The organism is Flavobacterium sp. 38 (assembly GCF_057799715.1).
Genome location: NZ_JBYNWZ010000011.1, coordinates 57,672 through 115,342, shown reverse-complemented (window position 1 = coordinate 115,342; position 57,671 = coordinate 57,672). Strand labels below are relative to the sequence as shown.

Annotated in this window: 53 protein-coding genes (2 of these 53 cut by a window edge); 36 read left to right on the top strand and 17 right to left on the bottom strand. The window is 34.1% G+C overall.

The features are described 5' to 3' along the window. The 6 genes from nadC to priA form a co-directional block, all read left to right on the top strand. Positions 1 to 763: the 3' portion of a carboxylating nicotinate-nucleotide diphosphorylase gene (gene nadC / locus AC3E9W_RS20335; protein WP_488769792.1), read on the top strand. Its footprint begins 95 nt before the window's first position; 763 of the gene's 858 nt are visible here — the last part of the coding sequence; its start codon lies off the left edge, out of view; it ends in the stop codon at positions 761 to 763. Between the two features lie 95 nt (positions 764 to 858). Next, a complete protein-coding gene (locus AC3E9W_RS20330; RefSeq protein WP_306157648.1) occupies positions 859 to 1,782 on the top strand; it encodes a YihY/virulence factor BrkB family protein in 924 nt (307 codons plus the stop codon). 1 nt (position 1,783) lies between these two features. Beyond that, positions 1,784 to 2,212, top strand: coding sequence for a DUF2147 domain-containing protein (locus AC3E9W_RS20325; protein WP_488769791.1), 429 nt, complete (start codon positions 1,784 to 1,786; stop codon positions 2,210 to 2,212). A gap of 10 nt (positions 2,213 to 2,222) precedes the next feature. Beyond that, positions 2,223 to 2,966: a subclass B1 metallo-beta-lactamase gene (bla-B1-FLAV, locus tag AC3E9W_RS20320; RefSeq protein ID WP_456892294.1), complete on the top strand. Its 744-nt coding sequence runs from the start codon at positions 2,223 to 2,225 to the stop codon at positions 2,964 to 2,966. 42 nt (positions 2,967 to 3,008) lie between these two features. Further along, positions 3,009 to 3,245, top strand: coding sequence for a hypothetical protein (locus AC3E9W_RS20315; protein WP_306157654.1), 237 nt, complete (start codon positions 3,009 to 3,011; stop codon positions 3,243 to 3,245). A 70-nt stretch (positions 3,246 to 3,315) separates the two neighbouring features. Next, positions 3,316 to 5,766, top strand: a complete 2,451-nt coding sequence (gene priA / locus AC3E9W_RS20310; RefSeq protein ID WP_488769790.1) for a replication restart helicase PriA — start codon at positions 3,316 to 3,318, stop codon at positions 5,764 to 5,766. Positions 5,767 to 5,775: 9 nt separating this feature from the next. On the opposite strand, the gene AC3E9W_RS20305 is transcribed toward priA, so the two are convergent. Then, on the bottom strand, positions 5,776 to 6,474 hold the full coding sequence (locus AC3E9W_RS20305; protein ID WP_008463025.1) for a LytR/AlgR family response regulator transcription factor: 699 nt from the start codon (positions 6,472 to 6,474) through the stop codon (positions 5,776 to 5,778). Between the two features lie 179 nt (positions 6,475 to 6,653). On the opposite strand from AC3E9W_RS20305, the gene rpsF reads away from it, so the two are divergent. The 9 genes from rpsF (at position 6,654) to AC3E9W_RS20260 (ending at position 25,828) form a co-directional block, all read left to right on the top strand. Continuing rightward, positions 6,654 to 6,995 (top strand): 30S ribosomal protein S6, encoded by a 342-nt coding sequence (rpsF, locus tag AC3E9W_RS20300; protein WP_026729424.1) that lies wholly within the window; start codon positions 6,654 to 6,656, stop codon positions 6,993 to 6,995. 5 nt (positions 6,996 to 7,000) lie between these two features. Then, positions 7,001 to 7,297: a 30S ribosomal protein S18 gene (rpsR, locus tag AC3E9W_RS20295; RefSeq protein ID WP_002987043.1), complete on the top strand. Its 297-nt coding sequence runs from the start codon at positions 7,001 to 7,003 to the stop codon at positions 7,295 to 7,297. A gap of 70 nt (positions 7,298 to 7,367) precedes the next feature. Next, entirely contained in the window at positions 7,368 to 7,808 is a 441-nt protein-coding gene (rplI, locus tag AC3E9W_RS20290) for a 50S ribosomal protein L9 (protein WP_306157689.1), read from the top strand. Positions 7,809 to 7,926: 118 nt separating this feature from the next. Continuing rightward, positions 7,927 to 8,400, top strand: coding sequence for a DUF6495 family protein (locus AC3E9W_RS20285; protein WP_488769789.1), 474 nt, complete (start codon positions 7,927 to 7,929; stop codon positions 8,398 to 8,400). Positions 8,401 to 9,574: 1,174 nt separating this feature from the next. After that, positions 9,575 to 19,972, top strand: coding sequence for an Ig-like domain-containing protein (locus AC3E9W_RS20280; protein WP_488769788.1), 10,398 nt, complete (start codon positions 9,575 to 9,577; stop codon positions 19,970 to 19,972). A 44-nt stretch (positions 19,973 to 20,016) separates the two neighbouring features. Then, complete coding sequence (locus AC3E9W_RS20275; protein WP_306157695.1) at positions 20,017 to 20,949, top strand: PorP/SprF family type IX secretion system membrane protein; 933 nt, start codon at positions 20,017 to 20,019, stop codon at positions 20,947 to 20,949. Positions 20,950 to 20,960: 11 nt separating this feature from the next. Further along, positions 20,961 to 22,898: an OmpA family protein gene (locus AC3E9W_RS20270; RefSeq protein WP_488769787.1), complete on the top strand. Its 1,938-nt coding sequence runs from the start codon at positions 20,961 to 20,963 to the stop codon at positions 22,896 to 22,898. 244 nt (positions 22,899 to 23,142) lie between these two features. Then, positions 23,143 to 25,146 (top strand): NAD-dependent DNA ligase LigA, encoded by a 2,004-nt coding sequence (gene ligA, locus AC3E9W_RS20265; RefSeq protein ID WP_488769786.1) that lies wholly within the window; start codon positions 23,143 to 23,145, stop codon positions 25,144 to 25,146. Then, the gene (locus AC3E9W_RS20260) at positions 25,136 to 25,828 is read left to right on the top strand and encodes a hypothetical protein (RefSeq protein ID WP_306157701.1); all 693 of its coding nucleotides are present in this window, start codon (positions 25,136 to 25,138) and stop codon (positions 25,826 to 25,828) included. The genes ligA and AC3E9W_RS20260 overlap by 11 nt, the downstream gene beginning before the upstream one ends. Here the strand turns inward: AC3E9W_RS20260 and AC3E9W_RS20255 are convergent. Together AC3E9W_RS20255 and AC3E9W_RS20250 are read right to left on the bottom strand one after the other, a co-directional pair. Continuing rightward, positions 25,815 to 26,726 carry a bifunctional metallophosphatase/5'-nucleotidase gene (locus AC3E9W_RS20255; RefSeq protein WP_306157703.1) on the bottom strand — a complete coding sequence of 304 codons (912 nt, stop codon included), beginning with the start codon at positions 26,724 to 26,726 and terminating at the stop codon, positions 25,815 to 25,817. The two genes, AC3E9W_RS20260 and AC3E9W_RS20255, sit on opposite strands and share 14 nt — an antisense overlap. A 36-nt stretch (positions 26,727 to 26,762) precedes the next feature. Beyond that, on the bottom strand, positions 26,763 to 27,542 hold the full coding sequence (locus AC3E9W_RS20250; RefSeq protein ID WP_488769785.1) for a 5'-nucleotidase C-terminal domain-containing protein: 780 nt from the start codon (positions 27,540 to 27,542) through the stop codon (positions 26,763 to 26,765). Between the two features lie 47 nt (positions 27,543 to 27,589). On the opposite strand from AC3E9W_RS20250, the gene AC3E9W_RS20245 reads away from it, so the two are divergent. The 18 genes from AC3E9W_RS20245 (at position 27,590) to AC3E9W_RS20160 (ending at position 44,448) form a co-directional block, all read left to right on the top strand. Next, positions 27,590 to 28,102 carry a DUF6913 domain-containing protein gene (locus tag AC3E9W_RS20245; protein WP_488769784.1) on the top strand — a complete coding sequence of 171 codons (513 nt, stop codon included), beginning with the start codon at positions 27,590 to 27,592 and terminating at the stop codon, positions 28,100 to 28,102. Positions 28,103 to 28,118: 16 nt separating this feature from the next. After that, positions 28,119 to 29,000: a 4-hydroxy-tetrahydrodipicolinate synthase gene (gene dapA / locus AC3E9W_RS20240; RefSeq protein WP_306157709.1), complete on the top strand. Its 882-nt coding sequence runs from the start codon at positions 28,119 to 28,121 to the stop codon at positions 28,998 to 29,000. A gap of 137 nt (positions 29,001 to 29,137) precedes the next feature. After that, positions 29,138 to 29,932: an outer membrane protein assembly factor BamD gene (locus AC3E9W_RS20235; RefSeq protein WP_306157711.1), complete on the top strand. Its 795-nt coding sequence runs from the start codon at positions 29,138 to 29,140 to the stop codon at positions 29,930 to 29,932. 8 nt (positions 29,933 to 29,940) lie between these two features. After that, positions 29,941 to 30,258, top strand: coding sequence for a DNA-directed RNA polymerase subunit omega (locus AC3E9W_RS20230; RefSeq protein ID WP_008463064.1), 318 nt, complete (start codon positions 29,941 to 29,943; stop codon positions 30,256 to 30,258). A 7-nt stretch (positions 30,259 to 30,265) separates the two neighbouring features. Continuing rightward, positions 30,266 to 31,480, top strand: coding sequence for a bifunctional phosphopantothenoylcysteine decarboxylase/phosphopantothenate--cysteine ligase CoaBC (gene coaBC / locus AC3E9W_RS20225; RefSeq protein ID WP_488769783.1), 1,215 nt, complete (start codon positions 30,266 to 30,268; stop codon positions 31,478 to 31,480). 69 nt (positions 31,481 to 31,549) lie between these two features. Further along, a complete protein-coding gene (gene porD, locus AC3E9W_RS20220; RefSeq protein WP_306157721.1) occupies positions 31,550 to 32,434 on the top strand; it encodes a type IX secretion system protein PorD in 885 nt (294 codons plus the stop codon). A 53-nt stretch (positions 32,435 to 32,487) separates the two neighbouring features. Beyond that, complete coding sequence (gene recN, locus AC3E9W_RS20215; RefSeq protein WP_488769782.1) at positions 32,488 to 34,140, top strand: DNA repair protein RecN; 1,653 nt, start codon at positions 32,488 to 32,490, stop codon at positions 34,138 to 34,140. 9 nt (positions 34,141 to 34,149) lie between these two features. Then, entirely contained in the window at positions 34,150 to 34,671 is a 522-nt protein-coding gene (locus AC3E9W_RS20210) for a tetratricopeptide repeat protein (protein ID WP_488769781.1), read from the top strand. A gap of 22 nt (positions 34,672 to 34,693) precedes the next feature. Then, on the top strand, positions 34,694 to 35,884 hold the full coding sequence (fabV, locus tag AC3E9W_RS20205; protein ID WP_488769780.1) for an enoyl-ACP reductase FabV: 1,191 nt from the start codon (positions 34,694 to 34,696) through the stop codon (positions 35,882 to 35,884). A 127-nt stretch (positions 35,885 to 36,011) separates the two neighbouring features. Next, positions 36,012 to 37,010, top strand: a complete 999-nt coding sequence (locus tag AC3E9W_RS20200) for a glycosyltransferase family 2 protein (RefSeq protein ID WP_306157728.1) — start codon at positions 36,012 to 36,014, stop codon at positions 37,008 to 37,010. 2 nt (positions 37,011 to 37,012) lie between these two features. After that, positions 37,013 to 37,609, top strand: a complete 597-nt coding sequence (gene coaE / locus AC3E9W_RS20195) for a dephospho-CoA kinase (RefSeq protein ID WP_488769779.1) — start codon at positions 37,013 to 37,015, stop codon at positions 37,607 to 37,609. Positions 37,610 to 37,668: 59 nt separating this feature from the next. Next, positions 37,669 to 39,255, top strand: coding sequence for a sensor histidine kinase (locus AC3E9W_RS20190; RefSeq protein ID WP_488769778.1), 1,587 nt, complete (start codon positions 37,669 to 37,671; stop codon positions 39,253 to 39,255). 3 nt (positions 39,256 to 39,258) lie between these two features. Further along, complete coding sequence (locus AC3E9W_RS20185; RefSeq protein ID WP_125722891.1) at positions 39,259 to 39,975, top strand: response regulator transcription factor; 717 nt, start codon at positions 39,259 to 39,261, stop codon at positions 39,973 to 39,975. Positions 39,976 to 40,483: 508 nt separating this feature from the next. Then, positions 40,484 to 41,245 (top strand): hypothetical protein, encoded by a 762-nt coding sequence (locus tag AC3E9W_RS20180; RefSeq protein WP_488769777.1) that lies wholly within the window; start codon positions 40,484 to 40,486, stop codon positions 41,243 to 41,245. Beyond that, a complete protein-coding gene (locus AC3E9W_RS20175; protein ID WP_488769776.1) occupies positions 41,235 to 42,626 on the top strand; it encodes an RtcB family protein in 1,392 nt (463 codons plus the stop codon). Before AC3E9W_RS20180 ends, AC3E9W_RS20175 begins: the two co-directional genes overlap by 11 nt. Before the next feature lie 13 nt (positions 42,627 to 42,639). Next, on the top strand, positions 42,640 to 43,251 hold the full coding sequence (locus AC3E9W_RS20170) for a hypothetical protein (RefSeq protein WP_488769775.1): 612 nt from the start codon (positions 42,640 to 42,642) through the stop codon (positions 43,249 to 43,251). Further along, a complete protein-coding gene (prfH, locus tag AC3E9W_RS20165) occupies positions 43,239 to 43,928 on the top strand; it encodes a peptide chain release factor H (RefSeq protein WP_488769774.1) in 690 nt (229 codons plus the stop codon). The genes AC3E9W_RS20170 and prfH overlap by 13 nt, the downstream gene beginning before the upstream one ends. Beyond that, complete coding sequence (locus AC3E9W_RS20160) at positions 43,915 to 44,448, top strand: hypothetical protein (protein ID WP_488769773.1); 534 nt, start codon at positions 43,915 to 43,917, stop codon at positions 44,446 to 44,448. Before prfH ends, AC3E9W_RS20160 begins: the two co-directional genes overlap by 14 nt. 158 nt (positions 44,449 to 44,606) lie before the next feature. On the opposite strand, the gene AC3E9W_RS20155 is transcribed toward AC3E9W_RS20160, so the two are convergent. The 8 genes from AC3E9W_RS20155 to AC3E9W_RS20120 form a co-directional block, all read right to left on the bottom strand. Then, on the bottom strand, positions 44,607 to 45,353 hold the full coding sequence (locus tag AC3E9W_RS20155) for an acyl-[acyl-carrier-protein] thioesterase (RefSeq protein WP_488769772.1): 747 nt from the start codon (positions 45,351 to 45,353) through the stop codon (positions 44,607 to 44,609). Positions 45,354 to 45,422: 69 nt separating this feature from the next. Further along, complete coding sequence (gene miaA / locus AC3E9W_RS20150; protein WP_488769771.1) at positions 45,423 to 46,343, bottom strand: tRNA (adenosine(37)-N6)-dimethylallyltransferase MiaA; 921 nt, start codon at positions 46,341 to 46,343, stop codon at positions 45,423 to 45,425. 153 nt (positions 46,344 to 46,496) lie between these two features. Next, a complete protein-coding gene (locus AC3E9W_RS20145; RefSeq protein WP_306157746.1) occupies positions 46,497 to 47,336 on the bottom strand; it encodes an ion transporter in 840 nt (279 codons plus the stop codon). 28 nt (positions 47,337 to 47,364) lie between these two features. Further along, complete coding sequence (locus AC3E9W_RS20140; RefSeq protein ID WP_488769770.1) at positions 47,365 to 48,726, bottom strand: exonuclease domain-containing protein; 1,362 nt, start codon at positions 48,724 to 48,726, stop codon at positions 47,365 to 47,367. 195 nt (positions 48,727 to 48,921) lie between these two features. Next, entirely contained in the window at positions 48,922 to 49,176 is a 255-nt protein-coding gene (locus AC3E9W_RS20135; RefSeq protein WP_488769769.1) for a four helix bundle protein, read from the bottom strand. Positions 49,177 to 49,217: 41 nt separating this feature from the next. Next, entirely contained in the window at positions 49,218 to 49,871 is a 654-nt protein-coding gene (locus AC3E9W_RS20130) for a YggS family pyridoxal phosphate-dependent enzyme (protein ID WP_488769768.1), read from the bottom strand. An 11-nt stretch (positions 49,872 to 49,882) separates the two neighbouring features. After that, positions 49,883 to 50,770 (bottom strand): 3-hydroxyacyl-CoA dehydrogenase family protein, encoded by an 888-nt coding sequence (locus tag AC3E9W_RS20125; protein ID WP_125722901.1) that lies wholly within the window; start codon positions 50,768 to 50,770, stop codon positions 49,883 to 49,885. An 88-nt stretch (positions 50,771 to 50,858) separates the two neighbouring features. Then, on the bottom strand, positions 50,859 to 51,824 hold the full coding sequence (locus AC3E9W_RS20120) for a Gfo/Idh/MocA family protein (RefSeq protein ID WP_306157754.1): 966 nt from the start codon (positions 51,822 to 51,824) through the stop codon (positions 50,859 to 50,861). A 306-nt stretch (positions 51,825 to 52,130) separates the two neighbouring features. On the opposite strand from AC3E9W_RS20120, the gene AC3E9W_RS20115 reads away from it, so the two are divergent. Continuing rightward, a complete protein-coding gene (locus AC3E9W_RS20115; RefSeq protein WP_306157756.1) occupies positions 52,131 to 52,772 on the top strand; it encodes a protein-L-isoaspartate(D-aspartate) O-methyltransferase in 642 nt (213 codons plus the stop codon). Between the two features lie 27 nt (positions 52,773 to 52,799). On the opposite strand, the gene AC3E9W_RS20110 is transcribed toward AC3E9W_RS20115, so the two are convergent. The 3 genes from AC3E9W_RS20110 to smpB form a co-directional block, all read right to left on the bottom strand. Further along, positions 52,800 to 53,849, bottom strand: a complete 1,050-nt coding sequence (locus AC3E9W_RS20110; protein ID WP_488769767.1) for a Fic family protein — start codon at positions 53,847 to 53,849, stop codon at positions 52,800 to 52,802. Positions 53,850 to 53,932: 83 nt separating this feature from the next. Continuing rightward, positions 53,933 to 54,571 (bottom strand): hypothetical protein, encoded by a 639-nt coding sequence (locus AC3E9W_RS20105; protein ID WP_456892359.1) that lies wholly within the window; start codon positions 54,569 to 54,571, stop codon positions 53,933 to 53,935. Between the two features lie 81 nt (positions 54,572 to 54,652). Then, positions 54,653 to 55,108 carry an SsrA-binding protein SmpB gene (gene smpB / locus AC3E9W_RS20100; RefSeq protein ID WP_111290250.1) on the bottom strand — a complete coding sequence of 152 codons (456 nt, stop codon included), beginning with the start codon at positions 55,106 to 55,108 and terminating at the stop codon, positions 54,653 to 54,655. A gap of 142 nt (positions 55,109 to 55,250) precedes the next feature. Between smpB and AC3E9W_RS20095 the strand changes: the two genes are divergently transcribed. After that, positions 55,251 to 55,889 carry a hypothetical protein gene (locus AC3E9W_RS20095; protein ID WP_488769766.1) on the top strand — a complete coding sequence of 213 codons (639 nt, stop codon included), beginning with the start codon at positions 55,251 to 55,253 and terminating at the stop codon, positions 55,887 to 55,889. Between the two features lie 105 nt (positions 55,890 to 55,994). Next, positions 55,995 to 56,219: a VF530 family protein gene (locus AC3E9W_RS20090; RefSeq protein WP_488769765.1), complete on the top strand. Its 225-nt coding sequence runs from the start codon at positions 55,995 to 55,997 to the stop codon at positions 56,217 to 56,219. 2 nt (positions 56,220 to 56,221) lie between these two features. Here the strand turns inward: AC3E9W_RS20090 and AC3E9W_RS20085 are convergent, their stop codons facing one another. The 3 genes from AC3E9W_RS20085 to AC3E9W_RS20075 all read right to left on the bottom strand — a co-directional run. Continuing rightward, a complete protein-coding gene (locus AC3E9W_RS20085; protein WP_488769764.1) occupies positions 56,222 to 56,776 on the bottom strand; it encodes a DUF3575 domain-containing protein in 555 nt (184 codons plus the stop codon). 107 nt (positions 56,777 to 56,883) lie between these two features. After that, positions 56,884 to 57,432, bottom strand: coding sequence for a GNAT family N-acetyltransferase (locus AC3E9W_RS20080; RefSeq protein WP_488769763.1), 549 nt, complete (start codon positions 57,430 to 57,432; stop codon positions 56,884 to 56,886). Between the two features lie 8 nt (positions 57,433 to 57,440). Then, on the bottom strand, positions 57,441 to 57,671 hold the final stretch of the coding sequence (locus tag AC3E9W_RS20075; RefSeq protein WP_488769762.1) for an aldose 1-epimerase family protein. 621 nt of this gene lie beyond the right edge of the window; only the last 231 of its 852 coding nucleotides appear in the window; its start codon lies off the right edge, out of view; its stop codon occupies positions 57,441 to 57,443.

The window sequence follows — 57,671 nt, the reverse complement described above, 5'->3', positions numbered from 1 at the left end:
CTGCATTCCTGATACGGCACACGGTCAGGCAAAATTATTGGTAAAAGACCAAGGAATAATTGCCGGCGTTGAGCTTGCTAAAATGATATTTGAACATGTAGATTCAAAACTAAAAGTGAAAACTTTTATCGAAGATGGAACGCACGTAGAATATGGCGAAGTTGTTTTTGAAGTTTCGGGAAGTTCGCAGTCTATTTTAAAAGCAGAAAGAGTAGTTTTGAATACGATGCAGAGAATGTCTGCTATTGCGACAAAAACAAACCATTTGATGCAACTTTTAGAAGGTACAAATGCTAAAATTTTAGATACACGTAAAACAACTCCAAATTTTAGAGTGGCAGAAAAATGGGCTGTAAAAATTGGAGGAGGAGAAAATCATCGTTATGCTTTGTACGACATGATTATGTTGAAAGACAATCATATTGATTTTGCTGGAGGTATTACGCGTGCGATTTCTAAAACTAAGGAATATTTAAAAGAAAATAATCTTGATCTTAAAATTATCGTTGAAGCCCGAAGTTTAGACGAAATCAGAGAGATTTTACAAAGCGATGGCGTTCATAGGATTTTAATTGATAATTTTAATTACGAAGACACCAAAACGGCTGTTGCGTTAATTGGTACAAAATGCCAAACCGAATCATCAGGAAATATCAACGAAAAAACAATCCGAGAATATGCTTTGTGTGGCGTAAATTATATTTCATCTGGCGCTTTGACTCATTCTGTTTATAATATGGATTTGAGTTTGAAAGCTTTTTAATGCGGTAAGAATTTTGAATTATAAGTTATGAGTTAAATTGAACTTAAGTATGGTTTAATCTAAAATCATAACTCTAAAATCTAAAATCAAAAAATATGTCGAAAGAGATAGAAGCTCGGATTGAAAAATTGCCCGTTGTGCGCTCTTTAGCCCGACTTTTAAAGAAAGTAAAACTTCCGTGGTTGGAAGGTTTTTCGCTGTATGATTTACTTGAAATGTATACTTTAGGAATTCTTGAAGGTGCTTTTTCGTATCATGCGAGTGCAGTTTCTTTTAGTTTTTTCATGGCATTGTTTCCTTTTGCGCTTTTTATCTTAAACTTAATTCCGTTTATTCCGATAGACAATTTTCAAGACGATTTTTTACTATTTGTACAGCAAAGCGTTCCGCCAAATACGTATGATGCCATTAGTAAAATTATAAGTGACATTTTAAACAATAGTCACTCGGGCTTATTATCTTCTGGATTTTTGCTTTCGATTTTTTTAATGGCAAATGGAATTAACGGAATCTTGAGTGGTTTCGAATCCTCTAAACACGTATTTGATAAACGTGGATTTTTCAGCCAATATCTTGTTGCGCTCGCTATTTCTCTTGTAATGACTGTTATTTTGTTTGTTACGGTGGCAACAATCGTAGTTTTTGAGGTCTTTATTCAGAAAACAATTATTCAGGATGTGCTGAGTGATCGAATTCCGCTGATCATTTTGGGTCGATATTTGTTTGTTATTTTAATGATTTTGATAACATCTTCAATATTATTGCGTTATGGTACAAAACAGTATAATAAAGTGCCTTTTATAAGCATTGGTTCTGTTTTTACAACGATCTTAATTGTTATATCTTCGTTCTTTTTTGGGATTTGGGTTATAAAATTTTCAAAATATAACGAACTTTATGGTTCGATTGGGACATTATTAATTCTAATGTTTTATATTTGGATAAACTGTATGATTCTGCTTTTAGGGTTCGAATTGAACGCTTCTATCAGAAAATTAAAACAAAAAAAAGAAAAATAATATGAAAAATTTGATGCTAACTATCGGAGTGTTCTTCTTTGCCTTAACCATGCAAAGCCAAAGTGTAATTGGAAAATGGAAAACAATTGACGATGCAACAGGTGAAGCAAAATCAATCGTTGAGATCTACGAGAAATCAGGAAAAGTTTACGGCAAGGTGGTGGATATTCTTCGTGACAGTCATAAAAAAGACGTTTGCGCAAAATGTGACGGAGCTGAAAAAAACAAACCAATTCTAGGAATGGTGATTATAAATGGACTTAAAAAAGACGGTTCTGAATATAATGGAGGAACAATTTTAGATCCTACAAGCGGTAAAAAATACAAATGTTACATCACTTTAGAGTCTGCTGATAAATTAAAACTTCGCGGTTATGTTGGAGTTTCTATAGTGGGAAGAACACAATATTGGACGAGAGTAAAAAACTAATTAAAACCTAATGCGAAAATTAGCTTCGATAATTTTATTCTTAGTTATAGTTTCAAATAGCTTTGGACAATCTAAGAATTCGCCATTACAAATAAGTCATCTTACGGGTGACTTTTATGTTTATAAGACTTTTAATGATTACAAAGGTGTAAAGATTTCTGCCAATGCCATGTATGTAGTAACAGATAAAGGTGCTGTCTTGTTTGATGCTCCGTGGGATAAAACACAGTTTCAGCCTTTATTGGATAGCATTAAGAAAAAGCACAATAAAAATGTTGTAATGGTTTTTGCAACGCATTCGCACGATGATCGCGCTGGCGGATTGGATTTTTATAGAAAAAAAGGAATTAAAACTTATTCTGGTAAATTAACAGACGAAATTCTTAAAAATAAGAAAGAGCCAAGAGCTGAGTTTGTAATTCCGAATGATACCGTTTTTACGGTTGGACAATATAAATTTGAGATGTATTATCCTGGTAAAGGCCATGCTCCAGATAATATTGTGGCTTGGTTCGGAAAAGAGAAAATTCTTTATGGCGGATGTTTTATAAAAAGTGCAGAAGCTAAAGATTTGGGTTATTTAGGTGACGCTGATGTTAAAGAATGGGAGAAATCTATTATAAAAGTTCAATCGAAATTTAAAAATCCGAAATATGTAATTCCTGGACATGATGGCGGAACTACCAACAAGTCGATAAGCCAAACATTGAGGCTGGTTCAGGATTATCTCAGTAAAATACAAAAAGAAAAATAGCTTATTTTTGCATATATTTGGAACAATATAAAGAGAGATAAAATGACTGTAACGGATAAACATATACTTGAATCGTATTCAAATTTGTTTGAAGGGCTTAGTTTTTCGAATAAAATTGAACTTATAGAACGACTTACAAAATCAATAAAAAGTAATAAAGGCAAAGAGAACAATTTTTATAAATCTTTTGGTGCATTTGCTTCAGAAAAAAATGCTGAAGATATTGTGTCTGAAATTAAAGCGAACAGGAGTTTTAAAGATAAGGAGATTGATTTTTAATGGCATATTTATTAGATACTAGTACCTGTATTTTCTTTCTTAGAGAAATATTTCTCTTATAATTATCTCCATGCATTTCATCGAAGTCATTTTACCGCTTTCTCTAGCGAAGACATTTACATACCGAGTTTCTGAGGCTGAATTTCATTTCATTAAAAAAGGAATGCGCGTTGCTGTGCCCTTTGGTAAAAGTAAAATTTATACAGGCCTTGTTTTGGATGTTCATGAAAATGCTCCAACTTTATATGAAGCCAAAGAAATTCATCAGATTTTAGATGAACAGCCAATTGCGACCGAAATCCAGATTCAACACTGGCTTTGGATAGCCAGTTATTATATGTGCGGTATTGGAGATGTTTATCGAGGTGCATTCCCAAGCGGATTATTGCTGGAAAGCGAAACCATTATTTCGCATAAGCCTGATGTTGTAGTAAATGACAGCGAACTTTCTGATGATGAATTTTTAATTTACGAGGCTTTGCATCATCAGAGTTCTTTAAAGGTTCAGGAAATTGCTTCCATTTTGAATAGAAAAAATATACTTCCGATTCTGCAAAAGCTGATTGCGAAGGATATCATTTTTTTGGATGAAGAAATAAAGGAAACGTACAAGCCAAAACTGGTTCGATATGTAAAATTACATTCCAAATACGAATCTGATACTGGTTTGGAAGAATTGCTGACGGTATTGAAAAATGCTACTAAACAAAAAGAAATTGTTTTGTCTTATTTTCAAATTAGTGCCACAGAAAAAAAGCCAATTACCGTAAAAAAACTTATAGAAGTCTCAAATGCAGGATCAGCAGCGGTAAAATCTTTAATAGAAAAAGAAATATTTGAGGAGTATTATCTGCAGCACGATCGTGTTACTTTTAATGGCGAAAAATCAGAAAAAGAACTTCAGTTAAGTGAAGCGCAACACAATGCTTTTTCTGCAATTAAAAATAGCTTTTTAGAAAAAGAAGTCTGTCTTCTTCACGGTGTAACTTCGAGTGGAAAAACAGAAATTTATATTAAACTTATTGAGGAATATCTAGAGACTGGAAAGCAGGTTTTGTATTTGCTTCCAGAAATTGCACTTACCACCCAATTGGTTTCGAGACTGCGTCTTCATTTTGGTGATAAAGTAGCTGTTTTTCATTCCAAATATAGCAATAATGAAAGAGTTGAGGTTTGGAGGCAAACACTCGAAAATTCGCCCAAAGCGCAAATTGTAATAGGAGCGAGATCGGCTTTGTTTTTGCCTTTTAACGATTTAGGATTATTGATTGTTGACGAAGAGCACGAACAGACTTTTAAACAGACAGATCCAGCACCTAGATACCATGCAAGAGACGCGGCAATTGTTTTGGCTAATTTTCATAAAGCTAAAGTGTTGTTGGGTTCGGCAACGCCAAGTATTGAAACTTATTTTAATACCCAAAATGATAAATACGGACTGGTTACGCTTACGGAACGTTATAAAAATGTCCGTTTGCCTGAAGTGATTTTAGTTGATATAAAAGACAAGCATTTCAGAAAAAGAATGACAGGACATTTTAGCGATCTTTTAATTGAAGAAATTGCAGAATCGCTGTTGTTGGGTGAGCAGGTTATTTTGTTTCAAAACAGAAGAGGATATTCGCCTGTAATTGAATGTATGACTTGTGGGCATGTTCCGCATTGTCAGCAGTGCGATGTGAGTTTGACTTATCACAAACATAAAAATCAGCTTAGATGCCATTATTGCGGGTATTCGATTGCGAAACCTACCAATTGCCATAACTGTTCTAGTATTGATTTAACGACCAAAGGATTTGGAACCGAGCAGATAGAGCAGGAGTTGTCAACACTTTTTCCGAAAGCAAAAACGGCTAGAATGGATCAGGATACTACCCGCGGAAAATTTGGTTTTGAAAAAATAATTGATACGTTTAAGAATCGTGAAATAGATATTCTGGTTGGTACACAAATGCTGGCCAAAGGGCTTGATTTTGACAATGTTGGTCTAGTCGGAATTATGAATGCTGATAATATGCTTCATCATCCAGATTTTAGAGCCTTTGAACGCAGTTTTCAAATGATGACGCAAGTTGCGGGAAGAGCGGGAAGATCAGAAAAACAAGGAAAAGTGGTTATTCAGACTTATAATCCTAATCATAATACTATTCAGCAGGTTACAGACCATAATTATATAGGTATGTATAAAGAACAGTTGTATGACAGGCAGATTTATAGATATCCGCCTTATTTCAGGATTATAAAGCTTACGCTAAAGCACAAAGATTTTGATAAATTGAAAGAAGGAGCTATGTGGCTGTATCAGGTTTTGAGTCAGAATTTAGGAATGCCAGTTTTGGGTCCCGAAGAGCCAGCTATAAGCAGAATACGAAATGAGTACATCAGAACGATTTTGATTAAGATTCCGCACAATATTCATTTGGGCAATACAAAAAAAACTATTCAGAAAATGCTGAATAGTTTTGAAGCTGTGGCTCAATACAGAGCTATAAAAGTTGTGATTAATGTAGATTTTTATTAAAACAGCAAATTAAGAAGAAGTGGAAAGTGCTTTTACAAGATCTTCTTTTTTGTTGCGGCTTAAAGGTATTTTGGTGATGCCAATTTCGGCAAATTTGCTGTTAAAGCGCTCAACCTTATCTATATTAATAATGTATGATTTATGAACGCGGATAAATTTGTCTTTCGATAAATCATTTTCAAAAGATTTCATTGTAGAAAGAACCAGATTGCTGTCGTCTTCTGTAACTACTCTAACGTAATCTCCAAAAGCTTCAATCCATTTTATTTTTGAAGTGAAGATTTTAAGTTTTTTAAGATTACTTTTAATGAATATATGTTCGCCTTCTTCTTCTTTGATATCTTTTTTAAGCAAATGCATGTCGATTGCTCTTTTTACAGAAGCATTAAAACGGTCAACTGCAATTGGTTTTTGTAGATAGTCGGTAGCGTCGTAGTCGAAAGCCTTTAAAGCATATTCGGCTTTAGAGGTGATAAATATAATTTGGGGTTTTGATTTTAATCCGTCCAGAAAATCAAAGCCATTAATAACAGGCATTTCTATATCAAGAAATATTAAGTCAATATTATTTAATGAGATACAACTTTTTGCTTCAATAGCATTAGAAAAATCCCCTATTAAATGCAAGCCTGGGTGATTATTTACCAATTTGGCAATAATTGTCCTTTGTATAGAACTATCATCTACAACAACACAGTTTAGTTTCATAACATTTAAATTTAGAATAAATTCAGGATAGCAGTAGTAAATGTATTATTTTTTTGCAAAAAAAACTAAGGTTGAGGTATATTTTTTTGTATTATGACGAATAAAAGGAAAAAAATGTTGTGGATGTAAATTAAATGCTTACTTTTGCACCCAATTTTAACAAATAAAATTTATTATTTATGAATCATTATGAAACTGTTTTCATTTTAAATCCCGTTTTATCTGAGGTTCAGGTGAAGGAAACAGTAACGAAATTTGAAGAATTTCTTACTAGTAGAGGAGCTGAAATGGTATCGAAAGAGGATTGGGGTCTTAAAAAAATGGCTTACGAAATCCAAAACAAAAAAAGTGGTTTTTACCATTTATTCGAATTCAAAGTAGCTGGAGAAGTTCTTGTAGCTTTTGAAACTGAATTCAGACGTGACGAAAGAGTTATGCGTTTCTTAACTGTAAGTTTAGACAAACATGCTATTTCATGGGCGGAAAGAAGAAGAGCTAAATTAAAATCTACTAAAGCGTAATTATTATGTCTACAATCGAGCAATCTGCAAAAGGAAAAAAAGACGGAGATATCAGATATTTAACGCCTTTAAACATTGAAACTAACAAAACTAAAAAGTATTGCCGTTTCAAAAAATCAGGAATCAAATACATCGATTATAAAGATGCTGATTTCTTATTGAAATTCGTTAACGAGCAAGGAAAAATTCTTCCTCGTCGTTTAACTGGAACTTCATTAAAATACCAAAGAAAAGTTTCTGTAGCTGTAAAAAGAGCTCGTCACTTAGCTTTAATGCCATACGTGGCCGATTTATTAAAATAGTATATTAAAAAAATAGTTGTTGGTTTCCGGTTAAATGGAACCTAACTTCTGAAATATAAAGGACAACAACATGGAAATTATTTTAAAACAAGACGTACAGAACTTAGGATTTAAAGATGATGTAGTATCTGTAAAACCTGGTTACGGTCGTAACTTTTTAATTCCTCAAGGTTTTGCTACTTTAGCAACTCCTTCTGCTAAAAAAGTTTTAGCTGAAAACCTAAAACAAAGAGCACACAAAGAAGCTAAAGTTGTTGCTGATGCTAAAGCATTAGCTGAAACTTTAAAAGCTCTTGAAATTAAACTTACTGCAAAAGCTGGTGGAGAGAAACTTTTTGGTTCTATCACTAACATCGATATCGCTGAAGCTTTAGAGAAATCTGGTAATGCTATCGATAGAAAATTCATCACTAGCGGTGTTGTAAAACGTACTGGTAAATACAATGCTACAATTCGTTTACACAGAGATGTAATCGTTGACTTGCCATACGAAATTGTTGCTGAAAAGTAATAGTTTTAAAAACGATATAAAAATCCCGATGCAAATCGGGATTTTTTTTTATAATGAAAACAATTAGTCTTTGGGTTAAAGCGTATGGCTTATAACTTAAAGCGTAAAGCATAAAAAGATGAAATACGCAAGATTAACAAAAGAACAGTTTGACGAATTGCATGCTGAATTTGCAAGTTTTTTGGCTACACAAGCAATAGATAGAAAAGAGTGGGAAGAACTAAAGGTTAATAAACCGGAAGTTGCAGAACAGGAATTGGATGTTTTTTCAGATTTAATTTGGGAAGGCGTATTAACTAGAGCAGAGTATCTGGAGCATTTTTCTAAAAATCATATATTTTTATTTCATTGTTTTGATACTTACATTCAGTCGATTGTTTTAAAATCGTTTTCTCCAGAAGTTGATTTTTTAACCAAAGAAGGGCTTCAGTGGCTTAGTGATAATATGTTCACAGAAAATATAGAAATGAAAGTAGGGAAGAAAGTATTTACTGATGAACGAAATTCTTCAATTTTTGAATTGATTAAACAGGGCGCTTTTTTAAGTGATGGACAATTATTTAGTCAAATTAATCAAATTTTAGAATCTTAGAATAAATTATAATGTTTTAATGAAAGCGGGCAATTAGTTAAATAATTGCCCGCTTTTTTTTTTTTTTTTTAACTTTCGTTTAATCTTTATTGAAATTTTGACCACGTATTTCTACTTGTTTTTTAAAAATTCGTCAAACTTTTAAGATTTTAAATTTTATAGGAAAAAAACAAGTGCTTTTGGTCTATATTACGGATAATTTTGCAGACTATTTTATTTAAAATGTAAGATTATACTTTATTTCAATCGATTTAACATATTTTGTTTAATATTTTGTTTAATTTAAAATTAGCAAGATAATTATGTTAAAAGTACCGTTTTTTCTGATGTTTTAGTGTACTGTTAATTTGCTAAATGAAGTTTTAAGAATAAATTATAAGAATTTTAGGCTTGTTTTATGTTTTTGTATTTCTTAATTTTAGATAACAAAAGTTAAACAAAGTTTTTCTTTTGGTTTTCAAAAACATATTGGTTAAGAAATATTCGCCATGTTGTTAAGATTGAAAATTGAAAAATTATACAATAACTTAATAAGTCTGCGTATGGAATTGACAATTACTTTCTTTATCAAAATTACTTTAATTGTACATTTTATTTTAGCTCTATTTTTTAACCTATTAGACTTCTTTTATCTGAACGATAATTTTAATCGTTTTAAGATATCTAATTTTATTTCAAAAGATCCGCATTTTAGTTTGCTGTCTTATAGTTACCCCATTTGGCGAGTCGATTATAAGGAGCAATAATTTTATTGAATATAAATAGATTCAGAATCAGCCTTATCAGCATGATTATTTTAGGAAGACTAATCAACTTTCTTTAAAAAATGAATCAACCTATATAAAAGAATCCCCAGTTCTACTTTCAACTAAAAATTTTCATTTATGAAAATTAGACCTGCAGCAAATCACTCCTCTAGGAAAACTGATCACAATCGTTTTTCCTCAAAAAAAGCGGAACTCATTTTGTCTCTAGGAGATAAGGTTTGTTCTCCGGTATGTTTCGGTATACCGAATTCAACATAATTTTTTTAAGAAAACAGAGTTTGCCAGCTTATTTATAAGTTGCTAGCTTATGTTTTAACTGTTTGATTTTTAATTGATTGTTTAATTGCGTAGGTGCTTGCACTTACTGCGAGAGGTGTTTTATTGTCCATTTTCTAATCTTCCAAATTATGAAAAAAAAATTTACTTTTTGTAATCTCAACCCTCAATTGAGATTATTAGGACTTTTAACTTTATTCCTGATATGCACTAATGCATTCTCTCAAACTATTTGTAGACCTGTGTCTCAGACAAATAGTACGGGAGGAGGGCTTGTGTGTTTAGGAGTAGGTGTTACTAGTCCTGCCAATGCTTACGATAGCGCTGGCTTATCCACTTATGCAACCTTGACAAATGGTATTGCAATTGCTGGATGTTTTGCAGAAGAAACAATGACTTTAAATCAAACGGCTCAAGCCGGTGACCAAGTTGCAATATACTTTGGTACGGGCAACGGTTTACTTGATTTAACGTTATTGTCAAATGCTACGGTTCAAGCTAAAAATTCTGGGGTCAATGTAGGTTCCAGCGTGGCTTTAAACAATCCGCTTTTGAATTTAAATTTGTTAAGCGGTAATACTGTAGCTGTTGCAAAATTTCCTATTACGGGTGATACCAACCAAATTCAAATTCAGGTTGGTGGTGGTCTGCTAAGTCTTTTGGCGACAGTTAGAATTTATGACATTAGGCTTGAGTTTGCTCAACCAACGGTATCTGGCGGTTTATCTCAAACAGTTTGTGCTGGACTTCCAACAACTCTTACAGCAACACCAGCTGCAGGGACTTCGCTTGCGTGGTATAGTTCTGAATTTTCTACCACAGCTTTGGCGACAGGAAATACATATACAACTCCTGCCTTAACAGCAAATACAACCTATTATATAGGAATAACTAGAGCAGCAGGGTGCGAAGGAAATGTTCGTGTGCCTGTTGTTTTAAATGTTTCAAACCCTGTTGCACCTGCTTATAGTAATGTAGGGACTGTAGTTTGTTCTACTGGGCCAACGCAACAGACTACATTATCATTGGTAAATCCTGTTCCTGGAACAACATATACTTGGTATAATGGTGCAAATACTGCGGTAGCATCAGGAACTTCCTATTCTCCGACAGTAGCTTTAGGAACAACTCCTTTTTCTGTGGAAGCTTCTATAGGAAGCTGTGTTAGCCCGACTCGTGCTAACATTAGTGTTGTTTCGACAGCAGTTCCTGCTAATCCAACAGTTCTTACTCAAAGTGTGACGATTCAATCGGGTCAGAATGCAACTTTAAATGCGACTTCTGAAGCTGGCACGCAATTAAACTGGTACGAAGCTGCAACTGGTGGAACAGCCGTTGCAACGAATACAGCAACTTTTACTACACCAATATTAACAGCTACGAAAACCTATTACGTTGAAGCGCAAAGCGCGAACGGAAATTGTGTTAGTGCAACAAGAGTGCCTGTTACGGTAACGGTTCAGCCATCAGCTTTAGGCGGATGTTTAGAAGCTAGCAGTCAGGTTACTTCTCAAGTTGGTATTTGTTTGCTGTGTAGTGTTACAAATCCAAACAATTCTGTAGATGGTAATCCTGCTACAGCAGCAAGACTTACTACTCCTGTTAATGTATTAGGTTCGGTACAACAAACTTTGCAATTTACTAATTCAGGAAAAGCTGGAGATATTGTTGAGGTTGATTTAGAATTGCCAGGAGGTTTGGCAGATGTACAATTATTAAGCGTAGTTAGTTTAGCTACATATAATGGTACAACTTATAATAATGATAGAGTTGCGATTAATAATCCTCTTATAACTTTACAGTTATTAAGCGGAACTAGATATAGAGCAACTGTTACAGCTGGAGCGAATTTTGACCGTGTTGAAGTTCGTTTAGGCGGTGTGGCAGGTCTTTTAACTAATTTAGATATTTATCAGGCAACTTATAGATATAAAATTCCAGATGTTACTGGCAATAAAACGATTTGCAGTGGAACAACAACAACATTAACCGCTGTTCTTGCTGTGGGTGAAACGGTTAATTGGTATAGTGCTGCTACAGGCGGTTCACCTTTAGCATCTACAGCTGCATTTACAACACCAGCTTTAACTGCACCAACTACTTATTATATAGAGGTGACAAGAAATGGATGTGTAAACAGTGTGCGATATCCGGTTGATATTTTAATTGATAACCCTGTTTTACCAACTATTACAGCAGTTCCTACCAATATTTGTAGCGGACAGTCAACAACCTTAACAGTTGATGCTCCAGTTGCTGGTACTGATTATAATTGGTATGATGCGGCTACAGGAGGAAATTTAGTATTTACAGGTAATTCTTTCACAACTCCTACATTAACTGTTAATACAAGTTATTTTGTAGAATCAGCTATAGGAAGCTGTGTAACGCCAACACGCCAAGAAGTAAATCTGATTGTAAATCCGATACCAGCTACTCCGACATTTACATCCTCTAATGTAATTATTCAGTCTGGTCAAAATGCTACTTTGACGGTTGCAAATCCAGTTGCTGGTGTACGATACAATTGGTATAGTGCAGCAACAGCAGGTACGCTTTTAGCAACGAATGTTACCTCATACACAACTCCAATATTATCAAGCAATCAAACTTATTATGTAGAAGCTTCTAATATAGGTACTGATTGCGCTAATACCACAAGAGGAGCGGTTTCGGTTACTGTAATAGCTAGTGCGAGTACATGTTTACAAGCTAATTCTCAGATACCATCGAATGATGGTGTGCTATGTGTTTTATGTACACCTACTAATCCAAATAATGCGGTTGATGGAGATATTACTACTTTCTCTCAACTTAGTGTACCGGTTGGTGTGGGGGCTTACCTACAACAGCAATTGATTTTCGCAAATCCAGGTTTGGCAGGAGATATTATCGATGTTGATTTAGAAGTTCCAGGAGGACTTTTAGATATAGGGGCATTATCCAATGTTACTCTTGCAACTTATAATGGAGCGACTTATAATAATGACAGAACAGCAATAAATGGTGGTTTGCTGAACATTCAGTTATTATCTGGAAATAAATTTAAAGCTAGTTTTACTGCGACAGCAGCGTTTGATCGTATAGAAGTACGATTAGGAGGCGTTGCTACTTTATTGAGCAATTTATATATTTATCAGGCAGCTTATAGATATCCAAATGCTACAATTACTGGAGCTGCAGCACCAATCTGTGCAGGGCAAACAGCAACTTTGTCAGCTTCTTCAACTGGAGGAGAAACTTTTGCATGGTACGATTCTCCAACTGGGGGAGCCATTGCTAGTGTAGCTCCTACAGCTGCTTTAACAGCTCCTACCACATATTATTTAGAAGCAACTCGTGCAGGCTGTATTAACAGTTTACGTCAGGCAGTGACAGTAAATGTTTTACCAATTCCAACTGCTGGAGACATTGCAATTACAAGTCCAGTAGAAGCTACTTGTGCGGGAACCGCTGTTTTAACTCCATCTTCTGCTATAGCGGGTGTAACATTTAAATATTATGAAAATTCAAATAGAACAGGAGAAATTGTAGATGGAAGTGTAATTGGTGGCGTAACATTTGCAAAAGATGCTAATGGTGTACTTACTATTTCTGGTTTAACTACTGGAACTTATAATTATTATATCTCTGCTTTGAATGGAGGTACTTGTGAAAATGTGGCCGGAGATTTAAAGCAAGTAACGGTTAATTTACCTTCAGTTACACCTTTAACAGTTATCACAACTCCATTACAAGCATGTGGAAGTGCTAATTTAATAAATGCAATCACCAATTTTGATTCTTCAGGAGATACTACTTACACTTTTTATAATCCGTCAAATGCGGTAATTACAGCAGATCAAGCGGCTAATATTACTGTTAGTGGCGTTTATTCTATAGAAGCACAAAATACAACAAGTACTTGTCCGTCAGCTAGACAGTCTGTAACAGTATCGATTAATGCATTGCCAACTTTAGATGTGATTAATCCACAGGAATCTGTAAATGTTGGAACTAATGTCGTATTAGATGCTACGTCTACAGGAACTGTAACATGGTTTAATTCTCAAGGTGTTGCAATTGCAGGACCTCCATTTACGACTGGTCCGTTGAATATTCCAGGAGTTTATACTTATACAGCAGTTGCAACTATTGGAACTTGTACTACTACAGCGACTAAGATAATCAACGTGATAGATCTTACAAGCTGCCAGAATTTAACACAACGAGTTTATGCAACAGCTCAAACGGAAGGTTCTATAATTACTGGAGGTGTTTCAGACGACGCAAATGCAGTTGATGGAAATCCTCAGACATTCTCAACAATTAATACAGGTATCGGACTTTTAGGTGTTGGTACAACATGGCAGAATTTAACTTGGCCTACTGTTATCGCTAAAGGTACTCCTGTAACCGTTAAATTAGGTTCTGAATATAGTTTATTGGCTGTTGGTCAGAATTTATCAGTAATTGGAACAAGAAATGGAGCTCTTATTGGCTCAGCGCAGCCTGTGTCTGGTTCATTGTTGAACTTAATTTCAGGTGATAATTCTTATGAGTTTACTTTTGTTCCTTCAGATGCTTCTGGACCACAAGATTATGATGGTATTCGCGTTGTATCGTCTTCATTGGTAAGTGTAGCACAAAATGTAAAAGTATTTGATGCTCATTATAATCAAGCAGTTACAACAGTAAATTGTACGCCAGGAGATATTCAGGATATTTTTTATGGCGCAACAGATTTAGGCTTGCCAATTGGTGCTGTAACTGCAGCTGTAGGGGTGAGTGACGCTTGGAATGTTGCAGATAATGATGTGACTACTTTTGCAACGATGTATAGCGGAGTAAGTGCTTTAGCATCTGCAGATTTAACAGTGCAATTTAAAACACCTTCTGTTCTTAGTGATACATTAAGAATCGTAGTTTCTAAACCAGCGACTCTTTTAACTGTTAATTTGCTTACAGGATTTTCAGTTCAGCGTTATTTAGGAAATGTAGCAGTTGGTGCTCCAATTGAAAATACAAGCCAATTATTAAGTATAAAATTATTGCCAGGAAATTCTTTGGCAATGGTATTGGTATCTTCTCCAACAGAAATTTACGATAGAGTTAGAATTCGTTTAGGAGGTGTTGTTGGAGTATTAGATTTCTTAAGAGTTCATACGGTAGAAAGAACGGCTAATACAACAGTAATTGGAGCTGATCCTCAGAACAAAATTACGGTCTGTCCGGGAACCGATATTACGCTCCAAATTCCTGAGATCGCTTGTTCAACTTATATTTGGTACGATGCAGAAACAGGAGGAAATGCAGTTGCCACTGGACCTACTTTTACAGTGCCAGATAATTTAGCAGCAGGTATTTATAAATATTATGTACAGCCAGTACGTTATGGCTGTCAAAATTATGCAAGAGGAGAAGTTACTGTTGAAGTACGAGCTTCTGCTCCAGTAAATGCTTTAGCAGATATTACTTTAAACGGAGGAACTGCAACTTCAGTTTGTTCAGCTTCTGGATCTGTAACTTTAGCAACAGGTTTAACTGGAACACCAGTTTTAACAAATCCTGTTTATCATTGGTATAGTTTTGATGGAACAACAGCTCAGTTAATTCCAGGCGAAACAACAAGTCAATTAATAGTAAACGGATTAGCTCCGGGAACTTATACATATTTTGTTGGAGTGAGTTCAGATGAGCTTTGCGAAACTGCAGCAGCAGATAGAAAGCAAATCACATTCACGATTTTACCTCCTTCAACAGTAAATGATATTTTAGTAGATGATGTTACGGTTTGCGATGGTGTACCAGCATCATTAACTCCAACGGCACCTACATTAACAAATCCAGTATTTACTTGGTATTTAGATGCTAATAAAACACAGCCAATTACAAATGGAGCTGTAATAGCAGGAGTTACTTATGCAATTGATGCAGCTGGTGTTTTAACCGCTACAGGTTTAACAAAAGCCGTAAGTCCGATAACGTATTATGTTGCTGTTTCAAGTACTAATACTTGCGAAAATTTAGCAGGAACATTACAAGATCCAGTAATTATTGTTAGCGATCCAAATACGCCAACTACCACAGATACGGCTCAAGATTTCTGTTTATCTGCTGCACCAACAGTTGCTAACATTCAAGTAAACGAAAGCAATGTAGTTTGGTATGATGCTCCTACAGGAGGAAATATAATTGCTTCAACGACGCCATTGGCTAACGGAATTTATTATGGATCTGCAACCGATGCAGTTACTAGCTGCGGAAGCTCAGTAAGATTGGCAGTTACAGTTACAGTAAACGATCCAGGAACTCCAACATTAGTTACAGCAGGAACACAAAACTTCTGTTTGGTTAACGCACCGACTTTTGCTAGTATTCAGTTTAATGAAGCTAACATTGTATGGTATACAGCTTTAACAGGAGGAACAGCAATTCCATCTACTACAGCTTTAACAACGGGACAATACTTTGCAGCAATCTCAGATCCAACAACAGGTTGCGAAAGTAATACAAGATTAACAGTTGATGTTATTGTAAACGATCCAGGAACTCCAACATTAGTGACGGCAGGAACGCAAAACTTCTGTTTGGAAGATGCGCCAACATTTGCAAGCATTCAAACAAATGAAGCAAACATTGTTTGGTATACAGCTTTAACAGGCGGAACAGCGATTCCATCAACAACAGCTTTAACATCAGGCCAATATTTTGCAGCAATTTCAGATACAACAACAGGCTGTGAAAGCGCTACAAGATTAACAGTTGACGTAATTGTGAATGACCCTGGAACACCAACTTTAGTAACAGCAGGAACACAAAACTTCTGTACGGTTAATGCTCCGACATTTGCAAGCATTCAGACAAATGAAACTAACATTGTATGGTATACAGCTTTAACTGGAGGAACAGTAATTGCGCCAACAACAGTTTTAACAACTGGTACATACTACGCTGCTATAGCTGATGCTGTGACAGGATGCGAAAGCGCTTCAAGATTAACAGTTGATGTAATTGTAAGTGATCCAGGAACTCCAACTTTAGTTACAGCAGGAACACAAAACTTCTGTTTGGTTAACGCACCGACTTTTGCTAGTATTCAGTTTAATGAAGCTAATATTGTATGGTATACAGCTTTAACAGGAGGAACAGCAATTCCATCTACTACAGCTTTAACAACAGGACAATACTTTGCAGCAATCTCAGATCCAACAACAGGTTGCGAAAGTAATACAAGATTAACAGTTGATGTTATTGTAAACGATCCAGGAACTCCAACATTAGTGACGGCAGGAACGCAAAACTTCTGTTTGGAAGATGCGCCAACATTTGCAAGCATTCAAACAAATGAAGCAAACATTGTTTGGTATACAGCTTTAACAGGCGGAACAGCGATTCCATCAACAACAGCTTTAACATCAGGACAATATTTTGCAGCAATTTCAGATACAGCAACAGGCTGTGAAAGCGCTACAAGATTAACAGTTGACGTAATTGTCAATGACCCTGGAACACCAACTTTAGTAACAGCAGGAACACAAAACTTCTGTACGGTTAATGCTCCGACATTTGCTAGCATTCAGACAAATGAAACTAACATTGTATGGTATACAGCTTTAACTGGAGGAACAGTAATTTCGCCAACAACAGTTTTAACAACTGGGACATATTATGCTGCTATAGCTGATGTTGTGACAGGATGCGAAAGTGCTTCAAGATTAACAGTTGATGTAATTGTAAGTGATCCGGGAACTCCAACTTTAGTTACAGCAGGAACACAAAACTTCTGTACAGTTAATGCACCAACATTTGCAAGCATTCAGACAAATGAAGCAAACATTGTTTGGTATACAGCTTTAACAGGCGGAACAGCAATTCCATCTACTACAGCACTTACAACAGGACAATATTTTGCAGCAATTTCAGATCCGACGACAGGATGTGAAAGCAATACAAGATTAACAGTTGATGTTATTGTAAGTGATCCAGGAACTCCAACATTAGTAACAGCAGGAACACAAAACTTCTGTTTGGAGGATGCACCAACATTTGCAAGCATTCAGACAAATGAAACTAATATTGTCTGGTATACAGCTTTAACAGGCGGAACAGCAATTCCATCTACTACAGCACTTACTACAGGCCAATATTTTGCGGCAATTTCAGATACAGCTACTGGATGTGAAAGCGCTACAAGATTAACAGTTGACGTAATTGTCAATGACCCTGGAACACCAACTTTAGTAACAGCGGGAACACAAACTTTCTGTACAGTTAATGCTCCTACATTTGCAAGCATTCAGACAAATGAAACTAACATTGTATGGTATACAGCTTCAACTGGTGGAACAGCAATTGCTCCGACAACAGTTTTAACAACTGGTACATACTACGCTGCTATAGCTGATGCTGTGACAGGATGCGAAAGTGCTTCAAGATTAACAGTCGATGTGATTGTAAATGATCCAGGAACACCAACTTTAGTAACAGCAGGAACACAAAACTTCTGTACAGTTAATGCGCCTACATTTGCAAGTGTTCAGTTTAATGAAACTAATATTGTTTGGTACACAGCTTTAACAGGCGGAACTGCAATTCCATCTACTACAGCTTTAACTAGCGGTACATATTATGCAGCTATCAGTGATCCAGCAACTGGATGTGAAAGCGCAAATAGAGCAGGGGTGGTAATAAGCGTTACAGATCCAACGACTCCAACAACAACTGCAACTGCACAGACCTTCTGTTCAGGAACAAACCCAACAGTTGCTAATATTCAAGTGAATGAAAGTAATGTGGTTTGGTATACAACTCAAACAGGAGGAACAGCTTTAGCTTCGACAGCTGCTTTAACAACGACAACTTATTATGGAGCAATTCAAGATCCAGCAACGGGCTGTGAAAGCAGTGTAAGATTACAAGTAGCGGTTACAGTAGGTAATACAGTTAACCCAACTACAAATAATGCAGCTCAAAGTTTCTGCTCTGCAAACGCACCAACATTTGCTAATATTCAAGTAAATGAAGGAAACGTAACCTGGTATACTGCTGCTACAGGCGGTACAGCAATTGCAGCAACAACAGCATTAACTTCTGGAGTATATTTCGGAAATATAATTGATGCTGCAACAGGCTGCGAAAGTTCAACTCGTTTGCAAGTAACAGTTACAGTAGTAGATCCAGCTGCGACGCCAACTACAAATAACGCAACTCAGAATTTCTGTACCTTAAATTCACCAACAGTTGCTAATATTCAAGTAAACGAAGCAAATGTGGTTTGGTACACTACAGCTACAGGAGGAACAGCTCTAGCTTCAACAACAGCTCTTGCAACAGGCACTTATTATGGTGCAGTTTCTAGCGCAGTTGGATGTGAGAATCCAGTAAGATTGGCAGTTGTCGTAAATGTAAATTCGCCAAGTGTTATTACAACGACAAGAACTAACCAGACATTCTGTTTATCAGCTTTACCAACATTGGCTAGCATTTTGGTAAACGAAGCAAATGTAGTTTGGTATGCGTCTGCAACTGGCGGAACACCATTGGCAAATAATACTCCGCTTACTGCAACTACTTATTATGCTGCTGCTTTAGCAAATACTACAAATGGATGTGATAACGGACCGAGATTAGGAATTACAATTTCTTTCGAAAATGATGCTGCAGTTCAATTAGCAACTACAGATGATACTCCTTGTGTATTCAAAGGTGTAACCTATTCAATTGCAAATGGTAAATCTAATTATGTTTGGACAATCAACGGAGGAACAATTGTTTCTGGCGGTGGAACAAGCGACGGTTCTGTAACCGTTTCTTGGTCAGATATTGGTCCGGGAACAGTAACTGTAGCGTATGTTAATAATTGTGACGAAAGAACAATTAAAACATTAAATGTTACAGTAGCAAGCTGCTCAGATTTAACGATCACTCATGAGGTTGATAATCCAACTCCGAATTTTGGAGATCAGGTAACATTTACCATTACAGTAAACAATGTTGGTGAAGGAGATTTCATAAACACTATTGTCAGCGAATTGCTTCCTAGCGGTTTACAGTACGTAAGTTCTTCTGCAAATTCAGGAACATACGATCCAGCAACACAGCTTTGGACAATACCATCACTTCCTGCTGGTCAGAGTGTAGTCTTAACAATTGTTGCAGAGGTGTTATCGGGTGGTACTTATACAAGTGTCGCAACTGTTGAAACTTCAACTCCTTTAGATGTTGATGCATCAAACAATTCAGCTTCAGTAACATTAGAGCCAATTTGTCTAACGGTTTACAATGAGTTTACTCCAAACAATGACGGTAAAAATGATTTGTTTAGAATTGACTGTATTGAGTCTTATCCAAACAATGAACTGAAAGTGTTTAACAGATATGGAGCATTAGTATATAGTAAAGCAAACTATGAAAATGATTGGAACGGTACTGCAAATGTATCCGGAGTTGTTAATAGAGGAGATATGCTGCCAACAGGTACTTATTTTTATGTGATAACCATTGGAGATGGAACGGTTAAAAAAGGCTGGTTGTCTATTATGAGATAATCCACTTCTATTAATCTAATTAATTAAACTAAATAAGTATCGTTATGAAACTATATATAAAATCATTAGAAACGTATTTTATTCTAATATGTTCTTTTATTACGGTTTGTGCTTCGGCACAACAAGACCCGGGATATACGCAGTATATGTATAACACTATGGCGGTAAATCCAGCGTATGCTGGATCTACCGGAACCATAGAGGCAGCACTTTTATATCGTTCTCAATGGGTAGGAATGCCCGGCGCACCAGAAACACAATCTTTCTCTGTTCATTCTCCTCTTCGAAATGAGACATTAGGAATAGGGTTAAGTGTCGTAAACGATAAAATTGGACCTTCCAACGAACTGTATCTTGATGGAAACTTCTCTTATTCAGTGCCTCTTGGCTATGAAAAAAGACTGGCATTTGGTATAAAAGCGGGTACGAGAATGTTAAACATCGATTGGTCTAAAGGAAGATATTATGATGATGACGATGTTTTGTTAAACCAAAACATCAACAATCAGATGAAACTAGCAGTAGGAGCAGGAATTTACTACTATACAGAAAAATGGTATGTAGGACTTTCAGTTCCGAGTTTTATTCAGAATGATTACTATGATGACGTTCAGGAATCTATTGATTATGATCGTATGCATTACTACTTAATGGGAGGTTATGTTTTTGATTTGAATCCAAATTTGAAATTTAAACCAGCATTTTTAGTAAAAGCAGTAAGCGGAGCACCAATTACGGCAGACATATCGGCAAATTTCATGATTCAGGAAAAGTTTGTTATAGGGGGAGCCTACCGAACAGATGATTCGGTAAGTATATTGGCAGGTTTTCAAATATCGCCAAGTTTCTATCTTGGATACGCTTTTGATTACACTGTAAGCCAATTGAACAAATACAACGATGGTACTCACGAATTCATCTTGCGTTATCAATTTGTGAAAAACCAAAGTAAAATTAAGTCTCCTCGATTCTTCTAAAAATAAAACTTATGAGAAAACTATATATCCTATGTTTAATTTTGAGCGTTACGTTTAGTTTCGCTCAAAAAACAAATTTAAAGAAAGCCGATGCTTTGTTTCGAAACTTTTCTTATTTGGATGCTTCCAAAGCTTACGAAGAAATTTTGCAAAACATAAAAGATCCATCGGCACAGACTTTGAAGAACGCGGCAGATTCCTACTATTTCATTTCCGATTCGCGAAATGCACTTAAATGGTACAGAAAACTGTATGAAGTTCAAGGAAACAATCTGACTGATATTTACTATTTGCGTTATATCCAATCTATGAAAGCAGTTATGGATTATGATGAAGCAGATAAAATCACAAAAGAATATCTAGATAAAAAAGGAGATAAAGCAGAGATTAACCGATACGTTGCCCAGAAAAAATATATGGACAGCGTTGCCAAGGCAAAGCCGCTTTATACTATTAAAAATCTTGATATTAACACTAGTAAATCAGATTTTGGGGCTACATTTTTTAAAGACAATGTAGTATTTACTTCGGCTCGTGATACCACAAAGTTCAGCGAAAAACTGTATACTTGGAACAATCAGCCTTTTCTTAATTTGTATATAGCAGAAAGAAATCCGGCAGACGGCAGTTTGTTTAACGAAACTGTTTTCCTTCCTAATGTAATGACTAAATATCATGAAGCAACAGCAAGTTTTGACAATCAGGGAAAAACAATTTATTATTCAACCAACATTGTCAAGAAAAATAAATTGGTTATTGATGAAGAAAGAGTCAATAACTTTCAGATTGTCAAAGGATCTATCGTCAACAATAAATTAGAAAATCCGCAGAAAGTATTTTTTGACAGCGACGATTATTCTGTTGGACATCCATCATTAAGCGAAGACGGACAACTGCTTTTCTTTGCGTCAGATATGCCGGGAGGTTATGGGGAAACCGATTTATACATGGTAAAAATTGCTGCAGATGGCACCATGAGTTCGCCTCAAAATTTAGGGCCAAGCATTAATACTATTGGTAATGAAGTATTTCCATTTTTCCAAAACGGAGTTTTATACTTCTCTTCTGATGGACATTACGGCTGGGGAGATTTAGACGTGTACGAAAGTAAGTTTTTGGCAAATGGAAGCTTTTCAACGCCAAAAAATCTTGGAGCACCAGTCAACAGCAACAAAGACGATTTTTCTTTTATAATTGACAGAACAGATGCATACGGTTATTTTTCTTCGAATAGAGCAGGAGGAAAAGGAGACGATGATATTTATTCTTTTGTAAAAGGAAAACCAGTGTGTAACCAAAGTATTTCGGGAATGGCTTTTGATCGAAAAACAAAAAAGCCACTGACAGATGTTACCATAATGGCGTATAACTCTTTTAGTGAAGTTCTGGGCGAAACCAAAACCAACTATGAAGGAAAATATGCTATTGAAGTTCCTTGTAACAAAGTGGTTAAAATGATTGCCGCAAAACCAAATTACAGCAGTGATGATAAAACAGTTGAAACAACTGGCCAAAACGGTGGCGAAATTACAGATGTAAACTTTGAATTGAGCAATTACGATGACTTGGTAGTTAAAAAACAAGGAGTAGAAAAAGTCGATGTAAACCCGATTTATTTCGATTATGATAAATATGATATTACGCCAAAAGCAATTGAAGAGTTGTCTAAAGTGGTTTTCATTATGCAGAAATTTCCAAACATCAGAATCAAAATTGAATCTCACACCGATTCTCGCGGAAAAGATGCTTACAACCTAAAACTTTCAGATAATAGAGCAAAATCTACACGAGATTATATACTTTCTCAAGGCATAGATGCTTCTAGAATTGAAAGCGCTATTGGTTACGGAGAAAGCCGACTAATTAACAAATGTAAAAATGGCGTAAAATGTTCTGAAGAAGAGCATTTGCTAAATAGACGTTCAGACTTCATCATTATTCAAAAATAGTTTTATATTTGCATTGTAATTGGTTGATTATCAGTGTAAAATATAAAACGTCAAAACCATTTGGAAGTTGGTTTTTTTTAATTCTTTTTTAAGAATAATGGACAAGGAGAAAATCAGACTGCATGAATTTGCAGTCTGATTTTTGATTTTCTAAAACTTTTATTTTTTCTCCATTTGAACAAAAATAAATTCTAATTTTGATATTCAGTTTTTCATTATTATAATCTGCAATATTTTACTATTTATGAGCATTCAAGAGACCATTCAAGCATTACGAAATGAACTTAATCAGCACAACTATAATTATTATGTGTTAGACAATGCCACAATTTCAGATTATGATTTTGATATTAAGCTCAAAGAACTTCAGGATTTAGAAAATAAGCATCCAGAATTTTTTGATGAAAACTCGCCAACTCAACGAGTGGGAGGGGCCGTTACTAAAAATTTCAAAACAATTGCACACCAGTACAGAATGTATTCTTTGGATAATTCTTATTCTAAAGAAGACCTTTTAGATTGGGAAAACCGTATTCAGCGAGTTTTAGGAAACGTAGACTTGCAATATACTTGCGAATTAAAATATGACGGAGCTTCAATAAGCATTACTTACGAAAACGGAAAAATAGCTCAGGCTTTAACACGCGGAGATGGTTTTCAAGGAGATGAGGTAACAAACAACATTAAAACCATAAAGTCAGTTCCGCTGCATTTAAAAGGGAATTACCCTGATAAATTTGATATTCGCGGAGAAATCATTCTTCCGTATGCCGGTTTTGAAAAAATGAATCAAGAATTGATCGAAATTGGAGAAACACCCTATTCAAATCCAAGAAATACAGCATCGGGAAGTTTAAAATTGCAAGACAGTGCTGAGGTTGCCAAACGTCCGCTAGAGTGTCTGCTTTATTTTGTTACAGGAAATAATCTGCCTTTCAAAACCCAATTTGAAGGTTTAGAAATGGCTAGAAGCTGGGGATTTAAAGTGCCTAAAGAAGCAAAATTGGCCAATAGCATGCAAGAAGTTTTTGACTTTATTGATTATTGGGATGTGCACCGTCATAATTTGCCTTACGAAACCGATGGTGTTGTTGTCAAAGTAAATAGCATTCAGCATCAAGAAGAATTGGGGTATACGGCAAAATCGCCTCGTTGGGCAATGGCGTACAAATTTAAAGCCGAGCAAGTTTCAACCAAATTAAAATCAATTTCATATCAAGTAGGCAGAACTGGAGCAATAACGCCAGTTGCCAATTTAGAGCCAGTTCAGCTTGCAGGAACTATTGTAAAAAGAGCTTCGCTTCATAACGCTGACCAGATTGAAAAATTAGATATCAGAATAAACGATACTGTTTTTGTAGAAAAAGGAGGAGAAATTATCCCAAAAATCATTGCAGTAGATTTAGATAAACGCCCAGAAAATTCAGAAAAAACACATTATATCGCGTATTGCCCAGAATGCCACACCGAATTGGTGCGAAATGTGGGAGAAGCCAATCATTACTGTCCTAATTTTTACGGATGTCCTCCGCAGATTATTGGAAGAGTGCAGCATTTTATTTCAAGAAAAGCAATGGACATTGAAGGACTTGGTGGAGAAACAGTTGCTTTATTGTTCAAAAATGATTTGGTCCATAATTACGCCGATTTGTACGAACTGAAGGTAGAAGATATTTTGCATTTAGAAAGAATGGCACAAAAATCGGCTGAAAATCTGGTGAATGGAGTACAGAAATCAAAAGAAATTCCATTCGAAAGCGTATTATTTGCGCTTGGAATTCGATTTGTAGGAGAAACAGTGGCTAAAAAACTAGCCAAACATTATAAAAATATCGATGCTTTAAGCCAAGCTTCATTAATGGATCTGGTTCTGGTTGATGAAATTGGAGAAAGAATCGCTAAAAGTGTTATTGAATTCTTCGAAAATGAAGAAAATAGAAAAATTATTGAACGTTTAAAAAGTTATGGAATTCAATTTGAAATTGAAGAAAAAATAAACCCAAATGCTACTGATAAATTTGCTGGAAAAACTTTTGTGGTTTCTGGCGTTTTTAGTCAATTTTCTAGAGACGAATTAAAGAAAGCCATTGAAGATAACGGAGGAAAAGTAGGAAGCTCAATTTCTGCAAAAACAGATTTTGTAGTAGCGGGAGATAATATGGGGCCAGCCAAACTGGAAAAAGCAACAAAGCTGAATATTACCATATTATCGGAAGATGATTTTATAAACAAATTGAATGAAGCCTAATAAACCATCATTAATTTTGTTTTTTCTAGCCTTGCTCTGTACAATCATTTTTGATTGGACAGAACAAGAGTTTTTTGCGACGTATGCAAAAGCCATTGTTCTTCCTGCGATTTTTATTTATTATTTAATAAGCAGTGAGTTAAAAATTGGAAAAACAGAAGGTTTTATTTTCTTTTTCTGTTTTGTTGGACAAGTTTATGATCTGATGGATGTTGAAAGTTCCGAAATAGGAGGAGTATTTAGTTTTTTGATCGTATATACTCTTATCGTTACCATATTTATTCGGGAACACGAAAGGATAAAACTAACCAGACGCGACATTCTGCCTATTTCTATTGTAGTCGTTTTTATAGTCTATTTGTTGATCTCTGTTTTGAGTCTTCAGCTAGACAGCATGAGGAAGTTTATTCTCGTTTACACCGTGTACGGAATCGTGCTGAGCTTATTGAGTTATTTCTGTTTTGTAAGCTACATTACAAAAGGTACACACATAGCGTTGCTGATGTCGCTTATGGCAATAAGCTACATCTTCTCTGATATCTTTTATATTTTTAATGAATATTTCTCGTATTCTGTTGTTTTAGTTTTAATACGAGATACAACTCAAATTCTAGCTTATTTCTTTATGGTAGAATACTTTTTAGAAAAAGCTAGAATTCAAAAGAAGGCTATACAACAATAGTTGCACTTTGGTTAGTATAAGCTTTGTCTTTATCAAAATAAAAATCGATACGGCCTAAATTAATTCCGTAACAACCCACTTGATTTACCAAAACCTCTTTACCAGCTTTATTTTTTACAATTGTTGGTTTGTCTAAGAAAGTATGCGTATGTCCTCCGATAATTAAATCGATATCTTGAGTTTGTTCAGCAAATTTCAAGTCGCTTATTTTTGTCGGATCATCTTTGTATTTATAACCTAAATGCGAAAGGCAAATAACCAAATCACATTTTTGCTCTTTTTTCAAAAGCTGTGCCATATCTTGAGCAACTTCAACCGGATTGTTGTAAACCGTTTCCAAGTACAATTTTTTATCTACTAAACCTTGCAATTCAATTCCAACACCAAAAACACCAACTTTAATTCCATTTTTATTAAAGATTTTGTACGGCTTAACATGTCCGTCCATAACCGTATTTTTAAAATCATAGTTTGAGTTGATAAAATCAAAACTTGCGTGCGGAAGCTGAGCGTATAATCCGTCAAGACCATTATCAAAATCATGATTTCCAATTGTAGAAGCATCATATTTCATCATGCTCATCAATTTAAACTCTAATTCTCCTCCGTAATAATTAAAATAAGGAGTTCCTTGAAAAATATCTCCAGCATCCAGCAAAAGCACATTCGGATTTTCTTTACGGATAGTTTCAATTAAAGTGGCACGTCGAGAAACGCCCCCTTTATTAGGATTACGCGGATCATCAGCAGGAAAAGGATCAATGTGGCTGTGCACATCGTTAGTATGTAGAATCGTTAAATGCTTATTATCGTTACTTTCAAAACTGCTCAAAGACAATCCTAAACTTAATAGGGCAGTACTTGCTGCTGTTTTTTCGATAAACTCTCTTCTTTTCATTTTATATATTTTTTGCAGAAATGCTATACTTGTTTTTTATTCTTCTGTGATTCTGATATTTTTTGGAGCAACAACCGTGTCTACTTCTTTAAAATAATCAATCAATACATCTCTAAGTTTATAATTTAAGTCAAACTTTTGAGTGGCTTTTGCAAAGAAAGTCATGCTGTCGCCTCCATTTGCTAGATAATCATTTGTGGCAACATAATACGTCTTGTTTAAATCAAGCGGTTTGCCTTGCACCATAATGTTTTTTGCTTTTTCGTCTTTTGTAATCGTAAACGTCATTCCAGACAATGGCTGAGGTTTTTTCTCCTTAATAATATAAGAAGCAATTTCTGAGATCTGCTCGCCTTTTAAAGCCAAAACAACTAAGCTGTTTTCAAAAGGCATAATTTCAAAAGCTGTCCTTGTTGTTACATTTCCTTTTGGAAGAATAGCACGAATACCGCCATGATTTAAAAGACAGACATCAATATCTTTATTTTCACGTTTGTTAAAAACAAGATTTCCTCTTTGCACACACACATCAGCCATTAAGCTTCCAATTCCAGTTTGCCATTTTCCAGTGCTTTTGTCAAGAGTTTCAGGGCAATATGCCAATACATTGTCCAAATCCTTATTAATGTGATCGCGATAAGGCTTAATAAAGTTTTCAATTTCAGGAGTTTCGCCAGTCTTTTCAGTAACAGGAAGTTGCTTTCCTTCAATTTTAGTTAAGTTGTAGTTTTTGGGGCTACAAGAAGAGATTAAAAAAAGTGTTAAGAATATAACAAAAAGTTTTAAAAATCCGTTATACTTTTTTAGTTTTACCATTTTAAATGCAATTGAAATAATTAATTTTGTAATCGAGTAAAAGTAGTATGTTTTTGAATTATATAAAGGAATTTTTTGTAAAAAAATCATTAAAATTTCATTTAAATAATGAAAAACGCGAAGTATTTACCAAAAACGTTCAAACAATTGGTTTATTGATAGATGAGAGCAACTTTGAGCATTCAGAAGCACTAATAAAGGAGTTAACGCTCCAAGGAATCGCTTTAGAAAACATAAAAGTTGTTGCATATAGAGAAAAATTCAAAGAAAAAGAGACCTATTCACGTCCAACTTTTGGTAAAAAACACATCAATTGGAGAGGTGAAATTTCAGAAGATTTTTTGAATGAATTTATAAATTCAGAATTCGATCTTTTGTTGAGTTATTACAATGTTGAAGATGTCTTTATAATGTTAGTGACAAGCAAGTCGAAAGCTAAATTTAAAATCGGATTCTCTAATGTAAACCAAGATCTGAACCGTTGGATGATTAGTACAGAATTAGGAAACTATAAACTCTTCGTTTCAGAATTGTTTAGGTATTTAAAAAATATAAAATAAAACTATAATTAATAATATGCAATCATTGATAGGAACTGGTGTTGCGCTTGTAACTCCATTTAAAAAAGATTTTTCAGTTGACATTGAAGCTTTACAACGTATTGTAAACTTTTCTATAGATGGCGGAGTGGAGTATCTTGTTGTGATGGGAACAACTGCAGAAAATGCAACCCTTACAGCAGAAGAGAAAGAATTGGTTATAAAGACTGTAATCGATGTGAACAAAGGAAGACTTCCGCTTGTTTTAGGAGTTGGAGGTAATAATACTATGCAGATTGTTGAGGAATTAAAGACAAGAGATTTTTCTGCTTTTGAAGCGATTTTGTCTGTTTCTCCATATTATAATAAACCTACACAAGAAGGAATTTATCAGCACTTTAAAGCAATTGCAGAGGCATCTCCAATTCCCGTAATCTTGTATAACGTTCCAGGAAGAACTTCAAGCAATATGCTTCCGTCAACAGTGGTGCGTTTGGCGAACGATTTTAAAAATGTAGTTGCTATTAAAGAAGCGGCTGGAGATATGGCTCAAGCTATGCAGATTATTAAAAATGCTCCAAAAGATTTCTTAGTGATTTCTGGAGACGATATGCTAGCATTGCCGATCGTTTTAGCAGGTGGAGCAGGAGTAATTTCTGTAATCGGGCAAGGTTTTCCTAAAGAATTTTCAGAAATGATTCGTTTAGGACTAAATAAAAAAGCTGCCGACGCGTTTAAAACACATTATTTTTTATCAGACAGTATTGATATGATTTTTGAGCAGGGAAATCCAGCAGGAATCAAACAAATCTTCCAAGCCCTTGGAATTGCTGAAAATACCGTTCGTCTTCCGCTAGTTTCAGTTGATGATTCGCTAGCAACAAGACTGAATGAGTTTGTAAAAAACAGCATTAAATAATTGTTAAAGTGTTAGTATTTTAAGATACTAAAAAATTATTTTGCAGTAGCTAAATTAATAACTAAATTTGCCACCGAAACTTCGGTGCGATTTCACTTTGGCATAATTGTCTGAGAGATTCTAATAACAGTAAGAAAATGAAAAAAATACTATCGCTATTAATTGTTGTAACTCTTTTTTATTCTTGTGGAGAATATCAAAAAGCGTTGAAAAATGAAGACGTTGCAGCAAAATTTGAGATGGCGACAAAAATGTATGATGCTGGTAAATACACAAAAGCGATTCGTCTTTTTGAGCAATTAGCAACTTCTTACAGAGGAAAACCTCAGGCAGAAAAACTGTTTTACATGTTTTCTCAGTCTTATTATAAAACAAAACAGTATTATCTAGCAGGTTATCAATTCGAAGCTTTTGTTTCGGGATACCCAAGAAGTGAGAAAGTGCAAGAAGCAGCTTTTTTAGGTGCTTACAGCTACTCTAAATTGTCGCCAGCTTATAGCTTAGATCAGGCAGATACGGTTAAAGCATTAGAAAAATTACAGGCTTTTATTGATAATTATCCAAACTCAGAATACATTCCTCAAGCAAATGAGGCTGTACAGAAGCTAAATGGTAAATTAGAGAAAAAAGCATACGAAAATGCTAAAGGATATAATACGATTTCAGATTACAAATCAGCTTTAATTGCGTTTGATAATTTTATTGCCGATTTTCCTGGAACGCCTTTTAAAGAAGATGCATTGTTTTATAAATACGATTCAGCATATCAATTGGCAATTAACAGTGTTCCTTCAAAAATGGAAGAGCGTTTGAAGGTTGCACAGACAGCTTATGCTAATTTGATCAAGTTTAAAAGCGATACAAAATATAAAGAAAAGGCAGAAGAAATGAATGCCAGAGTTGAAACAGATTTACAAAAATTTACTAAATAAATAAAGTGATGGATTTAAAAAAGACGAATGCTCCTGTAAACACAATAACTTACAATAAAACAGTTATTGAAGAGCCAACAGGAAATGTGTATGAGGCAATTACCATTATGGCTAAAAGAGCAAATCAAATTAATTCAGAGATTAAAAAAGAATTGACTGAAAAATTAGAAGAGTTTGCTACTTATAATGATAGTCTAGAGGAAGTTTTTGAAAATAAAGAACAAATTGAAGTTTCTAAATTTTACGAAAAATTACCAAAACCACACGCTTTAGCTGTTCAAGAATGGTTAGACGGTAAAACTTACCACAGAAGTTCAAACAAATAATAGTACAATGTCAGTTTTAAACGGGAAAAAGATTTTGCTGGGTGTTTCTGGCGGAATTGCAGCGTATAAAACAGCCACTTTAGTACGACTTTTTATAAAAGCAGGTGCACATGTCCAGGTGATCATGACACCTGCTTCTAAGGATTTTGTAACCCCACTTACATTATCTACTTTATCAAAAAATCCAGTACATTCAAGTTTCTTTAATCAGGATGATGAAGATGAAGTTTGGAACAATCACGTAGAATTAGCTCTTTGGGCAGATTTTATGCTGGTTGCGCCTGCTACTGCCAATACGTTATCTAAAATGGCAACAGGAAACTGCGATAATCTGCTAATTGCGACTTATTTATCGGCAAAATGTCCAGTTTATTTTGCTCCTGCAATGGACTTGGATATGTACAAACATCCTTCCACTTTATCGAGCTTTGCTGCATTAAAACAGTATGGAAATATTATGATTCCTGCTGAAAATGGAGAATTGGCAAGTGGTTTATCTGGCGAAGGCCGAATGGCTGAACCTGAGAATATTGTTGCATTTTTGGAAGCTGATTTAGAAAGTAAATTGCCTTTAAAAGGAAAAAAAATACTAGTTACAGCAGGCCCGACATACGAAGCGATAGACCCAGTACGTTTTATTGGAAATCATTCTTCTGGTAAAATGGGTTTTGATATTGCTAATGAAGCGGCAAGTTTAGGAGCTGAAGTTTTTTTAATTGCAGGGCCAACTCATTTTAAAGCAAAAAACAGTCTGATAAAAGTGGTAGATGTTGTTTCTGCGCAAGAAATGTATGAGGCTTGTCATTTGTATTTTAACGAAGTTGATGCGGCAATCGCTGCTGCAGCAGTTGCCGATTATAGGCCTAAATTTGTTTCAGATCAGAAGATTAAAAAGAATACAGAAGAATTTTCGATAGAACTGGAGAAAACAAAAGATATCTTGTCTTCTTTGGGAGCTATCAAAAAAAATCAGTTTTTAATTGGTTTTGCATTAGAAACAGAAAATGAAATTGAAAATGCTAAGTTGAAAATTCAGAAAAAAAACTTAGATTTGATTGTTTTAAATTCCTTACAAGATAAAGGGGCAGGTTTTAAAAAAGATACTAATAAAGTGACGTTTATTACTAAAGATTTTGAAATCGAACCGATGGAATTAAAATCGAAAGAATCTGTTGCGGCTGATATTTTGAATAAAGTTATTCTGCATTTTTCAAAATCATAAATTTAAAATATACGCCGAAAGCATAATTTGGAAGCAATTTATGTTTGTAAAATTTAATATTAGACGATTATGAATAAGATAGTTATACTATTTATGTTTTTAAGCTTTGGTTTTGTGCAAGGGCAACAGCTAAACTGTACCGTAACTATTAATACAGAACGTCTAACAAACCCCAATAATCAGGTTTTTAAAACACTTCAGACTTCTTTGGCTGAGTTTGTCAATAAAACAGACTGGACGGGATCGGTTTTAAAACAAAACGAAAGAATAAACTGTTCAATGTACATTACTTTGTCATCAAACAGCTCAGATCAATTTACAGGAACAATTCAGGTTCAGTCTTCAAGATTGATTTTTAATTCTACCTATTCTTCTCCAGTTTTAAATTACAACGATAAAGATTTCAACTTCAGATACACAGAATACGAACCATTGTTATTCAATCCAAATACTTATGACTCTAATTTGGTATCTGTTATCTCTTTTTATGCTTATGTGATATTGGGCATGGATGCCGATACCTTTCAAATGGGCGCTGGGAATCCGTACCTGCAAACGGCACAGAATATTGCCAATGTGGCGCAGCAAGGTGGTTTTAAAGGCTGGAATCAATCTGACGGACTTCAGAACCGCTACTATTTGATTAACGATATGATTGCGCCAACATATAGCGATTTGCGCCAAACTACTTATGCGTATCATACTGGTTTAGACGGAATGACTTTGGATATAAAAGCTTCAAAAGAAAAAATAAAAAATGCGTTAATGCTTATTGGTAAATTAAATTCGGTTAAGCCAAATGCTTTTATAACTCGAGTTTTCTTCGATGCAAAGTCAGATGAAATTGTTTCTATTTTTTCTGGAGGACCAAGTATTAACATTACCGATTTAACCGATGTTTTAAATAAGGTTTCGCCGTTAAACTCTACAAAATGGTCTCAGATTAAATATTAATCTCCGTTTTATTTTTATAATCTTCGTTAACTTACATTTTTACAAAACTCCCCATGATTACATCATTGTCTATTAAAAATTATGCTCTTATAGAAAAACTGGCCATAGATTTTTCTAAAGGTTTTTCTATAATTACAGGTGAGACAGGTGCAGGAAAATCGATTATTTTAGGAGCTATTGGTCTTGTTTTGGGTAAACGGGCAGATCTTACTTCGTTAAAAAATAAAGAAGAAAAATGTGTTATAGAAGCGCAATTTGAGATTGGAAAATACAATCTAAAAGATTTTTTTGAAGCGAATGATTTGGATTATGAAGATGAAACAATCATTAGAAGAGAAATTTTGCCTTCGGGTAAATCACGCGCTTTTATAAATGACAGTCCAGTAAATCTTCAGGAACTGCAAGATTTGAGTTTGTTTTTGATCGATATCCATTCGCAACAGCAAACACAGGAATTATCAGATGAAAATGTACAGTTTAAAATTATTGATGCTATTGCAAACAATACCGATATAATTGCTGAATATCAAAAACTGCTAAAATCGTATAAATCAGATAAATCTAAATTGAATGCACTGCTTAAAAAACAAAGCGATGCAGGAAAAGAACAAGAATACCATACTTTCTTGTTGAATGAATTGGTGGCGGCTCAATTAAAATCTGGTGAGCAAGAAGAATTAGAAGCAGATTATGAAAAGCTGAATAATGTCGAGATTATTAAAGAATCTTTAGATAAGTCTCTTGCAATTGCAAATGAAGAACAATTTGGTGTTTTTCATAATTTGAATGAAATTAAAAATGCATTGCAAAAAGTAGCTCCTTTTGCTGCTGAATATCAAAATTTGTTTGAAAGAATTACTAGTTTAACTATAGAATTTGATGATGTTTCGAAAGAATTAGAAAGTGCTTCAGAAAAATTATTGAATGATCCTACGCAGTTGGAGCTAATCAATCAGAAACTGCAGTCGATTTATAATTTACAGAAAAAACATCAGGTAAGTTCTGTAGATGAACTGCTTCAGATTCAGGCAGATTTAGGAAATTCTTTATTGGAGTTAGATAACATGGACGAAGAAATTGCTTCTTTGACTAAAATTATAGAAGAAAAAGCAGTAGAATTGGATGATTTTGCATCCAAAATACATCAAAATAGAGTAAATGCAATTCCAAAATTATCAGAACAGCTGGTTTCAATTCTAGAAACATTAGGCATGCCGAATGCTCGTTTTAATATGGAATTATTGCCTTCGGAAACGTATTTCCAAAACGGAAAAGACGAATTGCAATTTTTGTTTTCTGCAAATAAAGGAACCGATTTTGGCTTATTGAAAAAAGTGGCATCAGGCGGAGAAATGTCCCGTATTATGCTGGCTGTAAAAGCAATTTTAGCTAAATATTCAAAACTGCCAACATTAATTTTTGACGAGATTGATACTGGAGTTTCTGGAGAAATCGCCATTAGAATGGGGGAGATTATGAAAGAAATGAGTACAACGATGCAGATATTCGCGATTACACATTTACCGCAGATTGCTGCAAAAGGAGATTCACATTTCAAAGTTTCAAAAGCTACAGTTGGAAATGATACGCTTTCTGAGCTGAAACTTTTATCTCAGGAAGACCGAATTATAGAAATTGCCCAGATGTTGTCTGGAGCAAATATTTCTGACTCGGCTTTAAATCACGCAAAAGAATTATTGAATTAAAATATAGAAATGGAGAGTTTGAGTTTTTACGAAAATCAGTTTATAAAAGCAGATTCATTAATTTCTGAAGGAAATTCAGCAGATGCAAAAGAACTGCTGGAAGAAATCTTGTCGCAGTATCCAGATTTTGGAAAAGCACATAATCACTTAGGATGGATTTATTACAACAAACTGAATGATTATGATAAAGGAGTTTATCACTATAAATTGGCCATGAAATTTGATCCAAAATACTCTGCGCCGTATTTAAATTACACCTATTTATTGATAGATATTGGAAGATATGCGGAAGCAAAACAGCATATTGCTTTTACATTAGCCAATTTGGAAAATGCAGATAACTCTACATATAACAGTGAATTAGGAAGAATGGCTGAGTATGAAAACCAATATACTGCTGCTTACAACTATTATAAAGAGGCTACGAAAAATGCATTAAACCCAAATTTTATTGACAATATGAAGGCCAATATGAAAAGGGTTAAGGATAAAATGTCTATTTTTGAAAAATTAAAACTGAAATTGAAATAATACAAAAAAATAAATTGCAAAGATGATTATAGAACCTAGAATGAGAGGATTTATTTGCTTGACTGCCCATCCAACGGGAGCTGAGCAAAATGTAAAAAATCAAATCGAATACGTAAAATCTAAAGGAGAAATCGCTGGAGCTAAAAAAGTTTTAGTTATTGGTGCTTCTACAGGTTTCGGGTTAGCTTCAAGAATTACTAGTGCTTTTGGTTCTGGTGCATCAACAATTGGAGTGTTTTTTGAAAAACCGCCAGTTGAAGGAAAAACAGCTTCTCCAGGATGGTATAATTCTGCAGCATTCGAAAAGGAAGCTCATAAAGCAGGTTTGTATGCAAAAAGTATTAATGGCGATGCATTTTCAAATGAAATTAAAAGAGAAACTTTAGATTTGATTAAAGCAGATTTAGGGCAAGTAGATCTTATCATTTACAGTTTAGCATCTCCAGTACGTACAAATCCAAATACAGGTGTTACACATCGTTCAGTTTTAAAACCAATTGGGCAAACTTTTACAAATAAAACAGTTGATTTCCACACAGGAAAAGTTTCAGATGTTTCTATCGCTCCTGCAAATGAAGAAGATATTGAAAACACTGTAGCGGTTATGGGTGGTGAAGACTGGGCAATGTGGATCGAAGCTTTAAAAAATGAAAATTTATTAGCTGAAGGTGCTACAACAGTTGCTTATTCTTATATCGGGCCAGCATTAACTGAAGCGGTTTACCGTAAAGGAACTATCGGACGTGCAAAAGATCATTTAGAGGCTACAGCATTTACAATTTCAGATAGTTTAGAATCTTTAGGCGGAAAAGCATACGTTTCTGTAAATAAAGCTTTGGTAACTCAGGCAAGTTCTGCAATTCCTGTAATTCCATTATATATTTCTCTTCTTTATAAAATCATGAAAGAAGAAGGAATTCACGAAGGATGTATCGAGCAGATTCAACGTTTGTTTCAAGATAGATTATACAATGGTTCTGAAGTTCCTGTTGATGAAAAAGGAAGAATCAGAATTGATGACTGGGAAATGCGTGAGGATGTTCAGGCTAAAGTAGCTAAACTTTGGGAAGAAGCTACAACCGAATCATTACCAGAAATTGGTGATTTAGCAGGTTATAGAAGCGATTTCTTAAATTTATTCGGATTTGAAGTTCCTGGTGTTGATTACAATGCAAATACTAACGAAGTTGTTAATATAGAAAGCATCAAATAATACTATTTTTACTAAGTAAAACGAAAAACCATCAGCCAAAAGTTGATGGTTTTTTTGTTAATATACCATATCTTTGTTAAAATTTTGAAACAATAAAAATATACCCTTTAATAACGCATATTCTGCTATGATTTTTTCTTTAATTATACCCGTGTATAATCGTCCAGATGAAGTTGATGAGCTTTTAGAAAGTCTCTCAAAATCTGATTATAATGAAGCTTTTGAAATTGTTCTTGTCGAAGATGGATCTTCTATTCCATGTCGAGATGTGGTGATGAATTATCAAGGAAAATTAAACATATCATATTATTTCAAAGAAAATTCAGGTCCAGGAGATTCTAGAAATTACGGAATGCAGAGAGCTAGAGGTGATTATTTTATCATTTTTGACTCAGATTGTATTATTCCGTCGCAATATTTAACTGAAGTTCGTAAAGAACTAGATGCTAATTATGTAGATTGTTTTGGAGGGCCAGACAAAGCTTTAGACAGCTTTTCTGATATTCAAAAAGCAATCAACTTTGCTATGACGTCTTTCTTGACTACAGGCGGAATTAGAGGCGGTTCTGAGAAGATAAATAAGTTTCAGCCACGCAGTTTTAATATGGGCATTTCTAGAAAAGCTTTTGAAGCTTCGAAAGGTTTTGGAAACATTCACCCAGGCGAAGACCCAGATTTATCCATACGTTTGTGGAATTTAGGTTTCGAAACAAGACTGTTTAAAGAGGCTTATGTATATCATAAAAGAAGAATTGATTGGGAAAAATTCTCTATTCAGGTAAATAAATTCGGTATTGCCCGTCCTATTTTAAATAGCTGGTATCCAGAACACAATAAGCTGACTTTTTTCTTTCCGACTCTCTTTATATTGGGATTATTATTAGCTTTTTTATTGTTAATTTTCAATATCGATATTTTATTACAATTATATTTCGTATATTTCGTTATAATTTTTCTTACAGCCAGTATTCAAAACAAAAGTATTAAGATTGGATACCTATCTGTAATAGCGGTGTGGAAACAGTTTTATGGTTATGGAACAGGATTTTTAAAATCATATTTTAAAGTGATTTTATTAAAGAAAAAACCACAGGAAGCTTTTCCGCGTATGTTTTTTAAATTATAAGAATGACAAAAGTTATTGGTCTTACAGGAGGAATTGGCAGCGGTAAAACGACTGTTGCGAACTATTTTGAAGAAATGGGGGTTCCTGTTTACATAGCTGATGACGGCGCTAAAAGAGTAATGCAGGCAAAAAATATTCTAGCAGAAGTAAAATCTGCTTTTGGTGGCAATGTTTTTGATGATGAAGTTTTAAATCGTGTCAAGTTAGCGCAGGTTGTTTTTAATGATAAAGAACAGTTGGCAAAATTAAATGGAATTGTGCATCCAGCTGTAAAATTAGATTTTGAAAAGTGGGTAAAAAAGCATGAAAACTACGATTATGTAATTTATGAAGCTGCGATTTTATTTGAAAGTGGACGATATAAAGATTGTGATGTTATAATAACCGTTACAGCTCCAGAAGAAGTGAGAATTGACAGGGTTATAAAAAGAGATAATACCACCCGCGAACAGGTTTTAAGCAGAATGAAAATGCAGTGGAATGACGAAAAACGAATTTCTAAGAGCAATTTCGTGATTAATAACAATAATCTTAAAAAAGCCAAAGAAGAAGTTGTGGAAATTCTTAAAATTTTAAAGATAAAACAAAAACAGTCTTAAATGTTAATATTTGGTTAATGTATTATTTAGTATATTGTTAAAATATTAATTTTGTTTCGATGAATAAATTATTTTTTAGAATACTTGTTTTACTGATGAGTCTGTCCTTAATAGGGATAATTCTGGTTCAAGTATTTTGGTTCAATTCTTCGTTCAAAAATAATGAAGAGCAGTTTAAATACCACGTTACTCAAGTAATTGGAAATGTTGCAGATAAACTGGAACAGCAAGAAGAGTACAGTTTCTACGACAAATACAACCGTATTAAAGACAGCACGGGGAAAATTCCAAAAAAAGAAGATTTACTAGAAGTACTTTACGTACAGCGCAATACTAAAACGAATAAAACAATTGTTTATTCTAATACTTTGACATCGGAAGATTACGATATCAATGGATCTATTTTTAATAAAAAGTTCAGCAGTGAACGTTTTAAAAGTTTTAGTTCAAGAAGAGTAACAGAAGTTTACAATAACAACGGAGGAATCGATAATAATGCTTTAGGACAAAGTATTATTCCGGATCAGAGATTTGAAAAATCAGGAAGTCTGGATATTTTGAACAAAGTTCAGCAGCAGATTCAATATAAAGACATTGCCTCTTTGACTCCAATTGAAGGGAGAATTACAAAAGACAAACTTTATAAATTATTAAAGAAAGAGCTGGAAGAATACGGTGTTAAGACCAAATTTGAATTCGGAATATACAGCAGTGGCGTTCCAACAAAAATAAAATCAGACGGATTTCATTTTGATAAAGAAGCGACTTATAATATTCCAATTTATACAGATAATGAAGGGAATAGTAAATACGAATTGTCGGTAACGTTCCCACATAAAAAGAAATTCTTATTATCTGAATTATTAAGTATAACTATTTTGTCAATAGTTTTTACATTAATTATAATAGTTGCATACACGAGTGCGTTAAATCAATTATTGCGTCAGAAGCATATTTCTGAAATCAAGACCGATTTTATTAATAATATGACGCATGAGTTTAAAACTCCAATTGCAACCATAAATTTAGCACTTGATGCTATAAGGAGTCCTAAAGTTATTGAAGATAAGGAAAAGGTTTACCGCTATCTTCAAATGATAAGGGATGAAAATAAAAGAATGCACGCTCAGGTTGAAAACGTATTACGTATTTCAAAATTAGAAAAACGAGAGCTTGATATTACGAAAGAACCAACTGTAGTTACAGATATAATTGACGATGCTATTGAGCATGTGAATCTTATTTTAGAAGACAGAAAAGGTACTGTAGTAAGACATTACAATGCAGCAAGAACAACCTGTTTGATTAATGAAGTTCACTTTACGAACGTGCTGGTTAATATTTTGGAAAATGCCATTAAATATTCTCCAGATGCGCCAGAGATCGAAATCTTTACTGAAAACATTAAAGATATGATTTTGATTAAAGTGAGAGACCATGGATTGGGAATGAGTAAGATAGCTCAAAAACGAGTATTTGAGAAATTTTACAGAGAGCACACAGGTGATCTTCATAATGTAAAAGGACATGGTTTAGGGCTTGCATACGTAAAAAGAATAGTAGAGGATCACAATGGTCAAGTATATGTAGAAAGCGAAAAAGGGAAGGGTAGCACCTTTATAATAAAAATACCATTAATAAATTAAAATATGGAAAATAATAACAAAAGAATACTTTTAGTAGAAGATGACCTAAATTTTGGGGCAGTTCTTAAAGATTATCTAATGTTAAATGACTTTGAAGTTACTTTAGCTAAAAACGGTATGGAAGGTTTCGAAAAATTCAAGAAAGATGTATATGATTTATGTATTCTTGATGTCATGATGCCTTATAAAGATGGTTACACTTTAGCCAAAGAAATTAGAGAGAAGAACAGTGAAGTGCCAATTATCTTTTTAACAGCAAAATCTATGAAAGAAGATGTGTTAAAAGGTTATAAAGCTGGTGCAGATGACTATTTAAATAAACCTTTTGATTCTGAAGTTCTTTTAATGAAAATTAAAGCAATCATTCAAAGAAAATCAGCTGATACAAAAGCAGAACAAGTACAGTTTGAGTTTAACATTGGTAAATTCCATTTAAATTCAAAACTAAGATTCTTGACTTTCCAAGATGAAGAGCCAATTAAATTGTCTCCAAAAGAAAATGAATTGCTTAAAATGCTTATTCTTCATGAAAATGATTTAATGCCAAGAGAATTAGCGTTAACTAAAATCTGGAGAGACGACAACTACTTCACATCAAGAAGTATGGACGTTTATATCGCTAAATTGAGAAAATATCTAAAAGCGGATGAAGATGTTGAAATCTTAAATATCCACGGAGAAGGTTTCAGATTAGTGATTAAAAGCAAAGTTTCTGAATAATAATTCACCCAAAAAACATATAAGCTCTGAGAAATCAGGGCTTTTTTGTTTTTAGAAACAAAGATACAAAGGGACAAAGTGGCAAAGAGGTAAACTTTGTCCCTTTGCAACTTATAACCTTTTGTAGTTGTTATGTTTTTGATTTTTAGGTGTATGTGTTTTTTATAATGATTTTTCTTAAAATAAATTTGGAAAATCAAAAAAGTATTATGAATATTTGCAGACGAAAAAATTAATAACCCTTTAAAACGAAGAAATAGTGTTTGTACTTACATCGACATCTCAGAGCTTTACATCAAACAAATTTGGTGAAGCAATTCTTCGTGGCTTATTTCAATCTTAGAAATATACTTTTTAGATATATAAAAAAGCCCGAAGACAATAAGTTTCGGGCTTTTTTTATTCTAGACTCTTCAAAATTTTCCCGAAAATCGATTTTTAGAATTTATCCGTGAGGATAAAAGGTTAAGCCTTTTTGGCTGTTAATTTAATGCACGATAATTTTTTTATGGAAAATTATACGGTAGATGAGTATGCATTGTGTACTCGTCTTAAAAGTAAGAGAAGAAAACTGAGATTAGTAAAAGAAGATTTTGAAAAACAATTAATTCAGTTAAGAAAACTTGAAGTTGAATTTTGGAAAAAACGTAGAGATTTACCATTAATTCCTTTAGAAGTTCCCTATCAAAAAGGCTGGCAACGTAATTTTAAATTAAGAGACGATGTTGCGAGGTCAAGTGAAGCCTCATTTTACAGCGAATTATTGGAAAAAATAAATACATGGCAGTTCTCTCCAGAAAAATCTTTTAAGAGAAAAAAGAAAAGAAAGAGTAGGCATGTGTATGTTGAAAAAATCCAAACTGTAAAAGAGTTTTCAGAGTGGGAATGGAAAAGTCCAAAACTTGAATTGACCGAAAAAGAAAAAGCGCATTTTTATAAAAGAGAACGTTGGTGCAGCAACTTTAAACGCTACAAAGTTCATTATGTGTTTAACGAACCTTGGCGTTATGTGCTTCGTGTGAGTCCGTATATGATCACACATACAAAAATGGTCGATTCAGTTTTAGAAAGTCAGATTCAGCTACTTGATAATTATGTTGTTAATCATAATCTGAGAGATAAAATCAACAGATTAATACACGGCAGTTCTCATAAATGGAGTTACTATGAAAAGGAAAATCCAAAAGAGACAAGTCCAATTAAAAATAAAAGTCTGCAGGAATTGTATCAGCAATATGCAGGCGAAATGATAGAAAATCATGGGAAATAAATTATCTGGAAAAGACCTGATTAAGTTGGGCTTTCCAAAAAACAATTCAATAAACATAGCCTTAGGGCAAATAAATAGATATAGAAAAAGAGAGAAAAAAGAATCTATTCTAATAGAAGCAAAAGACGTTCTGCTAAATCCTGAAAAATATGAAGGAAACGGAACTTGGGGCAAAGTAGCTGAAGGTTTAATCAACCCAGTTCAGGTAAGAATGCATCAATTAAATAATACAAGAGCACCTTTTACGATTTTTGGTGAAAATGAAATTGATCAGCAGGCAAAATTTCAATTGTACGATTCGTTAAAACTGCCAATTTCAGTCGCAGGAGCTTTAATGCCAGATGCGCATTCGGGTTACGGACTGCCTATTGGGGGTGTGCTAGCAACGGACAATGCTGTGATTCCGTATGGGGTTGGTGTTGATATAGGATGCCGAATGAGTATTTCTATTTTCGATTTGCCAGCGTCACATTTTAAAGGAAGAGAACATCAATTGGAAGCAATTTTGAAAGACAACACCAAATTTGGAATGTATGAAACCCATACATCAAGAGTAGATCATGAGGTTTTTCATAAAAGCGAATTTCAAGATATTCCGCTATTAAAGAATCTTTTACCAAAAGCGTATAAGCAGTTGGGAACTTCTGGCGGAGGAAATCATTTTGTAGAATTCGGAATTGCAAGAATTGATAATCCAGAGAATGAGTGGAAGCTTGAAAAAGGGGAATATTTTGCTGTTCTCTCACACAGTGGTTCACGCGGATTGGGTGCAAACATTGCAAAGCATTATACTTATTTGGCGACTAAACAATGTCCGTTGCCAAAAAATGTACAGCATTTAGCTTGGCTAGATTTGAATACACACGATGGTCAGGAATATTGGCTGGCAATGAATTTAGCGGGTGAATATGCAAAAGCTTGTCACGACGATATTCACAGACGAATTGCCAAAGCGATTGGAAAAAGAGTGGTAGTGACAATTGAAAACCATCACAATTTTGCTTGGAAAGAAATGGTTAACGGACAAGAATGTATTGTGCATAGAAAAGGAGCAACACCAGCCAGCAAAGGGCAGTTGGGGATTATTCCGGGTTCGATGACTGCACCAGGTTTTATTGTAAAAGGAAAAGGAAATGCGGAGAGTTTGAACTCAGCTTCGCACGGTGCAGGACGTTTGTTTTCGAGAGCAAAATGTAAAAGTACTTTCACGCAGAGTTTGATTAATAAAGAACTGAAGAAACACGACGTGACTTTAATTGGCGGAAATATTGATGAAGCGCCAATGGCTTATAAAGACATTACAAAAGTGATGGAAAATCAGACGGAACTGGTTGAAGTGCTTGGAACTTTTACTCCGAAAATTGTTAGAATGGATCGTTAAAACTAAAAAGATTATGGAAAGATTTCAAGATGAAAATAAATTCTTAGGCAATTTTTACAGTGAGATTTTAGTAAAATGTCCAAAATGCGAATCAAAAGCAACTGTAAAAAAAGAATTAAAAGAAAATTGTGAATGCGGGAAATGTCATAATATGGTTTTTGAATGCAAAAATTGCTTTCATAAATTAAAAGAACCCGTGTATTTATACATTGCTTATGGAAAAGAATACTGTAATAATTGTTTTGAAAAATTCGAATATCAGTCGCAGCCGCTAAAAGAAAAGCCTTTAACGTATAAAACAAAATGTCCTCATTGTGATTTTCAGGAGGAATGGAAGACTAAATCGTATAGAGTTAAAGAAGAATCGAAACTAGATACCGGCGTGGTAAAAGATGTTTGGTACAATTTGCAGCTTTGGTTTCAGAAAGAGTTTGACGGTTCTATTTTCTGGGCTTATAATCAGGATCATATTGATTATCTAGAAAGATATATTGGCGCCGATTTGAGAGAACGAAATTCAAAAGCAAATTACACATCAAGTTTAGTGGCTCGTTTGCCACAATTTGTAAAAGCGGCGAAAAATAGAGAAAAGCTGCTTAAAATTTTAAAGAAATGGAAAGAATAATTCAGATAACAGCGGGTCGAGGACCTGCAGAATGCACTTGGGTGGTTGCCCAAGTGCTTAAAAAAGTTTTGGATGAAGCACGTGAGCAGGGACTTGAAACAGTTTTACTGCAAAGAGAAGCTGGCGAAGAAAATGGAACTATAGAAACGGCTACGGTTGCTGTAAAAGGAAAAGATGCAGATCAGTTTGTGAATTCTTGGATTGGAACCATTCAGTGGATTGGTCAGAGCCAATTTCGGAAAATGCATAAACGCAAAAACTGGTTTATCGGCATTTTTGAAATTGAACAGCAGAAAAATGCAACATTTTCAGAAAATGATATTCAGTATCAAGCCATGAGAAGTTCTGGAGCGGGTGGACAGCATGTAAACAAAGTAAGTTCGGCTATTCGGGCAACTCATATTCCGACTGGAATTGCGGTTGTTTCTATGGATAGTAGGTCGCAACATCAGAACAAAAAATTGGCAACAGAAAGATTAATTAAAAAACTGGAAGACGAGAAACTTATTCAGCTTAAAAATCATGTGGGCAAGCAATGGGAAAACCAATTGAATGTACAACGCGGAAATCCAGTGAGGGTTTTTGCAGGAAGTGATTTTAAAAAGAATAAAGTGGAGAAGAGCTACAAAGGAACTCGTCAGAAATTAAAAAACGATTTACGAAATGAAAACAATTGATAAATACCTCTTTCAGGCTTTGGATAACTATCCATATTGGTTGGAAGGAACAATCGAATCTTTGGATTATGCTTTTTCTTATGATTCAAAAAATACGATGATTTTATGTTTGTACGGACGCATTCAGGCCGAACAGCTTATGAATTATGAAGAAGCTAAATCTTATTTTCAGGAAGCTTTATCGATTAATATTCATGCGCTTGAAGTGTATCCGTATTATTTACAGACGCTGATTTTGAATGAAGATTATGAAGAAGCTGAGAAATTGATTGATTTTGCTTTGACTGTTAAAGGAATAAATAAAGCCGAAATTTTTATTAAGAAAGCGATGTTACTTGAAGTACAGCATAAATTTAAAGATGCTTTGAAAGAAATTAAGCAGGCAAAATTATTCTCTATGCAGCACGATTACGATTCTGGAATAAGCGAAGTGGAAAAACGAATTAAAAGTAAAATAGATTTATTGGAAAACAAGAAATCTAAAAAAGATAAAAAAGGCTCTAAAAAGAAATCGAAATGATTCTAATACAACAAAAAACGATGCAACTTGCATCGTTTTTTGTTGTATGGATTTTGCTATTTGATTTCCTGCAAGGTTTCCAAAACCTTGTAGGTTTGTGGCGTACAATTGCACACCTACAAGGTTTTGGAAACCTTGCAAGAGTTGAGCGGTTTTAGTTATTTCCAATGTAATTCTAAAGCAAAACAAGTCTTTTCGCCTTTTGTAATCGTGAAAGTAGTTTCGGTTTGCTCTTCATTATCACTTTCGTGAATAATAACTTTATCGTTTAAAGAAAGTTCTTTTATGAAATTCATTTCAAAACTTTTTACTTCTTGCTGTAGAATTCTTTTTGGGTTTACATGATCGAGACACCACTCCAAATATTTTACATTATTGGCGTGATTTACAATGTCTAAATCTGATAAATAAACGGTTTTTTCAAAAACGGATTCTTTCTCAGAATTAATATTTATTTTAGAAAAGCCTTCAATTGTAGCTCTATTTTCTGGAAATAATTCGAAATGTTCAAAAGGTAATGCCAGAGCTTCTGGACGGCGTGCTTTTGTGTTGAAAACGGCCCAAAATGTTTCGCTTCCTACTATTTTTTTTCCGTTTACATACATTTCCAGTGCACGGACTGAACGTGAATTTTCTAAACTATTAATCCATGTTTTTACGGTGACCACATCTTGCCATTTTGGCAAAGCAGTTATTTCTACACGCATACGGCTTAGAACCCAAGCTTGATCAAATTCCTGCATATCACTAAAACTGATACCTCCAACTTCTGAATGTGCAGCTGCGGTAAGCTGTAAAAGGTTGCACAAATCGGTGTATTTTAAGTAACCAGTTGGCGTGCATTGTGTGAAATTGATTTCCCAGTCTTTGGTTAAAACTGATGTGAAATTGGGAGATATTGGCATTTTTTAATTTTAGATTGTTGATTTTAGATTTCTTCTTGAAAATAGAGAAAAGAATATAGAACAAAGATTTTACTCTAGGAGATTTTCTATATAGCCTATAATGTTTTTTCTATCTGTTGAGTAATCAAACCATTTGGTGTTTTCGTTTCTTTTGAACCACGTTAATTGCCTTTTTGAAAACCTTCTTGTATTTTTTTTGATTTCCTCAATTGCAAATGGCAAAGTGAATTCTCCGTCAAAATAACTAAATAATTCTCTATAACCGACCGTTTGTAAAGCATTTAACTCTTTGTTAGGATAAAGTGCTTTTGCTTCTTCCAGCAATCCCATGTTCATCATGATGTCGACGCGCTGATTGATTCTGCTGTAAATTATTTCACGATCTGCGTCTAAACCAATTAAAATAGGTGTGAAGTTTCTGTTGTTTTTCTTTAGATTTAAAAAGGAAGAATACGGTTTTTGCGATCCGATGCAAACTTCTACAAAACGCATCATTCGCTGTGGGTTTTGTAAGGTCTGCGGGTTTTCGATTGTTATTTTTTGATAATAATCGGGATCTAGATTTTTCAATTGTTCCTGAAGATATTCGATTCCGAATTTCTCATACTTTGAATTGACTTCCTGACGAACTTCTGGAGCGATTTCTGGAAATTCATCGAAACCTTTTAAAATGGCATCGACATATAGTCCTGATCCGCCGATTAGAATGGCAAAATCGTTATTTTGATATAATTCTTCTAGTTTTGAAAGTGCTTCTTTTTCGTAATCACCTACGGTATAATTTTCAAAAATGGATTTGTTTTGAATGAAATGATGTTTAGCTGCATTTAATTCTTCTTCGCTTGGAACGGCTGTTCCGATGGTCATTTCTTTAAAAAACTGACGACTGTCACAAGAAACAATTTCGCAGTTAAAGTGTTGTGCCAAAGCAATGCTCAAGGCTGTTTTGCCTATTGCTGTTGGTCCGACGATTGTTATTAGGTATTTCATATTTTTTAGCCCAGATGGAAATGGAAACCCCGGACTTATATTTGTGTGTTTTTTTTGGAATAAAAAAGCGACCGGAGGAAGCTCTTTTTATGACTTAAAAAAACAGCAAAGATAAGGAGGAGTTGCAATGTACAGATGGATTAGCTTCTTAAATTAATTATTTGGCAATTCTGTTCCGCATTCATAACAATATTTTGCGTTGTCAAAATGAACTTGAGACTGGCATTTTGTGCATGTTTTTTTACTGTTTACCGTATTGTTTTTTAAGCTCTTTTTAGCAAATTCAGCGGTTACAATTCCTGTGGGAACGGCGATTATTCCGTAACCTAAAATCATAACAAAGGCTGCAATGAATTGTCCTAACGGGGTTTGTGGAGAAATGTCTCCATAACCAACGGTTGTCAAGGTAACAATTGTCCAATATATTCCCATTGGGATGCTTGTAAAACCAGATTCTTTTCCTTCGACCAAATACATTATGGAACCAATTATGATGGTGCTGATTAAGACGAAATAAATAAAAACAAGAATTTTTTCTTTACTCGCATCAATGGCTTCTTTTAGCTGTAAAGATTGATGGTTGATTTGCGGAATGTGCAAAATTTTGAACAATCGAAGAAAACGTAGCGCTCTCACGATGGACAAAATACTTGCGCCAGGAAAAAAGATGGACAAGTACATTGGCAAAACGGCGAGCAAATCGATGATTCCGTAAAAGCTAAAAATGTATTTTATTGGTTTTTGAATGGAAATAACTCTCAGAATATATTCGATGGTGAAGAATATTGTAATGACCCATTCGCAAATAATTAATTGCTCGTGATATTTAGAACTGATTCCTTCAACGGTATCGAGCATGATTAAAAGAACGCTCAGTAAGATTAAACCTAAAAGAACCAAATCGAACATTCTACCTGCTAAAGTGTTGGTTCCATAGAGAATGATTTTTATTCTTTCTCTAAAAAGTTCGTATTTAGATTTGTGTTTTACCATACTATGAAGATACAAAATGTTTATTGCACTAAAAATGAAGCACTTTTAACGATTTACTTTTGCGGATATAGTTTTGAATAATGTTTTTTACATCGCGGTTGTGCTGCATTGGAATCAGAATATTTTTGAGAATATCAATATTGGTAATCTGATAATTTAGATCGTAGTAAGCGTAACCTTGATACATGCCGTTTTCGATTAAAATCGCGCTTCTTTCGTTTATATTTCGGCCTCTGTCAATTAAAATCATACTTTTATTTTCGAAGCTATTTTCGGAAATGAATTGCTGTACTCTTAAATTGTAAACTTCGGGAGTAACTTCGCCAATGCAAGCGCCGTCGCATTCTTTGATTTTATATTGAAAACATTCGTTTTTGGTTTGGTATAAACCTGTCAGTTTCTGGCATAAATGGTATTTTGCCGTAAATCTAAACAGCGCATTTTTACCGTCTTGTAAAGAAGCAAAAGACGTGATTTCTTTTTTTCTTCCGTCTGCTTTTTCTAGTTTTAGATTCATATAACCGTTTGCATCTTTTTCGGCATATAATGCGAAAGGAAAAACAGTTTTCTTTTGTGAACGATTGTATCTCGGACGATTGGTTTTTACTTCTTGGCTTTCTTTTAAAAGCGCTACTAATTCGCTTCCAGTTTCTTCGTAAGTGATGGTAAAAACTTCTGCTTGAATCCTTTTGCTTTTAGTAGTCACTCCAGTAAAATGCTGATTGACTCTTTTTTTTATGTTTTGGCTTTTGCCGATATAAATTAGCGTACCACCTTCATTATAAATATAATAAACGCCAGTTTTGGTTGGCATTTGATTTAAAATATCTAAAAATTTTGGAGAAATTCCTTTTTCGACTTCGAGTTTTATAAAATCTTTCACGATTGTCTTCTCGGTGTCTTTTTCCAAAAGCATTTTAAACAGCTTTGTGGTCGCCATAGCGTCTCCGCTGGCGCGATGTCTGTCTGCCATCGGAATTCCGAGTGCACGAACTAGTTTTCCTAAACTATAAGACGGCTGTTCTGGGATTAATTTTTTTGCTAATTCAACCGTACAAAGTGTTTTGGCTTCAAAATCGTAGCCTAAGCGTCTGAATTCGGTTCTTAGAATTCTGTAATCAAAAGAAGCGTTGTGAGCTACAATTACGCAGTCTGAAGTAATTTCAATAATGCGTTTGGCAATTTCGTAAAATTTCGGAGCAGAACGCAACATAGCGTTATTAATTCCTGTCAGTTTTACAACAAAAGGCTGAATCGGAATTTCAGGATTGACAAGGCTTATGAATTGATCAACTACTTCATGCCCATCAAATTTGTAGATAGCGATTTCGGTAATTCCCTCTTCATTAAATTGTCCCCCAGTGGTTTCTATGTCAAGTATTGCGTACATTTCAATGTCAATATCAAAAAATCAATTACAATTACAATATCAAAAATCAATATCAATTTTTGAAAATTGTTATTGTGATTGCCATTGTCATTGATATTGAAAAATTATTTTTTATTAATTATCATTTTTGATGAGATTGCAATAAGCTGTTCAACTTCAATTAAAAGTTTATTTCTTTGATCGTTATCTCCTTCTTTAATATAATCTAAAATTTTTAGAGTTTCTTGACTCTTTTAATTCTTTTACAACGAGCGAAACTTTAAAAACAAAATCCTTATCTGTTATTGTTCCTTGTGCTTCTCCAAAATTTAAAGATGCACTTCCTGATGATCTTATTAATTGATTTTTGTAATATTCGTTTTCAAATATTCTTTCTAATTTTCTGGTAAAGAAAATACATTCTCCTGCGAAACGAACTAGTCGATCTTCAAAATTGAATATTTTTTCCATTTAAAATTATTGATTTTTGATATTGTAATTGATTTTTGCAATTATCTTCCTCCAAAAATGCTGCTTCCAATTCTAACCATTGTGCTTCCGCATTCAATAGCCAATTGATAATCTCCAGACATTCCCATTGAAATTGTTTTTAAATCAACAATATTCAGTTTTTGGATAGAATCAAAAATCGATTTTAAATGTGTGAATTCTTTTTTTATCTGGTTTTGGTTTTCGGTGAAAGTGGCCATTCCCATTAAACCTAAGATACGAATATTTTTCAACTCTTTGAACTCAGAAGATGTTAAAAGTTGGTTTAATTCGCTTTCGTCCAAACCAAATTTAGATTCTTCTTCGGCAATATAAATTTGAAGAAGACAATCTATAATTCTGTTATTTTTTAAAGCTTGCTTGTTGATTTCCTGCAATAATTTCAAACTGTCAACGCCATGAATCAAAGTCACATACGGCGCCATAAATTTGACTTTATTCGACTGAACATGACCAATCATATGCCATTGGATATCTTTTGGCATTTGTTCCCATTTTTCAGTCATTTCCTGAATTTTGTTTTCTCCAAAAATACGTTGACCTGCTTCATAAGCCTGCATCAAATCGGATACAGGTTTAGTTTTTGAAACAGCAACTAGAGTTACATGTTCAGGTAAGGTTGCTTTAATTGTATTTAAATTCGATTGAATCGACATGATATTTCTTTTTATAAAAACTGTTTAGAGATTTTCTCTGCTTTTTTACTTTCACTATAATCGTAAAAACCTTCACCAGATTTTACTCCCAGTTTTCCAGCTCTAACCATATTTACAAGAAGTGGGCAAGGAGCATATTTCGGGTTTTTGAATCCGTCGTACATTACATTAAGAATGGCAAGACAAACATCAAGACCGATAAAATCAGCTAATTGTAATGGTCCCATTGGATGTCCCATTCCTAATTTCATTACCGTGTCAATTTCGTAAACACCAGCAACTCCATTGTATAACGTTTCGATTGCTTCGTTTAACATTGGCATTAAAATTCGGTTCGCCACAAAACCAGGATAATCGTTTACTTCAACAGGAACTTTACCTAATTTTTCAGATAAAGACATGATGATTTTAGTGACTTCATCGCTTGTATTGTACCCGCGGATGATTTCGACTAATTTCATAATCGGCACTGGATTCATAAAATGCATTCCGATAACGCGCTCAGGATGTGCGACAACAGCTCCGATTTGTGTGATAGAAATTGAAGAAGTATTGGTAGCTAAAATCGTGTTGTGAGAACAATATTCGTTTAATTGTTTGAAGATGTTTAGTTTTAATTCCACATTTTCAGTTGCAGCTTCTACGACTAAATCAACGCCTACAACACCGTCTTTTAGATCGGTATAAGTGATAATATTAGTGATTGTTTTTGCGACATCTTCCTGCGTAATGGTTCCTTTAGACAACATACGGTCTAGGTTAGCCGCAATAGTTGCCATTCCTTTATCTAATGATTTTTCAGAAACGTCAATTAGTTTTACAGTAAATCCGCTTTGCGCAAAAGTATGTGCAATTCCGTTCCCCATTGTTCCTGCTCCAATTACAGCTATTGTTTTCATAGTATATCGTGAAATTATATTTTATGATTTAGCCACGAATTCAGCAAATAATTCGTGAATTCGTGGCTAACTTATTTTTTTAAATTTATTATTTATTGAAACAATCAATAATTTGATACGCCACTCTTAGAGCATCTGTAGCTTGTTCAAGTGTTACTACAGGAGTTGTATCGGTATTAATTGCATTGGCAAAAGATTCTAATTCGTCCAAAATCGCATTATTTGCTTCAACATCTGGATTGGTGAAATAGATTTGTTTTTTTACACCTTCAGCATTTTGAAGAATCATATCGAAATCTCCAGGAACTTCTGGCGCATCTTTCATTCGAACTACTTCGCATTTCTTTTCTAAAAAGTCAACAGAAATGTAGGCGTCTTTTTGAAAGAAACGTGATTTGCGCATATTTTTTAATGAAATTCTGCTTGCCGTTAAGTTAGCAACGCATCCATTTTCAAATTCGATTCTCGCATTGGCAATATCTGGTGTGTCACTGATAACTGATACACCGCTCGCGTGAATATCTTTTACTTTCGATTTAACAACACTTAAAATAGCATCGATATCATGAATCATTAAATCTAAAACCACGGGAACGTCTGTACCACGCGGATTAAATTCGGCCAAACGATGCGTTTCTATAAACATCGGATTTTCGATCATGTTTTTTGTAGCAATAAAAGCAGGATTAAAACGCTCTACGTGGCCAACCTGTCCTTTTACATTGTATTCTTTAGCAAGAGCGATAATCTCTTCTGCTTCTTCTACAGTATTGGCAATTGGCTTTTCGATAAAGATGTGTTTTCCTGATTTGATGGCAACTTTAGCGCATTTGTAGTGCGAAAGTGTTGGAGTAACAATATCAATCACGTCGACAGCGTGAATGAGTTTTGCAATTGTGCTGAAGTTTTTATAGCCAAACTCTTTTGAGATTCTTTCGGCATTTTCTTGATTTTCGTCGTAAAATCCAACTAATTCGTATTTGTCAGATTGTTGTAATAAGCGTAAATGTATTTTACCAAGATGACCAGCACCTAAAACTCCTACTTTTAACATGAGAATGTATTTTAAACAAAAATATAATTTATTTGTTTAACGTGAAAGTGAATTTAAAGTAATTGTGAGTCGATAGTTAATTAGTCCTTAGTTTATAGTCCTTAGTTGTGAGTTGCGTTTTCTGGCTTGTCACCCTAAAGCGTAGTCAAAGGACTTACGTTAACGAACAAAGGGATTCGACTACGCTCAGCCTGACAAATGGAGACATTAAAATTCAAGTTTCAGCTTTATAAATTTATTATTTAAAAATCAATATTTGAAATCCTGTTTTGTTTCTTATTTTTGCGAAAATAAAACCTACCCATTTTGAAAGATACTGCCAAACATCAAGGACTTCGTAATCAATTAGTAAGCACTTTAGAGCAAAAAGGAATTACTGATAGAGCTGTTCTAGAAGCGATAAAAAAAATCCCAAGACACCTATTTTTAAATTCAAGTTTTGAAGATTTCGCTTATCAGGACAAAGCTTTCCCAATTGGGGCGGGGCAGACTATTTCACAGCCTTATACAGTAGCTTTTCAATCGCAACTGCTTGAAGTTAAGAAAGATCATAAGATTTTAGAAATCGGAACAGGCTCTGGTTACCAGACAGCTGTTTTATTTATGCTTGGAGCAAAAGTGTATACGATTGAAAGACAAAATGAATTGTTTAAAACGACTTCCAATCTTTTTCCGAAATTAAATATCCGCCCAAAACATGTTACTTTTGGCGATGGTTATAAAGGACTGCCAAATTTTGCGCCTTTTGACAGTATTATAGTTACAGCAGGTGCGCCATTTATTCCGCAGCCTTTAATGGCGCAATTAAAAATAGGAGGAAGGCTTGTTATTCCATTGGGAGAAGATGTTCAGATTATGACGTTATTGATAAGAAAAAATGAAACTCAATTTGAAAAACATGAGTTTGGAGAATTTAGATTTGTTCCTTTATTAGAAGATAAAAATTAAAAGAAAAGCCCGTTTATACGGGCTTTTTTATTGAGTGAGAATTGAAATGTATCTTTCCAAACTTTCTTTTTCTCTTTGAGCTATAAAAAGAAAAAAATCTTCTTTGTCTTTTTTGGTTTGCGCTATTTCTAAAGATTGATAATATTGCATTCGATTTTCATAATCTCCTTTAATATTAGCAATTGGATATCCTTTTTGCATCAAAATTAAATTCATAATCAATCTTGAAGTTCTGCCGTTTCCATCAATAAAAGGATGAATAGCAACTAATCGTTCATGCATTTCAGCTGCTAAAATAACAGGATGCAATTTGTTTTTATTGATTTCATACCAAATAAAATATTCTTCCATTTCTTGCGGAACCATTAAAGGCTGTGGAGGCATGTGTGTGCTGCCTTGTATCATGACTTGAACTTTTCTATAGCGACCTGCATCTTCAGGAATAATTCCTCTTAAAATTAAATTATGTATGGATAAAAGATCGCGTTCGTTTAACGAATTGCTTTTATTCATTAAATCTTTTATAAAACCAATGGCTTCCTGATGGTTTATCGCTTCGAGATGTTCCCGCATACTTTTTCCTGAAATAGTCAAACCCTCATTAATGACCATATCTGTTTCGCGAAGAGTCATTGTATTTCCTTCAATTCTATTACTTTCAAAAGTATATTCTAATTCAAGAGCCTGTTTAATCTTAAAACTATCATACTGACGGTGAGAATCTAGTTTTTCTTTTAAAGCATCAATTTCTTTTAAAATTTTTTCTAATGAAGTAGATAATTTAAGATTGGAAACTGTTTTATTGTATTTGATTTCATCTTCGGCAATTTTCAAAGCCTTCAAAGCAAACTCTTCATCGCCAATTTCGTAAAGAATTTTTTCTTTAAGCCAGGCAATCATTAATGTTTCATAATCAATTTCTAAAAGCTGAGACAATTTTACAATTTGATCTTTTGTTGGCTTTCTAGTTCCCGATTCAAATTTGCTGATTAAAGCCTGATCGATATTGGCAAGCTGTGCCAGTTCACGGGTTTTAAAACCTTTTTGCTCTCGAGCATTTTTTAAAAGAGATTTCATCTGATGAAAAATTAAGTCTTGACAAAAATAGTCAATTTTTTATATAAAAGAAAAGCAGTATTTTAAGTACTGCTTTCTAAATTTTATTTTGGAGGAAGAGAACCGTCTTTTTTCATTTCTTTTACAACAGATTGCATTATGGCATCTACAGTTTGTCCTAAGTCGGTAACATATTGTGATTCTGTCGTTCCGGTCCAGATTAGCTTATTTTGTTTTAGCGAAAAGACATTGGTTTCTACCATATAAGATGTCGTTTCTTGATAATATCCAGGATCATAGAAGTTTGGAGAATACATTCCGTACCAATTTCCAAAACCGTAACCATACATTCCGGTATATAATCCGTCAAAGCCTCCATAATACATTCCAGTGTAAGTTCCGGGAACGTAGGTAGTTTCTTTTTCTTTACTGACTAAACGCATGCTGACAACTCCGTCAAAATTTTCGTCTTGTAAAACCTTTAGTTTTTCTTCTTTCGATAATTGTGAGGTTGCGTTTAAGTATTGATACGAAGTTTTGAATACAGGATTACTTGCGGCAATTCTGTTTTCTATAATTCGTCTCGAAGCTTCGTCTTTGACCAAAGCTACAACCAAAACTTTTTTAAAATGTTCCTGAGTAATCGTCACATCGGGATCTCTCCAGCTGTTTACAATAGAAGTATTACTGCCGCAACTTGAAAACGCTGCAATAGCGAAAAACAAAACTAAGTACTTTTTCATATTTTACAGTTAAATTGGTTATAAGTAAAAATAACTATAAAATATTAATAAATAGAGGTTTATGTAAAATTAAAAAAGCTTTTAGTTAAAAGCTTTTTTAATACGGTCCAAATCACGTTTGGTATCTTGTTCTTTTAGAGATTCACGTTTGTCATAGTTCTTTTTCCCTTTGCACAATCCGATTTGCAGTTTGGCTAAACCTTTTTCGTTTGTAAATAATTTTAAAGGAATGATTGTTAAACCTTTTGCCTGAACACTTTTATGAAGTGTTTTTAATTCTTTTTTATTTAAAAGTAATTTTCTCTCGCTTCTTGATTTATGATTGAACTGATTTCCAAAAGAATACTCTTCAATATAAGTATTAATGGCAAAAAGTTCCATGCCGCTAAACTCGCAGAAGCTTTCGGTAATATTTGCTTTTCCTAAACGTATAGATTTAATTTCTGTTCCCGCCAAAACAATTCCAGCAGTATACGTATCGATTATTTCATAATCGAATCTGGCTCTTTTGTTAAGTATGTTGACTGATTTTATCATGACTGCAAATGTAAGACAAAATTGAAAAAAAATGTAACAGATAAAGATAATTCAAGATTTTTTTTCAATCTATGATTTTAATCATTTTTAAGGAAAAAGCTTACTCATAAGTTTGTCTTATAATTTTAAAAACCAAAATAAAATGAAAAAAATTGTAACGTTAATGAGTATAGTGTTAATCGGTTTTGCCGCTAAAGCTCAAGATTCATCTCAAGGATTAAAAGGCGCTTGGTTTGCTACTTCTCAGTTTGGTTACCAGCAGACAAAAACTGGTGATGTAAAAGCAACAAATATTTCTGTATTGCCAATTGTTGGAACATTTGTAACGCCATCTGTAGCTGTTGGAGCAGCAGTAGGATATATTAATATTAAAGCAGATTCAGATGCTGGAACAGCTGCAAAAACAGATTTAATTGTTATTCAGCCTTTGGTTAGAAAATATTGGAATGTAGCAGGTTCATTATATTTCTTTGGACAGGCAGCAATACCAGTTATCACAGGAAAAGAAAAAGAAAGCGATTTAAAAGTGAATCAAGTTGGTTTGTCTGTGTCTGGAGGGTTTGACTATTTTGTAACTAAAAACTTCTCTGTTGAGTTTTCTTATGATTTAGCAAACTTTACTTCTACAACATTGGATCCTAAGGTAGGAGAAAAAACTACAGTTACTAATTTTGGTTTAGCTCATGTTGCAAATGTTGAACCATTGTATAATGGCGCTTTAGGCGGAAGTAATCCAACTTTAACTTCTCCAATTTCTGTAGGATTTAAATTCATATTCTAATTTATTCTCTTTATTTGATTAACGTAAAATTCTATTTTAGTAATTTTACAAAAAAAAGACCGTGCTTTAAAGTACGGTCTTTTGATATTATTTAAAAAGTTTAAAATGCAAAACCAGTCTAAAGATCCTTTACACGGAATTACACTTCAAAAAATTGTCGAAACGCTAGTTGATTATTATGGTTTTGATACTTTAGGAGAATTAATTTCTGTCAAATGCTTTACTTCAAATCCGAGTGTAAAATCAAGTCTTACTTTCTTAAGAAAAACAGATTGGGCTCGAAAGAAAGTAGAAGAGCTTTATATTAAAACGCTTCCTAAGTTAAGTTGATCTTATAATTTATAAGAAATCATAACTCCTCCATGATACGGAAGCCATTCGCCACTTTTATTCCAGTGAACTGCTTTTTCATATCTCCCAGGAGTGCCGTCATTATAGTATCCGTGATAAAATCCTTGGTGCCATCCGCCACCAACAAAAAAGTCAAGCAAAAATTTGTCATTTAATTTCAGATTGTAACCAACTGTAGCTCCAAGTCTGTATCCAAAACCATCTTCATAATGATTACTGTTCCAGTAATTCCATTTTTGTAATTTATATTTATCGGCTCCGATATGAGCTCCTGCATAAAAACCGTTGTATTTTTCTTTAAAATGGTAACGAACTTCAGGAGTTACGGTTATAAATTTCATAGGAGAATGTCCATTAAACGATTCCCAGAAGGAAGCCATAACATCTGCACTAAAAGTGGTTTTTTCTCCAATACTGGTTTCTACGCCAATATTTGGAACGCCAACTAGTGCAGTAGCACCATTAAATTTTACAAAAGTCTGACTTTGTAATTGAATACAGAATAAAAGAACAAGGAGGGCGGGTATTTTTTTCATAAATTTTGGAATTCAAAACAGCTGTTTTTCGCTGATTTCGAGCGCAAATATAACTTATAACAAGAAACAATAATTCTTTATAAGATTATTTTAACAAGAATTAAAAGTTACTTTTCTAGTAATGAATAGATTACCTTGTCAAGAAATTTTCCTTCCCAAAACTCTGATTCTTTTAAATGAGCTTCTTTAACAAATCCGCATTTTTGTAATACTTTTTCAGAGGCATAATTTTCTGGATCTATTACCGCCTCAATAGAGTGTAATTTTAATTCTTTGAAGCCATAGTTTGTCAATGCATTTACTGCTTCTGGAACGATTCCTTTGCCATGAGAATCAGAATTTAGAATATAGCCAATTTCTGATCGGTAATTTTCAAATTGTGTTCTGTAGAATCCAATTATTCCTAATAGTTTTGGGTCTCCTTTAAGTCTAATCGCCCAATTTATGCCAATGTTCTTGTCGATATTTTCGTTAATGGTATTGATGTGAGCCAATGCATCTTCATGGTTTTTAGCCAAAGGACGCGGAATAAATTTCATAATCTCTGGATTAGAACGTATTTCGAAAACTTCTTTTACATCAGTTTCATTAAGTCTGTCCAAGATCAAACGCTCGGTTTCTATTGTTGGAAAAGGAGAAAAATTAAATTCTAACATTTTGTATATTATAATATAGTAATACTAAATTTTGCACTGAAATCGTTATTTTCATCCAACGTCAAAATTCCTTCTTTTTTATATAAATCGCCTGTGTTTTCATCAGTGTCCGAATAACCCAGCCAAGGTTCAATACAGATAAAAGGTGCATTTTCTTTAGTCCAGATTCCTAAACTGGGAAAATCATGATACTCAACTTTTACATAAGGTTTTGAATCATTAAGAATAGTCAATGATTT

What these genes read in the sequence shown, in the direction of transcription:
- AC3E9W_RS20330 (WP_306157648.1), top strand. Translation starts at nt 859, where the DNA reads ATGTCGAAAGAGATAGAAGCTCGGATTGAAAAATTGCCCGTTGTGCGC.
- AC3E9W_RS20325 (WP_488769791.1), top strand. Translation starts at nt 1,784, where the DNA reads ATGAAAAATTTGATGCTAACTATCGGAGTGTTCTTCTTTGCCTTAACC.
- bla-B1-FLAV (WP_456892294.1), top strand. Translation starts at nt 2,223, where the DNA reads ATGCGAAAATTAGCTTCGATAATTTTATTCTTAGTTATAGTTTCAAAT.
- AC3E9W_RS20315 (WP_306157654.1), top strand. Translation starts at nt 3,009, where the DNA reads ATGACTGTAACGGATAAACATATACTTGAATCGTATTCAAATTTGTTT.
- priA (WP_488769790.1), top strand. Translation starts at nt 3,316, where the DNA reads ATGCATTTCATCGAAGTCATTTTACCGCTTTCTCTAGCGAAGACATTT.
- AC3E9W_RS20305 (WP_008463025.1), bottom strand. Translation starts at nt 6,474, where the DNA reads ATGAAACTAAACTGTGTTGTTGTAGATGATAGTTCTATACAAAGGACA.
- rpsF (WP_026729424.1), top strand. Translation starts at nt 6,654, where the DNA reads ATGAATCATTATGAAACTGTTTTCATTTTAAATCCCGTTTTATCTGAG.
- rpsR (WP_002987043.1), top strand. Translation starts at nt 7,001, where the DNA reads ATGTCTACAATCGAGCAATCTGCAAAAGGAAAAAAAGACGGAGATATC.
- rplI (WP_306157689.1), top strand. Translation starts at nt 7,368, where the DNA reads ATGGAAATTATTTTAAAACAAGACGTACAGAACTTAGGATTTAAAGAT.
- AC3E9W_RS20285 (WP_488769789.1), top strand. Translation starts at nt 7,927, where the DNA reads ATGAAATACGCAAGATTAACAAAAGAACAGTTTGACGAATTGCATGCT.
- AC3E9W_RS20280 (WP_488769788.1), top strand. Translation starts at nt 9,575, where the DNA reads ATGAAAAAAAAATTTACTTTTTGTAATCTCAACCCTCAATTGAGATTA.
- AC3E9W_RS20275 (WP_306157695.1), top strand. Translation starts at nt 20,017, where the DNA reads ATGAAACTATATATAAAATCATTAGAAACGTATTTTATTCTAATATGT.
- AC3E9W_RS20270 (WP_488769787.1), top strand. Translation starts at nt 20,961, where the DNA reads ATGAGAAAACTATATATCCTATGTTTAATTTTGAGCGTTACGTTTAGT.
- ligA (WP_488769786.1), top strand. Translation starts at nt 23,143, where the DNA reads ATGAGCATTCAAGAGACCATTCAAGCATTACGAAATGAACTTAATCAG.
- AC3E9W_RS20260 (WP_306157701.1), top strand. Translation starts at nt 25,136, where the DNA reads ATGAAGCCTAATAAACCATCATTAATTTTGTTTTTTCTAGCCTTGCTC.
- AC3E9W_RS20255 (WP_306157703.1), bottom strand. Translation starts at nt 26,726, where the DNA reads ATGAAAAGAAGAGAGTTTATCGAAAAAACAGCAGCAAGTACTGCCCTA.
- AC3E9W_RS20250 (WP_488769785.1), bottom strand. Translation starts at nt 27,542, where the DNA reads ATGGTAAAACTAAAAAAGTATAACGGATTTTTAAAACTTTTTGTTATA.
- AC3E9W_RS20245 (WP_488769784.1), top strand. Translation starts at nt 27,590, where the DNA reads ATGTTTTTGAATTATATAAAGGAATTTTTTGTAAAAAAATCATTAAAA.
- dapA (WP_306157709.1), top strand. Translation starts at nt 28,119, where the DNA reads ATGCAATCATTGATAGGAACTGGTGTTGCGCTTGTAACTCCATTTAAA.
- AC3E9W_RS20235 (WP_306157711.1), top strand. Translation starts at nt 29,138, where the DNA reads ATGAAAAAAATACTATCGCTATTAATTGTTGTAACTCTTTTTTATTCT.
- AC3E9W_RS20230 (WP_008463064.1), top strand. Translation starts at nt 29,941, where the DNA reads ATGGATTTAAAAAAGACGAATGCTCCTGTAAACACAATAACTTACAAT.
- coaBC (WP_488769783.1), top strand. Translation starts at nt 30,266, where the DNA reads ATGTCAGTTTTAAACGGGAAAAAGATTTTGCTGGGTGTTTCTGGCGGA.
- porD (WP_306157721.1), top strand. Translation starts at nt 31,550, where the DNA reads ATGAATAAGATAGTTATACTATTTATGTTTTTAAGCTTTGGTTTTGTG.
- recN (WP_488769782.1), top strand. Translation starts at nt 32,488, where the DNA reads ATGATTACATCATTGTCTATTAAAAATTATGCTCTTATAGAAAAACTG.
- AC3E9W_RS20210 (WP_488769781.1), top strand. Translation starts at nt 34,150, where the DNA reads ATGGAGAGTTTGAGTTTTTACGAAAATCAGTTTATAAAAGCAGATTCA.
- fabV (WP_488769780.1), top strand. Translation starts at nt 34,694, where the DNA reads ATGATTATAGAACCTAGAATGAGAGGATTTATTTGCTTGACTGCCCAT.
- AC3E9W_RS20200 (WP_306157728.1), top strand. Translation starts at nt 36,012, where the DNA reads ATGATTTTTTCTTTAATTATACCCGTGTATAATCGTCCAGATGAAGTT.
- coaE (WP_488769779.1), top strand. Translation starts at nt 37,013, where the DNA reads ATGACAAAAGTTATTGGTCTTACAGGAGGAATTGGCAGCGGTAAAACG.
- AC3E9W_RS20190 (WP_488769778.1), top strand. Translation starts at nt 37,669, where the DNA reads ATGAATAAATTATTTTTTAGAATACTTGTTTTACTGATGAGTCTGTCC.
- AC3E9W_RS20185 (WP_125722891.1), top strand. Translation starts at nt 39,259, where the DNA reads ATGGAAAATAATAACAAAAGAATACTTTTAGTAGAAGATGACCTAAAT.
- AC3E9W_RS20180 (WP_488769777.1), top strand. Translation starts at nt 40,484, where the DNA reads ATGGAAAATTATACGGTAGATGAGTATGCATTGTGTACTCGTCTTAAA.
- AC3E9W_RS20175 (WP_488769776.1), top strand. Translation starts at nt 41,235, where the DNA reads ATGGGAAATAAATTATCTGGAAAAGACCTGATTAAGTTGGGCTTTCCA.
- AC3E9W_RS20170 (WP_488769775.1), top strand. Translation starts at nt 42,640, where the DNA reads ATGGAAAGATTTCAAGATGAAAATAAATTCTTAGGCAATTTTTACAGT.
- prfH (WP_488769774.1), top strand. Translation starts at nt 43,239, where the DNA reads ATGGAAAGAATAATTCAGATAACAGCGGGTCGAGGACCTGCAGAATGC.
- AC3E9W_RS20160 (WP_488769773.1), top strand. Translation starts at nt 43,915, where the DNA reads ATGAAAACAATTGATAAATACCTCTTTCAGGCTTTGGATAACTATCCA.
- AC3E9W_RS20155 (WP_488769772.1), bottom strand. Translation starts at nt 45,353, where the DNA reads ATGCCAATATCTCCCAATTTCACATCAGTTTTAACCAAAGACTGGGAA.
- miaA (WP_488769771.1), bottom strand. Translation starts at nt 46,343, where the DNA reads ATGAAATACCTAATAACAATCGTCGGACCAACAGCAATAGGCAAAACA.
- AC3E9W_RS20145 (WP_306157746.1), bottom strand. Translation starts at nt 47,336, where the DNA reads ATGGTAAAACACAAATCTAAATACGAACTTTTTAGAGAAAGAATAAAA.
- AC3E9W_RS20140 (WP_488769770.1), bottom strand. Translation starts at nt 48,726, where the DNA reads ATGTACGCAATACTTGACATAGAAACCACTGGGGGACAATTTAATGAA.
- AC3E9W_RS20135 (WP_488769769.1), bottom strand. Translation starts at nt 49,176, where the DNA reads ATGGAAAAAATATTCAATTTTGAAGATCGACTAGTTCGTTTCGCAGGA.
- AC3E9W_RS20130 (WP_488769768.1), bottom strand. Translation starts at nt 49,871, where the DNA reads ATGTCGATTCAATCGAATTTAAATACAATTAAAGCAACCTTACCTGAA.
- AC3E9W_RS20125 (WP_125722901.1), bottom strand. Translation starts at nt 50,770, where the DNA reads ATGAAAACAATAGCTGTAATTGGAGCAGGAACAATGGGGAACGGAATT.
- AC3E9W_RS20120 (WP_306157754.1), bottom strand. Translation starts at nt 51,824, where the DNA reads ATGTTAAAAGTAGGAGTTTTAGGTGCTGGTCATCTTGGTAAAATACAT.
- AC3E9W_RS20110 (WP_488769767.1), bottom strand. Translation starts at nt 53,849, where the DNA reads ATGAAATCTCTTTTAAAAAATGCTCGAGAGCAAAAAGGTTTTAAAACC.
- AC3E9W_RS20105 (WP_456892359.1), bottom strand. Translation starts at nt 54,571, where the DNA reads ATGAAAAAGTACTTAGTTTTGTTTTTCGCTATTGCAGCGTTTTCAAGT.
- smpB (WP_111290250.1), bottom strand. Translation starts at nt 55,108, where the DNA reads ATGATAAAATCAGTCAACATACTTAACAAAAGAGCCAGATTCGATTAT.
- AC3E9W_RS20095 (WP_488769766.1), top strand. Translation starts at nt 55,251, where the DNA reads ATGAAAAAAATTGTAACGTTAATGAGTATAGTGTTAATCGGTTTTGCC.
- AC3E9W_RS20090 (WP_488769765.1), top strand. Translation starts at nt 55,995, where the DNA reads ATGCAAAACCAGTCTAAAGATCCTTTACACGGAATTACACTTCAAAAA.
- AC3E9W_RS20085 (WP_488769764.1), bottom strand. Translation starts at nt 56,776, where the DNA reads ATGAAAAAAATACCCGCCCTCCTTGTTCTTTTATTCTGTATTCAATTA.
- AC3E9W_RS20080 (WP_488769763.1), bottom strand. Translation starts at nt 57,432, where the DNA reads ATGTTAGAATTTAATTTTTCTCCTTTTCCAACAATAGAAACCGAGCGT.